Origin of the sequence: Leifsonia sp. 2MCAF36 (genome assembly GCF_052115525.1) — a bacterium.
Taxonomy (GTDB): domain Bacteria; phylum Actinomycetota; class Actinomycetes; order Actinomycetales; family Microbacteriaceae; genus Leifsonia.
Genome location: NZ_JBFRGV010000001.1, coordinates 55,620 through 112,394, shown reverse-complemented (window position 1 = coordinate 112,394; position 56,775 = coordinate 55,620). Strand labels below are relative to the sequence as shown.

Sequence of the window (56,775 nt, the reverse complement as noted above, 5' to 3'; positions counted from 1 at the left end):
AAGACGTCGGCACTGCCGTCATCCGGGGCGATGAAGCCGTACCCCTTCTCCGAGTTGAACCATTTGACGGTACCTTGAGCCATCGTTTTTCTTCCTTTCACGCCCGATGCAAGCTATTCAGGCGCCGGACCCTCTCATCGTACACGGGCGCGCCCCGCAAGCGCACAGATGAAGGCGGTAACCTCGTCGGGTTTCTCTTCGGCCATGTAGTGACCGGCATCTGTCGGCTGGTAGCTGACGTCCTCCGACCACGCGCCCCAGATCGCGAGCGGGTCGAATCCTAGCTGCGCTCCCCAATCCTGAGAGATGACCCCGACAGGCATCGTGAGGCGACGTCCGGCGTCGCGGTCGGCTCGGTCGAGCTCGAGGTCTATGCCGGAGCTGGCTCGGAAATCCGCCACGATCGAAGGGACCGCCTTCACCGAGCTGTCGATGTAGTACCTGCGCTCGTCGGGGGTGAAAGTCGAGCCGTCCGAATCCCACGCGTCGAGGAACGACGCGAAGAAGTCCTCGGCGACCGCGCCGATCATCCGCTCCGGCAGGCCGGGGGGCTGAGCCATCAGATACAGATGCCAGGCGACCTTCGCATCCACGCCGTGCAGCACGCTCCACGTGTCGAGCGTCGGCAACACATCCAGGATGCCGAGGTACTGCACAGCGTCCGGGTGGTCGAGCGCGGCGCGGACGCCGACCAGGGCGCCTCGGTCGTGGCCGACGACGCCGAATCGTGCGTGGCCCAGCGCCTCCGCGACGGCGACGACGTCGTCCCCCATCGTGCGCTTGGAGTACGTGTCGGGCCCGGCCTCTGCGGGCTTTCCGCTTTCGCCGTAGCCGCGCAGGTCCGGGACGATCACGGTGTGCTCGTCGGTCAACTGTGGCGCTACGTCCCGCCACATGTAGTGCGTCTGCGGGAAACCGTGCAGCAGCACGAGGGCGGGTCCCTGGCCGCCCACGGCGACGTTGAGCGGGACGCCCCCGCTTCCGGGAATGGCCCGGTAGGTGAATTCTTCGATAGTCGCCATGCGGCTGATCACTCCTGGTCTGAGGGGGTGGTGGGGGTGGGATGGCCGGAGAAGATCCCCGAGGGGAGAACGGTGTCTCGGGGTGCGGAGGCGAGGAGCGCGGGGATGAGGATTGTGTCGACCAACGCGTTGAGGTAGCGCTCCGTCGTCTCCAGGCCGTTGAGACGACGCAGCAGCAGGACCGAGCCAGTGACCTCCTCGAAGGGGAACGGATCGGCACCCGGGGGCAACTCGCCGCGCGCGACAGCCGCGGCGACCACGGATGCAGGCAGGCGGCCGCCGGTCGGACCGACGCTCCGCTCGATCGCGTCGCCCAGCTCCGGGTCTTCGAAGCCGGCCTGCAGCAGGGCGAGAGCCGTGTGCCCGTCAGTCGACTGCATCGTGGTGAGCAGCCGTCCGCACAGTGCGAGCAGGTCGCCGCGCAGGGACCCCGTGTCGATCTCGTCGGGGCCCTCGCGGCGCGCGGGGCCGGCCTTCAGCGCCGCGACGACCATGTCGCGCTTGGTCTTCCAGCGGCGATAGAGGGTCGGTTTGGAGGCACCGGCCCGGCGGGCGACCTCCTCGAACGTCACGCCCTCGTAGCCGCGCTCCGCGAGCAGGCCATTGACCACGCCCAGGATGTGCGCCTCGCGGGACTCGTCGCGTGGACGCCCGGCGCGGCGTTCGGGCTCGGGCTCGGGTTCGGGTTCGGTGTATGGATACGACACGTAACGTATCGTAAGTCCAAGCCTCCGACTCCCGCAAGCCCGCATAGGAGTCAGGGTCGCCGCCAGCGGGAAGAGGGGTGGGATCTGAGGTGGCCTAGATAGTGGTGTTCGGGTAGTGTGGCCGCATGAGCACCACAGTGGCGACGGCGGGCCTCAAGGCCTACAACGACTCGATCAAGCACACGGTGCCGCAGATCGTAGACGAACTACGCCATTCGCTCGGCGCGAAGCTGGTCGCGTATATCGCGGGTGTGACCGAGACACGCACCGTCCGCGAGTGGGTGGAGACGGCACGCCGCCCCTCACCGAGCGCTGTGGAGAGACTGCGACTGACCCACCGCATCGCGACCCTGATCGGGCAGAGCGAGGGGGAAGCCGTTGTCGCAACCTGGTTTCAGGGCATGAACCCGCACCTCGGCGACCGGTCGCCGGCCCGGGTGTTGCACGAGGACCCGTTCGACGACGCCGGACCGCGTGTGCTGGCGGCAGCGAACGCATTCGTCGGCGCCTGATGCCGGACCCGCAGGTCAGCGTCATCCAAGCGGATGATGCCACCGTCTGGCGCGTCGGCCGCGCCCCGACCCATGGGCATGGGTCGACCGTCAGTATGCCGGTCGCAACCGCTGGGATGACGCTGACGGAGTCTTCAGGACTATCTACGCGGGGGATAGTGCATATGCTTGCTACGTCGAAGTTCTCGCCTACGCCCGCCCCGATGTAGCGCGGGACGGCCGCGATCTGCTGGGCGGAATCGTCGAAGAGCCCGAAGACGCAGTCGACTTCCCGGTGCCGGCTGCGGGCTCGCTTCCGCGGGACTGGATCGGGGGGCGCATGATGACCAAGGCCATTCTGAGCGGTCCCTATGCAGACGTACGTACTGCCGAGACGATCGCCGCACTACGTCCGGTATTCCTTCGCATCGCTCTTCGCCTCGGCTATCACGACTTCGACGCGGCCGCACTGAAGAGCGCGGACCCCAGGGAGCTGACTCAACGGGTGGCTAGTCACTTGTACGCCCTCACTGCCACGGGCACCGATGCTGCGACCGTCGTGGATGGCGTTCGATTCGCTTCTCGTCATGGTGATGAACTCACGATGTGGGGCGTATTCGAACGCCCTGGCGACGAACCGGCCAGTAACCATGTTCGCCGAGAGGTCACCCAGCTGGTCGATATCGATGACCCTGATCTTCTCAGGGCTATGAGTCTGCACCGACTCAGCTGGCGGGACTGATCGCGACAGCGAGGTCAGCCGTCCGCCTCCCGCAAGCGGGGAGCGGCTACGGCATGTCGAGGCAGTACTCGGGCGGGTGGTGGTCCGCCAGGTCGCCCAGAAGGGACTGGGTGTACGTGAAAACGCACGACTCGGGCCAGGGTTCCGAGTCGCTGAGCAGGTAGATGTCGACCGCCGGCATGCCTGCGAGCGAGGCCGTCCGGCGGATGTGGGCCGGCGGGAACTCGCGCTCGTCCACGAAGGTGTGCTCGAAGTCGCGCCACGGGTGCTGCGGATGCACGAATTCGGCGCGCCAGGTGCTGTCGCTCACGTTTGCCCTTCGGGTGGACTGCGGTGGTCGCGCACAGGTCTACCAGAGGCCTCCGGAGCCGTCCAGATTCGTTAGGGCTGGTTGCCCGCCCGTTATTCGTTATCCGTACGGCTGCCGCGGAGGCGCTGTGCTCTCGCGGACGACGAGCTGCGGGACCGGGTAGTCGGCCGGTCCCGAGGCATCCTCGCCCTCGATCTGGGAGATCAGCACGTCGATCGCGCGGGCGCCCAGCAAGCCGAAGTCCTGCCGGACCGTCGTCAGCGGTGGGGTGAAGTGCTTCGCCTCGGGGATGTCGTCGAAACCGACGATGCTGAGGTCACCCGGCACCGAGAGGCCCAGGTCGGCGGCCGCGTGCATGAGGCCCAGCGCCATCTGATCGTTGGAGGCGAACACTGCGGTGAAGTCGGGATGGTCGAGCAGTCGCAGCCCCACCTCGTAGCCGAGTTCCGGCGACCAGTCACCGAGCACGGGGGCCGTGACGGGGAGGTCGTGGTCGTTCAGCTCGGCAAGGAAGCCGTTCATCCGGTCCTCCGCCTCGCTCCAGTCCTGAGGGCCGGCGAGATGGCGGATGCGGGTGTGGCCGAGCTGGATCAGGTGGCGGGTGGCGAGCCGGGCGCCGGCCGCCTGGTCGAAGGTGGCGACGCGGCCGTCGCCGACATCCTTCCAGTGCATGCTCACGAACGGCACTCGGATGGCGACCCGCTTCAGCGCCTCGTGGGCACGCTGCTGCGGCGCGATGACGACGACCCCCTCCACGCCGTGGGCGGCGAACACGTCGAGCGCCTCAGACAACGCCTCGTCGTCCTCGTGGGCGAGCGTCGCCGAGAGGATGGCGTAGCCGCGTGCCCGGGCCGCCTCGTCGATCGCCGCCGCCGCGCTGAAGGGTCCGTAGTGCGAGCGCGCGGAGACGAGCAGCCCGATGGTCTTCGACCGGGAGGTGGCCAGAGCACGCGCCGCGCTGTTCGGCCGCCAGGCGTTCTCCTCGATCACCTTCCTGACCTGAGCCTCGGTGGAGGCTTTGATGTAGCGCTCGCCGTTCAGCACGCGCGACACGGTCTGGCGCGACACTCCCGCCAGCCGGGCGATGTCCCGGATGGAGAGTGCGCGCTGCTCGTCGGCTTCGGGCTTGTCCATCGGTCCGTTCTCGTCGGCGAGAGCGGCAACTGTGCCGCTCGGGAAACATGGTCATCATATTTTTCCGCGAAGGACTTGACTCCCGCGGGGTCCGCGTCGTAGCGTCTAACCCGTTCTGGGACCGGTCACATATATCGCGTAAGGCCCAGCATACGACGAGGGAGTCGCTCATGTCAGCAGTCGGATCGCACAGGTGCGACCGGCTCTGCACTGCCCCGTCGGAGGCTGGTCGTCGCACGCGTGACAGTTCCGAGCTCGGCGAACCCGTGCGCACCCGGCACACCGGTCGCCCCATCGCTCGAAGGGAAACACAGTGAAGTTCAGGAAAGTTGCGCTGGCCGCCGCCGCACTCGGCGTCGCGGTCGCACTGGCCGCTTGCTCCGGAGGAGGAGGCCGCGGAAGCGGCACGACCTCCGGCTCCGACAACAAGGGCGCGCTCGTCGGCGTCGCCATGCCGACGAAGGTGTCCGAGCGCTGGATCGCGGACGGCAATGCGGTCAAGTCGGACCTCGAGAAGAACGGCTACAAGGTCGATCTCGAGTACGCCAACAACGACATCCCGACCCAGGTGCAGCAGGTCAACACGATGATCACCAAGGGTGCGAAGGTCCTGATCGTCGCGTCCATCGACGGCGGATCGCTCACCGACCAGCTGGACGCGGCCGCGAAGGCCGGCATCAAGGTCATCTCGTACGACCGTCTGCTCACCGGTGACAAGAACGTCGACTACTACGTCTCGTTCGACAACTACAAGGTCGGCGTCTACCAGGCCAACTCGCTCCTCACCGGGCTCGGTGTCCTCGACGCGGGCGGCAAGCCGACCGGCCAGAAGGGCCCGTTCAACGTCGAGGTGTTCGCGGGCAGCCCCGACGACAACAACGCGACGTTCTTCTACAACGGCGCGATGGCGACGCTGAAGCCCTACTTCGCCGACGGCACCCTCGTGGTGAAGAGCGGACAGACCGACTTCAACCAGGTCGCCATCCAGCGCTGGGACCCGGCAACCGCCAAGGCCCGCATGCAGGACCTGGTCGCCAAGTCGTACTCCCAGGGCACCGCGGTGCAGGGCGTCCTCTCGCCCTACGACGGCCTCTCGGACGGCATCCTGAGCGCTCTGGAAGGGGCCGGCTACGGCTCGGGCGGTAAGAAGCTCCCGATCATCACCGGTCAGGACGCCGAGGTCGCCAGCGTGAAGCAGATCATCGCGGGCACGCAGTACTCGACCATCTACAAGGACACCCGTCAGCTGGCCAACGAAGCGGCCAAGATGGCGAACGACCTGCTCTCCGGCAAGAAGCCCGAGGTGAACGACACCAAGAGCTACGACAACAAGGTCAAGGTCGTCCCGAGCTACCTCTTCCAGCCGGTGGTCGTCACCAAGGACAACTACCAGAAGATCCTGGTCGACAGCGGCTACTACAAGGAATCCGACCTCAAGTAGCACCGGCCCGACAGTCCGGGCGGGACGCGAACCCAGCGTCCCGCCCGGACGTCATGCGAGCAAGGGAGACCATGGCCAACACGATTCTCGAGATGCGCAACATCTCGAAGACCTTCCCCGGCGTCAAGGCGCTGCAGGAGGTGTCGATCAGCGTCGAGGAGGGATCCGTCCACGCGATCTGCGGTGAGAACGGCGCGGGCAAATCCACGCTGATGAAGGTTCTCTCCGGGGTGTACCCGCACGGCACCTTCGAGGGGGAGATCGTCGTCAACGGCGAGCCGATCGAGTTCCGGTCGATCAACGACTCGGAGGCCGCAGGCATCGTCATCATCCATCAGGAGCTGGCGCTCTCGCCGTACCTCTCGATCGCCGAGAACATCTACCTCGGCAATGAGCGCGAGCGGCGCGGCTTCATCGACTGGAACGAGACCAACCTGGAGGCGGGCAAGCTGCTCGCCCGGGTCGGTCTCCACGACAACCCGATCACGAAGATCAAAGACATCGGCGTCGGCAAGCAGCAGCTGGTGGAAATCGCGAAAGCGCTCTCCAAAGAGGTGAAGATCCTCATCCTCGACGAGCCGACCGCCGCCCTGAACGACGACGACTCCGCGCACCTGCTCGACCTCATCCGTCAGCTCAAGGCGCACGGCATCACGTCGATCATCATCAGCCACAAGCTGAACGAGATCAAAGCGATCGCCGACCGGGTCACCATCATCCGGGACGGCCGCACGATCGAGACGCTCGAGATGGGCAAAGAAGACACCAGCGAGGAGCGGATCATCAAGGGGATGGTGGGGCGGGATGTCGCCAGCCGCTTCCCGGATCACGTGCCGCACGTCGGCGAGGAGCTGCTCCGCGTCGAGAACTGGACCGTCCACCATCCACTCGACCGCAACCGCAAGGTCGTCGACGACGTCAGCTTCAACGTCCGCGCGGGCGAGATCGTCGGCATCGCCGGCCTGATGGGCGCCGGCCGCACCGAGCTCGCGATGAGCATCTTCGGCCGCAGCTACGGCGTCGGGATCAGCGGCCAGGTGTACAAGCGCGGCAAGCCGATCTCGGTCAACACAGTGTCGAAGGCGATCGAGAACGGCATCGCCTACTCCACCGAGGACCGCAAGCACTTCGGGCTGAACCTGATCGACAACATCCAGCGCAACATCTCGATCGCGTCGCTGGACAAGCTCGTCAACTGGTTCAAGTTCGTCAACGACCACCGGGAGTCCTTGGTCGCCGACGAGTACCGGAAGTCGATGAACATCAAGACGCCGAACGTCCTGACACTCACCGGCAAGCTCTCCGGCGGCAACCAGCAGAAGGTCGTGCTGTCGAAGTGGATGTACTCCGACCCTGAAGTGCTCATCCTCGACGAGCCGACCCGAGGCATCGACGTTGGAGCGAAGTACGAGATCTACACGATCATCGACCGGCTCGCCGATCAGGGGAAAGGCATCGTCGTCATCTCCTCCGAGCTGCCCGAGCTGCTCGGCATCTGCGACCGCATTTACACCCTCAGCGAGGGCCGCATCACCGCCGACGTGCCGCGGGAGAAGGCCACCGCTGAATACCTCATGCAATTCATGACCCAGGAACGCGAGAAGAACCCTTCATGAAACCGCTTACCAAAGCCCTGAACTACCTGACCGGACAGCTGCGCCAGATCGGTCTGTTCATCACGCTGATCGTCATCGTCGTGTTCTTCCAGGTCGCGACCGGCGGCATCACGCTGGCGCCGATCAACGTGTCGAACCTGATCGTGCAGAACAGCTACATCCTGATCCTCGCGATCGGGATGGTGATGGTGATCATCGCCGGGCACATCGACCTGTCGGTCGGCAGCGTCGTCGCCTTCATCGGCGCGATGGCCGGCGTGTTCATCTCGAATTGGCACCTGCCGTGGCCGCTCGCCATCGTGTTCTGCCTCGTGCTCGGCGCCCTGGTCGGCGCCTGGCAGGGATTCTGGATCGCGTACTTCGGCATCCCAGCCTTCATCGTCACCCTGGCCGGGATGCTCGCCTTCCGCGGCGCCGCCCAGATCGCCCTCGGCAACCAGCAGATCTCGTTCTTCCCGAAGGAGTTCCGGGCCATCGGGTCGGGCTTCCTGCCCGCCTTCGGTACGACCGGTTACGAGCCGCTCACGATGATCCTCGGCGCTGTGGCCAGCATCGCGATCCTCGGCAATGGGATCCGCCAGCGCGCAGTGCGCCGCAAGTACGACCTCGAAGATGAGCCGCTGTGGTGGTTCATCATCAAGCTCGCCTTCCTGGTGCTCCTCGTGCTGGTGATGACCGTGCTACTGGCCAGCTACAACGGCACCCCGATCGTGCTGATCATCCTGGCGGTACTGGTGGTCGGCTACTCGGCGGTCATGAACCGCTCGGTGTTCGGACGCCACATCTACGCGATCGGCGGAAACCTCCAGGCAGCAGCGCTGTCGGGCGTCAAGACCAAGCGCGTCACGTTCCTGCTTTTCGTCAACATGGGCGTGCTGTCCGCTGTGGCCGGCCTGGTGTTCACGGCCGGACTCAACCTGGCCAGCCCCAGCGCGGGCACCGGCTTCGAGTTGGATGCGATCTCCGCGGTCTTCATCGGTGGCGCGGCGGTGACGGGTGGAATCGGTACGGTCACCGGCGCGATCATCGGTGGTCTGATCATCGGTGTGCTGAACAACGGAATGTCGATCCTCGGCGTCGACAGCGACTACCAGCTGCTGATCAAGGGCCTGGTGCTGCTGGCGGCCGTCGCGTTCGACGTCTACAACAAGCGCCGCTCGGTCGGCGTCTGACAGCCGGCGTCGGCCGGGGCTGCTGCTGCGCCCCGGCCGACGCTATCCTCCGCTTGGAGGGTGATAACCATGTCGTTTCGTGACCTGCACTACGCCGACCGGCCCCTGCTGTTGCCGAACGCCTGGGACGTCGGGTCGGCGCTCGCGTTCGTGGCGGCCGGTTTCCCGGCGGTAGGGACCACCAGCTTCGGGGTCAACGCCTCGACCGGCCGGCCGGATGCGGAGGGGGCGAGCCGGGAGGCGACGGTCGCTCTGATCCGCGCGCTGAGCGCTCTGCCGGTGTACGTGACCGCTGATATCGAGGACGGCTTCAGCGACGACCCTGCTTGGGTCGCCGACTTCGTCGGGGGACTCGGGGCCGACGGCGTGAACCTGGAGGACTCCGCCGGCGGGCGACTGGTCGACCCGGGCATCCCCTCCGCCAAGATCACTGCGATCAAGCAGGCAGCGCCCGACATCTTCGTCAACGCCCGAATCGACTCGTACTGGTTCCACGAGGAGGACACCGTGCCCGCGGTTCTCGAACGCGCGAAGGCGTACGCCGACGCGGGCGCGGACGGAATCTTCGTACCAGGCGCGACCGACCCGGCGACGCTGGAGGAGCTGGCCGCGGCCATCCCGCTCCCGCTGAACGTGCTGGTGGTGCCGGGCCTCACCCTCGACGACCTGCAGACCCTCGGGGTGAGACGGGTGAGCACCGGATCGTTGCCGTACCGCGCCGCAATCGACGCGGCCGTGGATGTGGCGGAGGCGGTGCGGGACGGACGAGAGGTGCCGACGGCGACGTCTTACGCCGAATCGCAGCGGCGGCTGCTCGAGTTCGCCCGTGCGGCCGGGCCGCACCCGGACTCCGACTAGCGGTACGTGTTGCGGTCGATGGAAGCCTCGAAGCAGCTGCGATCGAGGTTGGTGTTCCAAATCCGCCGCGGGCTGGTCGGTTGCAATGCACCACCCGACACGCTTCCCTCTTCACGGAACCGCCTGTTGAACCAGGCCACTGTCTCGACCTTCGCGTACGTGGTCGGGTCAGCACCGCGGAAGTCGTGCACCTCGTCCAACGCCGGGACGAGGTCGGTGTCTCGGGAGGCGAGGATGACGACGTCGACGTCGGGCCGAGCGGCCTCGCGGACCAATGCGAGTGCGCACAGCACGTCGATGCCCTTCTCCTTCGGCCGGCCGTTAGGGACCTTCTTGCCGTTGATGTCGAGAATCGGCTCGCGGTTCGCGCCCAGCTGGTAGGTGTACTTCAGGTCCCGGAGCTCAACAATCGCGCCGTCCTTCTGCCATTGTGCGGCCTGGTCGTTGCAGCGGCGGTGCTGCTCCCAATGGTGATCGACGTTGTGGCGGCCTCGGAACACGATAGTTCGCGACAGGACGGCATGCTCCATTCCCTGCCGCTGGCGTTCGTTGCGCTCCACGATCGCGCGCTGCGCGAACTGGATGGGGTGAATCAGGGACGCATGCAGTTCGCCGCGCGGGTCGAACACATCATGAGCCGTCATATGGACGTTCTGGTAGTCGATCACCATGGACGCACGCAACACGGTGACTCCTCCAGGACAGAAAAATCCCCGCCAATCCGTAGACGGCGGGGAGCAACACGACCAACATACTACATTCGGGCGGCCCCCACCATCACCGGCGGGGTCAGGGATGACGGCGCGTGCGGCGGCGCCGGGACGCTCGGTCCCGGCGCCGCCGACCTGTCACTTGTTGCCGAGACCGGTCTGGGTCTTCGTGATCGACGGTGCCGCGCCCACGAACTTGGCGAGGGTCACGGTGTCGAGGTTCGGACCGTAGGCCGTGGCGTTGCCCAGAGTCAGCGCACCTCCGCTCGTCGTCAGCGACAGCGGGACCGTCTTGTCCCAGAAGCTGTTCCACGAGTAGTTGTGCCGGAAGGCCGCACGAGTGGTCGCGCCGCCCGCCTCGGTGACATCGAGGAACCGGCTGATCACCTGTGGGTTGTAGTTGATCGCAGCGGACTTGTCGGCGTTGGCTGCGCCGAGCACCAGCTGGTAGTCGCCGGCCCCGAAGCCGGACGGCCGCGGGACGGTCAGGGTGTTGGCCGCTCCGTTGCCGATGTAGCCGACGTCACGGACGACGCCCTGCGCGTCCGCCGACCCGTTGGAGTTCGCCGGGTCGGTTTGGACGACCGCTGCGCCCGAACGGGGAAGGGCCTCCGCCTCGCTGTGGAACACCAGCGCCGGATTCGCGTCGGCGGCCTTCTGCTGCGCACCGCGGAATGTGGTGACGCTGCCGACGAGAGCTGAGCCCGCCGAGGCGCGGACGGTCAGCTCGTTCACTCCCTGCGGAAGGAACAGCCGGACCGTCGCGTCCGAGACGCCCGGACCGCTCGAGGCAGGCAGAGCGACCGGGCGGCCATTCGCCGAGAGGGCGAGGGTGGCGCCCTGGCCCGTGGCTGCGAAGTGGGTGGTCACGTCGTAGTAGCCGGTTTCGGCCGTCGTCGCGAACACCGTAGCGCTGCCGTCGCCGGCGACCGATGCATAGCCCTGCGCCGCCGGCTGCTTCCACGAGAGCGAGGCACCGCCGGTCAGCCGGGCCTCCGTGGCGGGATAGACGGCTCGCTCTCCGGAGGAGACATCGTAGAGGTCGAACCGGTCGAGGGTGATGTCCGCCCCCGGCAGCATCGTCGAACCGTCCTTGCTCGCGCGGAGCGACAGGCTGTGGGTTCCAGCGGTCAGGTGGAGGGTCGCATCCGCGGTGCCGCGGTAACCCCAGCCCAGATCGGCGGAGTACTTCACCAGCTGGCCGAAGGAGCCGTCGACGAAGAGAGCGTGCTTCCCGGGCGTCTGGTTGGTGCCGCTCAGGATCGACAGGCGGTAATCGCCGGTCGCCGGTACCGTGACGTTCCAGGTCGCCGAAGACGCGGCGTTGTTGAACGAGCCGACATCCTTGCCGCCGGAGGCCATGAACGACCACTCGCGTGACGGATCCTGCGTGTAGACAGTGGCGCCGGTCAGCGTCGCGTTCTCGGCCTCAGTGCTGTTCACCAGGTCGGCCGACACCGGCTGGGCGTCCGTCGGCTCCGGTGTGACCTGCACCTGGTAGGCCGAGTAGCGGTCGCTGTTCGGCACCGTGAGGCGAATGTGCCCGCCGTCGATCGTGGCGGTCGTGGAGAGGACGACGGGCGGTTGCAGGGATGCGCCCTCGGCACCGTTCAGCCGGTCAGCGCGCACCTGGACCTGGACCGTCTTGCCGAAGGTGGAGACATCCAGGCCGCCGAGGTCGAGTGCGACATCGTTCACGCCACCGCCGAAGAGGACGGTCGCCTTACGGGAGGAGGAGTCGATCGCGGCGAGTCCTTGCAGCGAATCGGGCGTGTTGAGGTGCGGTGGCGTCACCCTCGCGGTCTGCGACCCGGCGAGGTCGCCGTACCACTTGAACATCCACCAGCCGCCGTTGGCGCCGTTGTTCCGCGAGGAGTTGTCGGAGAGGTTGCCCGCGTAGTTCCAGTAGGCGGTCTGGGCGTCGACCTTCTCATCCTCGAACATCGAGATCCACTGCACGAGCTGACCGGGCACGCCCATGTCGCGCAGCATCCCGAACTCCGTGATGTTGACCGGGATGGGGGAGATGCCGAGGGTGGTCAGCAACCGGGTGTACTCGTCGTGGTGTCCGCGGAACGTGGCGAGGTTGTACGTCCCGAGCTCGTGCCAGATGAAGATGTCCGGAAGCTGCGCGTGCTCCTTGGCGTAGGACAGGAAATCGGAGCTGCGGTCGGCATGCCAGGTCGAGTCGCCGGGGCCGCCGACGCGTGCGTGGCCGAGGCCGTGCTCGGTGTAGACCTGCTGGATGGTGTCGTACGCGGCCGACCAATCGGCGAGGAACTGGTCCTTCTGCGTGGACCAGTTCGGGTACCAGTTGCCGCCGTCCGGCTCGTTGAACGGGATGAAGACGTACTTCTCGGGGTGCGCGGACTTCGTTGCGACGTCCTCGACCACCTTCTTCAGGATCGGCAGGTAGTCCCACACGCCGTCGCCGTTCGCGTCGCCGGGACGCTTGCCGCCGTTGTAGGCCCAGTCCGGGTACATGTCCTGGACGTAGACGTAGAGGTCCTGTCCACCGCCGGCGAAGAACGACGACTCGACCTGGAGGGCGTCGCCGTTGGGGTGCTGGGCGCCCTCGGGGGGCTTCTGCGAGGTGTTGGTGATGTGTGCGCCGTCGAGGACGGCCTGGCTGGGAACGCCATCGTCTCCGAGGCCGTAGAGGGTGCCGGTGGCTCCGCCCCGGAAGGTTCCCGTGGTCTGCGAGAAATCGACGGAGAGGGGGTCGGCGGTGGCGGCGGAGGCCGGCACCGCGGTCAGGCCGGCGAGTGCGAGGGCGGCGCCGGCCGTCAGTGCGACGGCGGGAGCGAGAAGCCGGCGCGGCCGGCGTTGTGGGCGTGTTCCGATCAAGGCGAGTACTCCTTCGTACGGTTCGATGGCTGATTCCAGACGATGAGACGCAATCTGAAACCGCTATCATGATAGCGATTTCGTGTGGCCGCACAAGAGGGCCGCCTTCCCAATGTCCGCCCATCTGATAGCGCTATCAAGAAATGCTTGCATCTCCGTCTGATAGCGCTATCATGATCCGAACGCGATGCTCCGTCGCCGATGATCCGCAACGAAGAGGAACTTGATGACCGACCGCCTGACCTGGGGCAACGGAACGCTGACACTCGAACTCGAATGGTCGGCCGAATCCGCCCCGCGCATCGCGGCCGCCCAGGCGCACGGCATACGCCTTGAGATGCCGGCGGGGCTGCCGCTCGCCGAGGTCCTCGCCGTCGGTCAGGGGCACTCGCTCGCGAACGACAGGCTCGTCCACACCGCCATCGGCCACGAAGCGCGGTACGCCGGCCACCAGGAGACCGTGACCGACGGCGGCCGCGAGCTTCGCGTCCAGCTGGCGCATCCCGGAACCGGCCTGACGATCGAAGTCCTCCTCGGACTCCTCGACGGTCGCTCCGTCGTCCGCTCGACCGTCACGGTCACCAACGATGGGCCCGAGGCGGTCGTCCTCCGTTCCGTTCCGTCCCTCTCCCTCTACCTGGGAGGCAACGGCCACAGCTCGATCCGCGAGTGGGATGTGTACCACGCTCTGAGCGACTGGCTCGGTGAAGGCAGGTGGATCACGGAACCGCTGAACGGCGTCCGCTTCCCCCGACTCGAGCAGCATCTGACCAACCACAACCCGCGCGGCGAGTTCAGCGTCATCTCCACGGGCACCTGGTCGACCGGCAAGCACCTCCCCGTCGCGGCCGTCAGTTCGTCCGTCCTCGGCGCCGCCTGGGCGTGGCAGGTGGAGCACAACGGGGCCTGGCGCTGGGAGATCGGGGAGGACACGGCCAGCGGCTACCTCGCGTTCTCCGGGCCGACCGACACCGACCACCAGTGGACGGAGGTCCTCGCTCCCGCCGAGCGGTTCACCACCGTACCGGTGACGGTGGCCCTCGCCCCGGACTTCACGGCTGCACTGGCAGAGCTCACGGAGTACCGCCGCGCGTCACGGCGACCCCACCCCGACAACGTGGCGATGCCCGTGATCTTCAACGACTACATGAACACCCTCAACGGCGACCCGACGACGGAGAAGCTGCTGCCGTTGATCGCTGCAGCCGCCCGGGTCGGTGCGGAAGTCTTCTGCATCGACGCGGGGTGGTACGACGACAGCGGCGAGTGGTGGGACACGGTCGGCGAGTGGAAGCCCAGCACCACGCGCTTCCCCGGCGGCATGGGCGAGGTGATCGACCGCATCCGGGAATCGGGCATGGTGCCTGGTCTGTGGCTGGAGCCGGAGGTCGTCGGCGTGAACAGCCCGATGGCGGAACGGCTGCCGGATGACGCCTTCCTTCAGCGCAATGGGATTCGGCTGGTCGAGCACCAGCGCTATCACCTCGACCTCCGTCACCTTGCGGCGCGGGCCCACCTCGACGAGGTCGTCGACCGCCTGGTGGAGGAGTTCGGGATCGGCTTCTTCAAACTGGACTACAACATCGACCCGGGCCCCGGGACGGACCGGGACACCGACAGTGTCGGGGCGGGCCTTCTCGCCCACAACCGCGCCCACTTGGCGTGGCTCGACGGGGTGCTCGATCGGCATCCCGGACTGATCCTCGAGAACTGCGCCTCCGGCGCAATGCGGGCCGACTTCGCGATGCTTTCGCGACTCCAGCTGCAGTCGACCTCCGACCAGCAGGACTTCCTGAAGTTTCCGCCGATCGCCGCCGCGGCGCCCGCGCAGATCCTGCCGGAGCAGGCAGCGAACTGGGCCTATCCGCAGCCCGAGATGTCGGAGGAGGAGGTGGCCTTCTGTCTGGCGACCGGGCTCCTCGGCCGCTACTACGTCTCCGGGCACCTGGGGCGGATGGACGAATCCCGGCTCGCCCTCGTCGCCGACGCTGTCGCTGTCGCCAAGGGCCTCCGCGCGGACCTGCTCGCCTCGACGCCGTTCTGGCCGGCCGGACGTCCGCGCTGGGACGACCGCTGGGTCGCGCTCGGCCTCGACGTGCCCGGGGCGGCGCTCGTCACCGTCTGGGACCGGGCCGCGACAGACGGAGAGATCCGGCTGCAGCTTCCCCGATTCGCCGGCGAGGACATCGCCGTCACCACCATCTTTCCGCGCTCATTACCCGAGTGGGCCACCCACTGGAACGCGGAGACCGGAGAGCTACGCGTCTCGAACCCTGCCGATGAGGTCGGGGCTCGCGTTCTCCGCATCCAGGCCGCACCTACAACGGCGGCTGCAACACATTCAGCAACACGAACCCAGTAGCGCTAACGTCGCTACGTCACACAAGGAGAGCAGTTCGATGAAGATCGCTTGGAAGGGTGCCGCGTCGATCGCGGCCGTCGCGGCCGCCGCGGCCCTCGTCCTGACCGGATGCAGTGACCCCGGCTCCGGTGGTTCCGGAGGAGGGGCCGCGGCGTGGCCCGCGCAGGACGCCAAACTCGACGGTGTCAACCTGACCATCTGGGCCGCCCAGAACTCGAACAAGACCCCGGAGAGCGTCATTTCGGGCTTCGAGAAGCTGACCGGCGCCAAGGTCAAGGTCGTCACCATCCCCGACCCGTACGAGCAGGGGGTGCAGACCAAGGTCGCCACCGGCGACAAGCCCGACCTGGCGTTCTGGCAGCCCACCGCATCCGAGCTCACGGCCCTCAACGCAAAGCAGAACCTGCAGTCACTTGACGGCGCGCCCTGGGTCAAGAACTACACCGGCAACCTCGCCGACATCACAGGCGTCCTCGACAAGACGCGCTACGCGGCCTTGGTGACAACGCCTGCTGTCATCGGCGTGTACTACAACAAAGAGGTGTTCGCCGCCAACGGGATCACCACCACGCCAAAGAACTGGGATGAGTTCATCTCTCTCGCCCAGCAACTGAAGGCGAAGGGTGTCGACCCGTTCTACGAGATGGGCGGCGACAAGTGGGCCACCCAGTGGTGGGTTCAGGCCCAGCTCGCCGACGACGCCAAGAACGGTCTCTGGGACCAGGTGAACGCGAACCAGGAGAAGTTCACCGACCCGACCATCCAGGGCAGCATCGACAACTACCAGAAGCTGATCCAAGAGGGCCTCTTCAACTCGGACATCAAGACGGCGACATTCGTCGACCAGGGCAAGGCGCTGCTCGACGGGAAGGCCGCCATGGCGATGCAGGTGAACTCGTTCTTCGGCGAGCTCCAGGCGACCTCGAACACGGCCGACCTCGACAAGAAGATCGGGTTCTTCCCGATCTCTCCGAAGGGCAACGTCGGCACGTTCATCCCGGACCAGTCGAACGCGCTCGTGGCTTTCAAGACCGGCGACAGCAAGCGTGAGGCGGCTGCCCGCCAGTTCCTCAGCTACTGGCTGGGTGACGGCTACAAGGACTTCGTGAAGGCGCAGTCGACCGTCTCGCTCATCAAGGGTGTCGACACACCGTCCGACGTGCCGCAGGCGCTCAAGGACGTGGCCGCGTCGATCCCCGACTCCGTGGGCTCGATGCAGGCGCTCGCCGTGGCGAACCCCGACCTGTACCTCAACCTCGCCGACATGATCCAGGGCACCAAGACCACGGTGCAGGTCGCCCAGGCCACCCAGGACCAGTTCGCCCAGCTGGCGAAGGCCCAGGGAGTCAAGGGCTTCTAGCCCGGTCGCGCCGGGGCGGCCACGTCAGCCGCCCCGGCGCACCCCGGACAGAATCAGGAAAGGCTGCTCCTCCGATGACCGCACAGCTCACTCGGCTCGCCCCCGCCGCGGCGACCCCGAAACCTCCGGCCGCCCTCCGCGGGAACCGACGGCGGCGGCAGGACCACCCGGCGTGGTTCCTCATCCCGGCGCTGCTCGTGCTCGTCGTCTTCTTCTTCGTGCCGACCCTCTTCAACTTCGTCTACGCGTTCACCAACTGGTCGAGTTTCCACAGCGACATCGGCTTCGTCGGGACGGACAACTTCGCCTCACTCTTCAGCAACGGCAGCCTGCTCAACGACCTGCGCATCACCCTCGTCTACGCCATCCTCGTCGCGGTGTTCCAGAACGTCTTCGGCCTCGTGCTGGCGCTGGTGCTGGAGCGCGACACGCGCATCAACCGCTTCGCCCGCGTCGCGTTCTTCGTTCCCGTGGTGATGTCGGCGCTCGCCGTCGGCTACATCTTCCAGGCGCTGCTCAAGCCCGGCGGAGGACTCAACCAGATCCTCTCGTTCCTCACCGGGCAGCACGTCACCGTCGCGTGGCTCGGCAGCACCACCTGGACGATCGTCGTCGTCGCCCTCATCCACGCGTGGAAGTGGATGGGCCTCTCGATGCTCATCTACCTGGCCGGTCTCAAGACCATCAACGAGGACATCCTGGAGGCGGCACGCCTGGACGGGGCCGGCTGGTGGACCACGTTCCGCAGGATCCGCTTCCCCCTGCTCGCGCCGGCCGTCACCTTCAACGTCGCGACGGCGTTGCTCGGGTCGATGAACGGCTTCGACATCGTGCAGGCCACCACGGGCGGCGGCCCCGGAGGGACGACCGAACTGCTCAACATCTTCATCTTCCGCACCTTCGGCCAGGGCCTCTTCGCCCAGGCCACCACCATGAGCCTCAGCCTGTTCCTCATGGTGACGGTCCTCGCCTTCCCCGTCATCTACTTCCTCCGCAGAAGGGAGAACGTGCTGTGAGCGCGCTCACCTCGACTCGTCGTCGCGCCCGGCCCCGGCTGACGCCCGCGCGGGTGATCCAGCCGATCGTCGCCATCGCCATGGTCGTGCTCCTCCTCGGAGTGCCGTTCTGGCTCGTGGTCGTCACCGCGGGCAAGGACCAAGCGGAGGCCCTGAATCCGAGCCTCGCCCTGCCGACGACGTGGCATCTGTTCGAGAACTTCGCCACTGTTTTCGATCAGGGTCGGATGGTTCCCGCCTTCCTCGGGAGCCTCCTGATCATGGTGCCCTCGGTCTTCGGCGTCCTGCTGCTGGGCGCGATGGCCTCCTGGATCCTCGGCCGGCGCCGCAGCAAGCCCATCGCGTTCGTCTACGCGCTCGGGATCAGCGGCATCGTCCTGCCGCCCGCCGTGGTCACGATCGTCCTCCTGCTCCGGCAGATCGGCCTTGCCGGCACCCCGCTCGGCATGATCGGCGTCTACATGGGGATGTACCTCTCGACAGTGATCTTCTTCGTGACGGGCTTCGTCCGGACCATCCCGGTGGAGTTGGAGGAGGCCGCGCGGGTCGACGGAGCCGGCCCCGTCAAGGTCTTCTTCCGGGTCATCCTTCCGCTGCTCGGACCGACGCTCGCGACCGCGACGATCCTCATCTGCCTCTACATCTGGAACGACGTCTTCTATGCGTTGTTCGTCGTCGGAGGCCGCCTCGACACCCTGCCGCTCAACCTGTACCAGGTGGCCAGCTCGGGGCTCTACCTACAGAATTGGCACCTCATCTTCGCGTACATCATCGTGATGAGCCTGCCGCTGCTGATCACCTTCACCGTGATGCAGCGCAAAATCATCTCCGGCATCACCAGCGGGGCCGTCAAATGATCGGGCGTCCGGGCGCGTCGCTATGCTGAGACCGATGCCCAACAACGCGCCGAAACCGCCCGTGATCAGCGACGTCGCTCGCCGCGCCGGGGTCTCCGTACCGACGGTTTCGCGTGTCCTCAACGGTGCTGCCTACGTCTCGGAGGAGAAGCGCAAGCGGGTCATCCAGGCGATCGAGGAGCTCGAGTTCCGGCCGTCGGCGGCGGCCCGCGCCCTCGTCGCCCGGCAGCCGAAGCTGATCGCGGTCATCGCCGGGAACACCTCCCGCTACGGCTACGCCGAGACGATCCGGGGCGTCGAGGAGCGGGCGCGCGCGGCGGGCTACACGGTGACCATCACGGTGGTCGAGTCGGCGGACGACGAGTCGGTCGAGCGGGCGGTCTCGCTGCTGCTCGACCAGCCGATCGCCGGTGTGGTGGTGCTCAAATTCGATCCGCCGGGCGTCGCCGCGCTGCACCGCATCCCGAAGTCCATCCCCACCGTCGCCATCTCGGGCGTTCGCGAGCCGGGTGTACCCCAGGCCGTGCTCGCGGAGGCCGATGCGGCCGAGGAAGTGGTCTCGTACCTTCTGGAGCTTGGGCACAAGACGGTGCATCACGTCCGTGTGCCGCCATCGCGCAAAGAGGATGGGCGGACCACCGGATGGAGGCGCGCACTCGTTGCGCACGGCGCCGCCGTGCCGCCGCCGCGGGACGCGTCGTGGGAGCCGGGTTCCGGTCGCGAGATCGGTCGGGCGCTCGCGGGCGACCCCGCCGTCACGGCGGTCTTCTGCGGAAACGACGAGATCGCGATGGGCGTCATCCGCGGTCTCGCGGATGAGGGCAAGTCGGTCCCGGCGGACGTCAGCGTCGTCGGCTTCGACGATCATCCGCTCGCGCAACTGTGGTCGCCGCCGCTGACCACGGTCGACCAGGACTTCGCGGGCCTCGGCTCCCGGGGCTACGACCTCCTGCAGACCGTGATCGCCGGCGGACGCGTGAGGAAGTTCTCGTCCGAGCGGCCGACGGTCGTGATCCGCGAGAGCACCGCGCCGCCGCCCGCCTGACGGCGTCGACGCGGCGTGTGAGGTGCTCGGGCGCTCCGACTGGGTACTATTGGTCCGTCCGGCGGCTGCGTTCCGCCGGTGCTCGAAAAATGGGCACGAAGCCGCCGACGGCCGCGGTGGGCGAGACACATACGGAATCGTTTCTCCGTTCGTCTCGAAAGGCCCTGCCATGCCCTCCGTCTCCGCCCATGTCGCCGCCACCCTCGCCCGCCACGTCGACCACGTCTTCGGGGTGATGGGCAATGGGAACGCGCACTTCCTCGACGCGCTGGAGCGGCAGCCGGGCGGCGAGTACTGCGCGATGCGGCATGAGGCGGGCGCCGTGGTCGCGGCGGACGCGTACTTCCGGGCCTCCGGCCGGCTCGCGGCAGCGACGGCGACGTACGGCGCGGGCTTCACCAACACCCTCACGGCGCTCGCGGAGGCCGTGCAGGCGCACATCCCGCTCATCCTCGTCGTCGGCGATGAGCCCACGTCGGGACCCCGCCCCTGGGACGTCGACCAGATCGCCCTGGCGGCGGCGGTCGGCGCCCGCACGTACACAGTCGGCCGAGCGGATGCGGCGGCCACGACCGCCATCGCGGTCGAACACGCGTTGACGTACCGGGTGCCGACGGTGATCGCGATCCCGTACGACGTGGCCACCCGCGACGCCGGGCCGGTGCCCGAGGCTCCGGAACCGGTCCTGCCCGAGCCGCAGGCTCCCTCCGATCCGTTCTCGCACGCGGCCATCGCCGCGGCGGCTGCCGCCCTGGCCGGGGCGGAGCGACCGTTCCTGCTAGCCGGGCGCGGGGCGTGGCTGTCGGGTGCCGGCCCCGCGCTCGGTGCGCTCGCCGAGGCGACCGGCGCGCTCACCGCGTCCACCGCCCTGGGCCGCGGCGTCTTCCCCGACGATCGTTACGATCTGGGCGTGACGGGCGGATTCGGCGCAGAAGGGGCGATGGAGCTCGTCCGGTCAGCGGACGTGGCCGTGGTGTTCGGAGCGTCCCTCAACCAGTTCACGATGCGGTTCGGCGAGCTGTTCGCGCCCGGCACGCGCATCATCCAGGTGGACACCCGCCCCTCCGCGACGCACCCGCACGTCGGGTCGTACCTGCGCGGCGACGCCCGGCTGGTGGCCGAGGCACTCGGCGACCAGCTCGCGGCCGCCGGCGCGGAGCCGTCGGGGTGGCGGGAATCGCTGGACGTCGCCCTGCAGCGCGAGCACCCGCGGGGCGACGGCCTGGCGGCCGACGGACGGCTCGACCCGCGCACGGCGGCCGCCCGGATCGGCGAACTGCTGCCCGAGGACCGCGTCGTCGTCTCCGACGGCGGCCACTTCATCGGCTGGGCGAACATGTACTGGCCGGTCGCCTCGCCCGACCGGATGATCATGGTCGGCACGGCGTATCAGTCGATCGGCCTCGGCTGGCCGAGCGTGCCCGGCGCCGCGCTCGCGCATCCCGAATCCACCATCGTGCTGACCACCGGCGACGGCGGCGGACTGATGGCCCTCGCCGACCTCGAGTCGGCCGTGCGGGTCGCCGGTGGGCGCGGGATGGCCGTGGTCTGGAACGACGCGGCCTACGGCGCCGAGGTCAACCTGTACGGGCTGAAGGGGCTCGCGCAGGGGCCGATGCGGATCCCCGAGGTCGACTTCGCCGCCCTCGGGCGAGCCGTCGGTGCGGAGGGCGTGGTCGTCCGCACGCCGGAGGACCTGGAGGTCCTCGCCCAATGGGCCGCGCGCCCCGCCACGGAGCGCCCGTTCCTGCTCCTAGACCTCCGCATCTCGGGCGACGTGGTCGCCCCCTACCAGCAGGAAATCATCCGAGTGAACTCCTGACCCGCGCTCCCCTTCCCGCCCCATCCCTCTCGCCGAGGGGTGAGTAGATGCTCCTATTTCGCAGATATTGCGACATCTACTCACCCCTCGCGGGGCGCGCACGTGGGCGCGGGTGGGTTCCTGACCGCCGGTACCGATGACAACCGACGGCCAGGAGTTCGGGGGTCAGAGGCCGCGGGCGAGCCGGTAGTATGCGGCGTTCCAGTCCAGCTCGCGCTGGACGTCGCGCAGCGTCGTGGTCTCGTCGATGACGAGCAGCTCGGTGCGGGCGATGCGCGCGAAGTCCGCGAACGTCTCGACGCCGACGGCTGTGCTCATCACGGTGTGATGGGCGGCTCCCGCCTCGAGCCAAGCGGTGGCGGAGGTGGTGAAGTCCGGCGCAGGCTTCCAGACGGCACGCCCGACCGGCAGCTTCGGCAGCGGAGCGGTCGGCTCGACGACCTCCACGACGTTCGCGACGAGGCGGAAGCGGTCGCGCATGTCGGAGAGGGCGACAACGACCGCCGGGCCCGGGTCAGCGGTGAAGACCAGGCGCACCGGGTCGTCCTTCCCGCCGATGCCGAGCGGGTGCACCTCGAGCGACGGCTTCGCGCTGGTCAGCGAGGGTGCGACCTCGAGCATGTGGGCGCCCAGGATGCGCTCGTCGCCCGGCGTGAGGTCGTAGGTGTAGTCCTCCATGAGGGATGCGCCGCCCGGCAGTCCCGCGCCCATCACGTTGGCCGCGCGCACGAGGATCGCGGTCTTCCAGTCGCCTTCTGCGCCGAAGCCGTAGCCCTCGGCCATCAGACGCTGTACCGCGAGCCCGGGGAGCTGCTTGAGCGCGCCGAGGTCCTCGAAGCTCGTGGTGAACGCGCCGAAGCCGCCCTCCTCGAGGAACCAGCGCAGACCCAGCTCGATCGCGGCGCCGTCGCGCAGCGACTGGTGGCGCTCGCCGCCGCGGCGGAGCTCGGGCACGACGTCGTACAACTCCTCGTACTCGGCGACCAGTGCATCCACATCGGTCTCGGAGGCAGCTGCGACGGCCTCGGCCAGCTCGTTGACGCCCCAGGTGTTCACCTGCACGCCGAAGACGAGCTCCGCCTCGGTCTTGTCGCCCTCGGTCACCGCGACGAAGCGCATGTTGTCGCCGAACCGCGCCAGCTTGAGGGAGCGGGTGGCGGCCCAGCCGGCCGCGGCGCGCATCCAGGTGCCGATCCGACCGGTGACGGCCGGGTTGCTCACGTGCCCGACGACTGTGGTGCGCGGGATGCTGAGCCGGGTCTGGATGTAACCGAACTCGCGGTCGCCGTGGGCGGCCTGGTTCAGGTTCATGAAGTCGAAGTCGATGTCGGCCCAGGGCAGCTCGACGTTCGCCTGCGTGTGGAAGTGGAGGAGCGGCTTCTGCAGGGCGTCGAGCCCGGCGATCCACATCTTCGCGGGGCTGAACGTGTGCATCCACGCGATCAGCCCGATGACGCCGTCGGTGGCGTTCGCCTCGAGCATGGTGCGGCGGATGGCGTCGGAGTCGGTGAGCACCGGCTTCCACACCACGCGCACCGGCACGTCGGCGGCAGCGCCGAGCTCGTCGGCGATGGCGCGGGACTGGTCGGCGACCTGTGCGAGGGTCTCCGGTCCGTACAGGTGCTGGCTCCCCGTGAGGAACCAGACCTCGTAGTGGTCCAAGGAGGTGGTGAGCTTCGGCATCAGGAGAGGGGTCCTTCCGGCTTCTGTCCGTAGACGTTCTGGTAGCGGTCGAAGAGGCGGTCGATCGCCTCCGACGGGATGGGGACGAGGGGGCCGCCTTCGCGGGCGATGTGGACGGTGCGCGCCACGTCCTCGGCCATCACCGCAGCTTTGACGGCGTCGCGTGCGTCCTTGCCGATGGTGAACACGCCGTGGTTCTGCATCAGCACGGCTCGGCTGCGGTGGCCGTCCAGCGTCTGGACGATGCCGCGGCCGATGGAGTCGTCGCCGATGATGGCGAACGGCCCCACCGGGATCTCGCCGCCGAATTCGTCCGCCATGGCCGTGATGACGCACGGGATCGGCTCGGCGCGCGCCGCCCACGCCGTGGCGTAGGTGGAGTGGGTGTGGACGACGCCGCCCACGTCCGGCAGGTTCCGGTACACGTACGCGTGCGCCGCGGTGTCCGACGAGGGGGAGCGGTCGCTGCCGATCGACCCGGGGACGACCTCCCCATCGAGCGTGCAGAGGATCATGTTCTCCGGCGCGAGGTCGTCGTAGTCGACGCCGCTCGGCTTGATGACGAAGAGGTCTTCGCCGGGGACGCGTCCGGAGACGTTGCCGCCGGTCCAGATCACCAGTCCGTAACGGACCAGCTCGGCGTGCAGCGCGGCGACGCGCTCACGCACAGCGCGGACGGCGGGGGTCTCGAGGTCGGTCGTCATGCCGAGGCTCCTTCCATGGGGATGGCGTCGATCGCGGCCCGCTCGACGGCAAGACCCGCCTGGTACCGCTGGAGGAAGCGCGCGAAGCCGGCGACGTCGTCCGGGTGCGCGTTGGTGGTCTCGAAGGCGGAGCCGCCGAACACGTGGCGGCGGAGGTAGGAGTCCAGGCCGGAGGTGTTCGCCGTCTCGCCCTCGCCCTCGGCCTCGGCTTCGGCGGTCTGCGCCGCCGACAGGTAGGCGGCGAGCACCGCGATACCCCATGCGCCACCCTCGGAGGCGGTCTCCGCCACGGAGACGGGCGCATCGAGCGCTCCGGCGAGGAAACGCTGGGCGACACCGGCGGTTCGGAACATGCCGCCGTGGGCGAACATCCGGTCGAGCTCTACTCCCTCGTCGCGGAGGACGCGCATCCCGAGCGCCAGCGTGCCGAACACGCTGTACAGCTGCGCGCGCACGAAGTTGGCGAGCGTCAGCCGGCTGTCCGGGGTGCGCAGGACCAGCGGCCGGCCCTCGGCCAGGCCGGCGATCGGCTCGCCGGCGAGGTGGTTGTACGCGAGGAGTCCGCCGGCGTCGGCGTCGCCGCCGAGCGCCTCGCGGAACAGCGTCTCGTACACGGCGTCGGTCGACTGCGGAGTTCCGGACGCTTCGGCGAACCGGGCGAACAGCCCGGCCCAGGCGGCGAGTTCGCTCGCGCCGTTGTTGCAGTGCACCATTGCGACCAGGTCGCCGGCCGGTGTGGTGACGAGGTCGAGCTCGTGGTGCACCGAGGAGAGCGGACGTTCGAGGACCACCATCGCGAAGATGCTGGTGCCGGCCGAGACGTTACCGGTTCGCGGCGCGACGGAGGCCGTCGCCACCATCCCGGTGCCGGCGTCGCCCTCGGGTGGGCAGAACGGCACACCCGGCTGCAGGGCGCCTGTCGGGTCGAGCAGCGCGGCGCCTTCCGCGGTGAGCTCGCCCGCCGCCTGGCCGGCGACGAGCACCTCGGGCAGCAGGGCGGGGAGGTCGATGCCGCGCGCGCTGTCGAGCGCGGCGTAGCGGCTCAGGAGTTCGCGGTCGTACGTCTTCGTCGCCGGGTCGATCGGGAACATGCCCGACGCATCCCCGACGCCGAGCACCGTGCGTCCGGTGAGCCGCCAGTGCACGTAACCGGCGAGGGTGGTGAACGCGTCGAGCCGCTCGATGTGCGGCTCGTGGTCGATGACGGCCTGGTGCAGGTGCGCGATGGACCAGCGCAGCGGGATGTTGACGCCGAACGCCTCGGTCAGCTCGGCGGCGGCCGGGCCGGTGTTCGTGTTGCGCCAGGTGCGGAACGGGACGAGGAGCTCGCCGTCGGCGTCGAAGGCCAGGTAGCCGTGCATCATCGCCGAGACGCCCATCGCGCCGAAGGTGGTCGGCCGCACGCCGTGCCGCTGCTCCGCGTCGGCGACGAGGTCGGCGTAGGCGGCCTGCAGACCGGACCACACCGCGTCGAGGGAGTAGGTCCAGAGCCGGTCGACGTACTCGTTCTCCCACTCGTGGGAGCCGACGGCCAGCACAATGCTCGGATCGTCGGCGGCCACCAGGCAGGCCTTGATGCGCGTCGAGCCGAACTCGATGCCCAGGGCGGTGCGTCCCGTCGCGATCAGGTCGCGGTGGTGGGATTCCGGGGCGCTCATACTGTTCCTCACGTCGTTGTGACCGGTCACATTTGCGTCAAGTTTACGCGAGACGACCGCTCCGGTGTCAAGCGCACGGAGCCGTCAGGCGGATCCGCGGCTCACCAGGCGGGGCAGGACCGGGGCATCGAACGCGAGGTCGGTCCCTTCGATTTCGGCGACGAGCCGCGCGACGCAGCGACGCCCGAGCTCGGCGAAATCCTGACGGACGGTGGTCAACGGCGGCGTCAGGAAGGCTGCTTCCGGGATGTCGTCGAAGCCGACCACGGCAAGGTCGCGTGGGATGATCCGCCCGGCCCGGGCCGCAGCGAACATTGCGCCGAGGGCCATCTGGTCGTTGGAGGAGAACACCGCCGTGATCGTGGTGTCCGCCAGCAACTCCGCGCCGATCTCGGCGCCGGACGCCGCCGTCCAGTCGCCGTCGCGGGAGACGACCGGGTCGGCGCCCGCCGCCTCCATCTCCCGCAGGAAGCCCTCGCGACGGGCGCGCGCCTCCGACCAGTCGGCCGGACCGCTCAGGTGCGCGATGCGCACGTGACCGCGGTCGAGAAGGTAACGGGTGGCGAGCCGTGCCCCCTCGAACTGGTCGACGAAGACGCCGTGGTCACCGGCCATCCCCGCGCCGTGCAGGGTGATCGACGGGACGCGCAGCGAGACGGCGGCCATCGCATCCTGGATGCGCTGCTGCGGAGCGACCACGACGATGCCCTCGACGGCCTGCGCGCTCAATTGCTCCAGCGCGGCCTCGACAGCGTCGGTGTCCAGGGATGCGGCGTGCGCCACGGTGACGAAGTAGCCGGCGTCGCGCGCGGCCTTCTCGATCGCGTCGATGCTCGAGGCCGGCCCGAACAGGGACGACGGCGAGGCCACGAGCACCCCGATGGTCGTGGATCGCGACGTGGTCAGCATCCGGGCGGCACGATTCGGGCGGAAGCTCAGCTCCTCCATCGCGGCGAGCACGCGCTCGCGGGTGGCAGGACGGATGCTGGGGTGGTCGTTGAGCACGCGCGAGACGGTCTGCCGGGACACCCCGGCGGCGGCGGCCACCTCACGCACCCCCGGCGCCCGCCCCTGCTCGTCCACAAGCACACTGTAGGGGATGCGGTGGGCGCGCCCGGCGCGGGTGGGGGACAGCGGGCGTTCGGTCGGTGCCGCTGGTCGGTCCGTCGGTATGGCTGCGGCCTCGGTCGGAGATCCCTCCGCCTCGGTCGGAGAATGCAGCGCGCAGGCGTCGCGATCTCCGCCCGACCGCGGCCGGTCGGAGATTCCGGGCGAGTTCTCCGACGGTGGCGCTCAGCCGGCGCGCCCGACCGCGGCCGGTCGGAGATGCCTGTGCTTCGGTCGGAGAATGCGCCGCCCTGGCGCCGCGTTCTCCGCCCGACCGCGGCCGGTCGGAGATTCCGGGCCGGTTCTCCGACGGTGGCGCTCAGGCGGCGCGGCCCTCGAGAGCCGCGCGGAACCGCGCGTACCGGCGCTGGCCGGCCCAGCGCCAGGTCAGGGCGACCGGTCCGGGGAGGTTCTTCTTCATCCACTCGCCGCCGCCATCCGGCTGGGCCGCCAGGATGGCGCCGAGCATGTACCAGCCGTGGCCCTTCGGAGTGGACGCGCGCCCGTGCTTCGCGAACCACTCCACCTCCCGCTTCGTGAGCACATGCTCCATCACGGGGACGATGTTCGCCTCCTCATCAGGCAGGTGCTCGGTGAGCGCCGCCCGGACCCCGTCGACGGCCGCGAGCACGGGCGCGGCCGTGACCGGCGACGGCTGTGCGCGCCACGCGGGCAGCGCGGCATCCAGCGCGGTGAGGTGGACGAGCATGGCAGCGTGCTGCTGTCGCATCCGGTCGACATGCGCCGCGCAACTCGGCGCGCGCTCATCCAGGGCCGGCCACAGCCGCGCGTCCTCGCCCTCGTGGTGGCCGTGCAGCGCCGTCGAGACCATGGCGAGCTGGTCGCCGACGACGTCGGAGTGGGCCGCGTCTCCGTCCGCGACGCCGTCGATCAGGCGCGGCGCCTCGTCGAACGAGTGCCGGAACAGCCGGTGGATCTCGGCCATCCCGCTCGCGTCGCAGGTCTTGGGACCGTCGAGCGGAGACGCGCCTGATGAGGGAAGGGGTGTCGCTGACATGGCGGCACCCTACTGCCGCGAGCGGATCCCCGGGCCTCCCCAGTTTCCCGAGCTTCGGCCAACGACGCGGTGGCGAACGGTGCAGCGATCCTTCGACATCGCGTACAGCTCACCGGGTGGATGCCGAGCCGTAGCATCGCAGTGCGCGCGGCCCGTCGTGGAAGGCCGCGCGCATCCTCTTTTCCGGGTGTTCCCGGACGGTCGTCAGACGCCGCGGATGGTCCAGGAGGCGGACGCCGCGTCGCCGGGCTCCAGCACGATCAGGTCGGTGCCCGAGTTGAAAGCGTCCGGTGGGCAGGTCATGGGCTCGACGGCCAGGCCGAGGCGGTTCAGCTCCCGGAGTGGCTGGTCGGCCGTGTGGACCTGCACCCAGGGGCAGTCCTCGCCCCAGACCATCTCGACTGCGGTGCCCGCAGGGGCTGTCAACCGGACGGTGGCCAGGCCGTCGGCCGTCCGCTGCAGGCCGGTGAAGGCGTGGTCGATGAACGTGTCGCCGATGCGGCGCGCCGTGCGGAAGTCCCAGCTGCCGCCCTCGGCGGAGGCCACATCGGCGAGGCCGGTCGGGATCAGGCGGTCCTCGGTGACGGTCAGCACCTCGTCGGCGGGGAGGGTGAGCGTCCAGTCGTCCACGCGTCCGGCGCCCGCCACCAGGTACGGGTGCGGGCCGGTACCCCACGGTGCGCGGGTCTGGCCGGTATTGGTGCCGGTGACGGTGGTGTGCAGCCCGGACTCGTCGAGCGAGAAGGCGACCGTCACATCCACCCGGTGCGGGTAGCCGGCCTGCGCCTGGATGGTCGCGGTGAGGGTGACGCTGCTCGCCGACCGGTCGATCGCGTCGAAGTCGAGCCAGGCGGCCAGGCCGTGCAGCGCGTGACCGCGGTTCGGCTCGGTCAGCGCGAGGTGCTGATCCTCGCCGCCGAAGGTGTAGCGTCCGTCGACGACCCGGTTCGGCCACGGGGCGAGCGTGGCGCCGCGGAAGGCCGGCCGCACCTCGTCCGCGTCGAAGGGGACGACGAGCGGGCGGCCGTCGAACTCGAGCGTCCGCAGGGACGCGCCGACAGACGCGATCGTCGCGTGGTAGTCGCCCGCCGTGAGGCCGAAGTGGGTTCCGGAGATCGGTGTGGTCATCCCTCCATTCTCTCCGACCTGCCACCCGCCCGTCGAGTGCACCCTGCGTCCCACCGTCGAGTGCACCCCGCGTCCCACCGTCGAGTGCACCCCGCGTCCCACCGTCGAGTACACGAATAGTGCACGCTCGGGGCGCCCTAGGCGTGGAGAAAGTGTGTACTCGACGGTGGGGGGCGAGCGCGGGAGAAGGGGCGGTGGGGACGGGTCAGGCGGAGGCGCGGAGGGCGGCGTAGAGGTCGGCGCGGGCGGCGAACGACGCCAGGTCGCGGCCGAGCAGACGCTCGGCGTCGGCGACGCGGGCGCGCAGTGTGTGCCGGTGCATGCCCAGCTGCCGTGCCGCCACGTCGTAGACGCCGTCCGCGTCCAGCCAGGTACGGAGCACGCGGGGGAGGGACGGGTCGGCCGCGACCAAGGGCCGCAGCGACGTCTCGGCGACGGCACGGGCGTCCGGCGTGTGCAGCAGCGCGAGCATCCCGGCCGCCGCCAAATCGTCGAACGAGGGGACCGGGTCGTCGGCGTTCGCGCGGTTGCGCGCTGTCTGCGCCTGAGCCACCGCCGCGGGGAGCGCGTCGAGGGCGGTGCTCGAGGACAGCCCGCCGCGGAGGTCGAAGCGCGCGGCGAGAGCGGCGACCCCCGCCACCCCCGCGTCGTCGCCGAGGAGGACGATCTCCTGACCGTCCCGGGCGAAGAAGCCGTCGGCGTTCGACTCGAGCCAGTCCGCGGCGGCCGCGATCGCCGGCCCGTGCAGCACTGCGACGCGGAGGGGCGGATGCGGCAGCGGACCGAGCACGGGCTCGGCGATGGACGCGGCGACCGCGGCCTCGCCCGCCACCAGCGCCCGCCAGACGGCCGTGCGGAGGCGGGCGCGTGCCGCATCCGCCGCCCGTGACTGCTCGAGTGCGAGCCCGGCGAGCGCCACCACGCCGGTGACCACCTGCTGGGCCGACGCGTCCAGCCCGTCGGATCCGACGGCGAGGACACCGCGCAGACGCCCGGCGGCGCCCAGCGTCTGCAGGGCGAACGGACCGGCGTCCGTCCCGACCGTCCCGGCGGCCCGGCGCCCGCTGCGCAGCAGAGGGTCGGCCGCCTCCGATAGCGCCCGGCGCGCTCGCGCATCCAGCGACCCCGACGGGTGGCTCCTGGCTACGGCGCCGTCCGCCCCGACGAGCGCGACCGGTCGCTCGATCTGGCGGGAAAGCTCGGACAGCACCGCCCCGAGCGCGTCCGGCCGCAGCGCCGCGAGTGAGATGGCGCGGGATGCGCGGAGCGCCCAGGTGCTGCGGGCGTAGGCGTCGGCGGCGACACGATCGGCCACGAACCGCACGACCGCGATGAACGGTGTCCGGTAGGGCACCTCGAACAGCGGAAGGCCCTGTCGGGTGCAGGCCTCGATCAGCGTGGCGGGCGTCCCGTCGCGGACCACCTCCGTTCCGAAGCCCACCGCCGCGATGCCGTGTTCCACGAGCCGCTGCACGTACGGTTCGGCGTCCTCCGGCGGCTGGGTCACCAGCAGCACCTGCCCGGGGGCGAGGAAGGGCGTCGGATCGGGCAGGTCGGAGCTGTGCGCCCACGCGAGTGGAGCATCCAACTCACCTACGGACGACGGCGTGAGGAGGCGCAGACCCAGCTCGGGGCGGGCGAGGAGCTGGGTGAGGGTCGCTGGCATGGGACTCCATCTGCCAGAGTGTCGATCCCCGGCGCAGCGATTGTACGACGCGTCCAGCACTCGCTTCATCCGAATTTCTTACATTCGGGACATGACCATCCTCGACACCGCCATCGACACACCCGTCGGCGGGCCCTCGCTCCCGCAGGAGCGCCGGCTCGTCACCCCGATCCCCGGCCCCGAGTCGCGTAAGCGAGCCGAGCGCAAGGCGCAGGCCGTCGCGGCCGGTGTCGGCACCACCCTGCCCGTCTACGCGGTCGCGGCGGGAGGCGGCGTCCTCGTGGATGTGGACGGCAACTCCCTCATCGACTTCGGCTCCGGCATCGCCGTCACGGGCGTCGGCAACTCGGCGCCGCGCATCGTCGAGGCCGTCACCGCGCAGGTCGCCGCGTTCACCCACACCTGCTTCACGATCGCCCCGTACGACTCCTACGTGGACGTCGCCATCGCGCTCAACCGGCTGACCCCCGGCGACTTCGCCAAGCGCAGCGCCCTGTTCAACTCCGGCGCGGAGGCCGTCGAGAACGCGGTCAAGATCGCCCGCCACTACACCGGCAGGCAGGCGGTCGTGGCGTTCGACCACGCGTACCACGGGCGCACCAACCTCACGATGGGGCTGACCGCCAAGAACCAGCCGTACAAGAACGGCTTCGGACCGTTCGCGCCCGAGATCTACCGCGCCCCGCTCAGCTACCCGCTGCGCGACGGCGGCATGTCGGGCGCCGAGGCGGCCAAGCGCGCGATCACCATGATGGAGAAGCAGATCGGTGCGGCCAACCTGGCGGCGCTCATCATCGAGCCGATCCAGGGCGAGGGCGGCTTCATCGTCCCGGCCGACGGCTTCCTGCCTGCGCTGCAGGAGTGGGCGAACGCCAACGGCGTCGTGTTCATCGCCGACGAGGTCCAGACCGGGTTCGCCCGCACCGGCACCATGTTCGCGTCAGAGCAGTTCGGGATCGTCCCCGACCTGATCGTGACGGCGAAGGGCATCGCAGGCGGCCTCCCGCTCTCGGCTGTCACCGGCCGCGCCGAGATCATGGACGCCCCCCAGGTCGGAGGTCTCGGCGGCACCTACGGCGGCAACCCGCTCGCGTGCGTCGCCGCGCTCGCCGCGATCGAGACCTACGAGACCGAGGACCTGACGGCCCGCGCCCGGCAGATCGGCGACATCCTGTTCGAGAAGCTCGGCGCCCTGCGCGACGCCGATCCCCGCGTCGCCGAGGTCCGCGGACGCGGCGCGATGGTCGCCATCGAGCTGGTCGACCCGGCGACGGGAGAGCCGGATGCCGCGCTCACCTCCAAGGTCGCCGCCGCCGCGCACGCCGCCGGCGTCATCCTCCTCACCTGCGGCACCTACGGCAACGTGATCCGCTTCCTCCCGCCGCTCAGCATCCCGGACCACCTCCTCATCGAGGGGCTGGACATCGTCGCGGAGGCGGTGGCGGGCGCATGACCATCGTCGAGACCGCCACAGAGCTGTCGGCCCGTGAGGCGGAGTTGCTCAGCCGCATCCCTGACGGGCTCTTCATCGGTGGCCGCTGGGAGGCGGGCACGCGCGACCAGATCGAGGTGCAGGACCCGGCGACCGGCCGTGTCATCAAGCGCATCGCCAACGCGACCCCGGAGGACGGGATGCGCGCCCTCGACGCCGCGGTCGCCGCCGCCGACGCGTGGGCGGCCACCGCACCGCGCGTTCGCGCCGAGATCCTGCGTCGCGCGTTCGACCTGCTGCAGGAGCGGCGCGCCGACTTCGCGCTGCTGATGACGCTGGAGATGGGCAAGCCGCTCGCCGAGGCGAACGGGGAGGTCACCTACGGTGGCGAGTTCCTGCGCTGGTTCTCCGAGGAGGCGGTCCGCATCTCCGGCCGCTACGGGCAGAACCCGGAGGGAACCGGCACCATGGTCGTCTCGCAGCGCCCGGTCGGACCGTGCTTCCTGATCACGCCGTGGAACTTCCCGCTGGCCATGGCGACTCGCAAGATCGCTCCGGCGCTCGCCGCCGGCTGCACGGTCGTCGTGAAGCCGGCCGAGCTGACCCCGCTGACGACCCTGTTCTTCGCGCAGCTGCTGGCGGATGCCGGCGTGCCGGACGGCGTGGTGAACGTCATTCCGACCAGCACCGCCCGCACGGTGTCCGAGCCGATCATCGCCGACCCGCGCCTCCGAAAGCTGTCGTTCACCGGCTCCACGCCTGTCGGCCGGTCGCTGCTGGCGCAGGCGGGCCAGAACGTGCTGCGCACCTCGATGGAGCTCGGCGGCAACGCGCCGTTCGTGGTGTTCGAGGACGCGGACCTGGACAAGGCGGTGGAGGGCGCGATGCTCGCCAAGTTCCGCAACATCGGGCAGGCGTGCACCGCGGCCAACCGCTTCATCGTGCACGAGTCGGTCGCCGGCGAGTTCGCGCGCCGGGTGACCGAGAAGGTCGACGCCCTCCGGCTCGGCCGCGGCAGCGACGACGGTGTGACCATCGGACCCCTCATCGACGACCGCGCCGTCGCCTCCATGTCGGCGCTAGTGACGGACGCCGTGGAGCGGGGCGCGCGCGTGCTGACCGGCGGCAACGCGCCCGACGGCGACGGGTTCTTCTTCGAGCCGACCGTGATCGTGGATGTGCAGCCGGGCAGCGAGATCCTCCGCGAGGAGATCTTCGGCCCGATCCTCGCCGTGACCACGTTCTCGACCGAGGACGAGGCCGTCGCGGCCGCCAACTCCACCGAGTACGGCCTCGTCGGGTACGTCTTCACGCAGGACCTGGCCCGCGGCCAGCGGATGATCGACCGGGTCGACACCGGCATGATGGGGCTCAACACGGGGCTCGTCTCGAACGCGGCGGCACCGTTCGGAGGCGTCAAGCAGTCGGGTCTCGGCCGTGAAGGCGGCCTGGAGGGCATCCACGAGTACCTGAGCACGAAGTACACGCTGATCCCGGGTTGACCCGGGCACACCAGAGGAGCGCGTCGCTGAGTCTCAGCCGGCGCGCTCTTCTGCGTTCAGTTGCTCTTTGACGTCGTGCTCGATGAGCACGGGGACGAAGTCGCGCACCGGCGCACCGTCGAAGCCCTCGTGGTGCTTCTCGACCAGTTCGTCGATCCGCTCCCGCGGCACTCCCGGGTAGCGTTCAGCGAGCCTCTCGGCGGCACGCTCGACGGCGATGTCCTCTTCGTTGTTCCGGCGATCGTCGGTCGTCATGGCGCGATTATGCACCCCGAGGGTTAACGACGGCGATGGGTTCTGCCAGGCTGAGGGCATGGATGAGACCATCGAGGTAGTCGTCGTTCGCGTGTTCACCGACGAGAGCGGCCGCAACGGCAACGAGCTCGGAATCGTGCAGAGTTCCGCCGCCACAGCGCAGCGGGAACAGGAGATCGCGACCGCCCTCGGCTTCAGCGAGACGGTGTTCGTGGACGCGGTGGACGAGGCTGGGCGTTCCTCGACCATCCGCATCTTCACCCCGGCGAAGGAGCTGCCGTTCGCCGGCCATCCGAGCGTAGGGACGGCGTGGTGGCTCTCCGACCGCCGGACGCCCGTCGACGTGCTGCGCGAGCCCGCCGGTGACGTCGAGGTCGTGGTCGACGACGACACCGCCTGGATCACGGCTCGGCCGGAGTGGACGCCCGAATTCCAGTGGCTGGCCCTCGAGTCGCCGGCCGCAGTGGATGCGCTCGACCCGTTCTCGTTCGCGTCCGGGCAGCACTACGCGTACGCGTGGATCGACGAGGCCGCCGGCAGCATCCGGTCACGGATGTTCGCGCCCGAGATGGGCATCATCGAGGACGAGGCGACCGGGGCGGCCGCCGTCGCGCTGACGGCTCGGCTGGGACGGCCGCTCAGCATCCTGCAGGGCGAGGGGTCGGACCTCCTCACCGAGCCGCTCGGCGACGGCCGGGTGCGGGTCGGCGGGACCACGGTCTACGACCGCACGATCGAGGCGACCCTGTAAACGCGGTTTCCGTCGCCGAGAGGCGAGTAGATGTCGCAACTCGAGTGAGATTCGCGCATCTACTCGCCCCTCGGCGGATGTGAAGCGGGGTGAGTGCTACTCGGCTACGCCTACGTACTCGGCGGCCTCGTCGGGGGTTTGCGTGCCCGACTGGAGTCGGTCGCGGAGCGCGCGCCCGAGGGACGCATCCACGTTGCTCCAGTACTGGATGGCACGCTCCCGGATGTCCTCGCGCTTCACTCCGCTGACGGCGCCCGAGATCGTGTCGAGGAAGCGCTCCTTCGCCGCGTCGTCGTAGACCTCACGGTAGAGGGTTCCGGCCTGGCCGAAGTCGTCGTCCTCGGAGTGCAGCGTGGCGGCTGCGCGGACCAGTGCGCCGTCCGACTCCCACGCGCCCTCACCGGCACGGTCGGGCTGTGCCGACGGGCCGCCGAACGAGTTCGGTGCGTAGACCGGGGCGTCGGCGGGGTTGAAGCCGTGACGAGCGGCACCATCCTGCGAGTAGTTGTGCACCGGCGCGACGGGCCGGTTGACCGGCAGCTCGTTGTAGTTGGTGCCGACGCGGTAGCGCTGAGCGTCCGGGTAGGAGAACACGCGCGCCATCAGCATCTTGTCGGGGCTGATGTCGATGCCCGGGACGGTGTTGGCCGGCGAGAAAGCGGCCTGCTCGATCTCCGCGAAGAAGTTCTCCGGGTTGCGGTCGAGCGTGTGGATGCCGACCTCGATCAGCGGGTAGTCGCTGTGCGGCCAGACCTTCGTCAGGTCGAACGGGTTGAAGCGGTAGGTCTTGGCGTCTTCGTAGGGCATGACCTGGACGGATACCCGCCACGCCGGGAGGTCGCCGCGCTCGATCGCCTCGTACAGGTCGCGGCGGTAGTAGTCCGCGTCCGCGCCGGCGAGCTGCTCCGCCTCGACGCCGGAGATCTCCTCGTTCCCCTGCAGGGAGTGGAAGTGGTACTTGACCCAGAAGCGCTCACCGGCGGCGTTGATCCACTGGTAGGTGTGCGAGCCGTAGCCCGGCATGGTGCGCCAGGACAGGGGCAGTCCGCGGTCGCCCATCAGGTAGGTGACCTGGTGGGCCGACTCGGGGGAGAGGGTCCAGAAGTCCCACTGCATGTCGGCGTCGCGGAGACCGGAACCGGGCAGGCGCTTCTGCGAGTGGATGAAGTCGGGGAACTTGATGCCGTCGCGGATGAAGAAGACCGGCGTGTTGTTGCCGACGATGTCGTAGTTGCCCTCAGTCGTGTAGAACTTCACCGAGAAGCCGCGGACATCGCGCCAGGTGTCGGGGGAGCCCTGCTCGCCGGCCACCGACGAGAAGCGCTGCAGCGTGCGTGTGGTGGCGCCCGGCTGGAAGACCGCGGCCTTCGTGTAGGCGCTGACGTCGCCGGTCACCACGAACTCGCCGAACGCGCCGCCGCCCTTCGCGTGGACGATGCGCTCCGGGATGCGCTCGCGGTTGAACTGCGCGAGCTTCTCGACGAGGTAGCGGTCGTGCAGCGCGGTGGCGCCATCGCGCCCGGCCGTCAACGAGTGCGCGTCGCTGGCGACCGGCGTTCCGGTCTGGGTGGTGGTGAAGTCGTCCGTCATGTTTCTCCTCAGTTGTGATGATTCTCCGTGGCGCGCGCAGCGCGCTTCTGACAGGACGGGCACACGCCCCAGAAGGTGACCTCCGCGACATCGATCGCGTACCCGCCGGCTTCCGACGGGTGCAGGCACGGCGCGTGGCCCACGACGCAGTCGACGTCGGCCACGGCTCCGCAGGACGTGCAGACCACGTGGTGGTGGTTGTCGCCGATCCGCCGTTCGTAGCGTGCGGCCGAGCCGGCCGGTTCGATCCGTCGCAGCATCCCGGCGGCCGTCAGGTCGCCGAGCACGTTGTGCACGTTCTGGATGGACGTGCCCGGCAAGGTCGGAAGCAACGCACGGAACACCGTCTCGGCGTCGGCGTGCGGCAGGTCGCCGAGCGCTTCCAGCACAGCCACCCGCCCCCGCGTCACCTTGAGGCCGGCGTCCCGCAGGTCGCTTTCGAGCCGTGCCGCGTCCATGCTTCGACCCTAGCCGGATGTTTTGAATAACTAAAAATAGGCAGAACCCCGGGCGCGGCGCTTCGTGGCCGCGGAGCGCCTTCGGGGCGCCACCATCTGTTGGGGGTCGAGGGTCACCGGACCGACTGCCTTCTGTATGGTGCGCAACGCTTCCGCCTCGCTGCCGGCCTCGACCGAAACCACCATCCGCCGCCGATCGTGGGCGCGGATCACCGTGAGTTCCATGATTCCCCTTCCGGCCCGCCGGTGCGGGGCCTCATGGATGTAGACGGGCCTGTATGCCCCTTTATGACGGCGAACGGCCAGATCCCGTCATTGTTTCTTCGAATTCAGCGCGCGCGGGAGCGCAGGCGGGTCTCTTCGAGGTCGAGAAGCGACTGCGCCTCGGTGAGCACGCGCGACGGGTACGACCCGCGGGCGCGCTCGACCAGCAGGCGGGTGCGCTCGGCGTCCACCACGGCGAGGCGGAGCGTCCGGTACAGGTGATGCGGCCGGCTGTCCTGCGGCGTATCGCCCATCACGGTCCGTTCCCAGGCGGATTCGGCGCGCAGGTAGGAGGACTGCCGAACGCGTTCCACCACCTCCGGGTCGACCGGTGCGGCGGTGTGCGCGGCCGTCTGCGGATCGTCCAGCACGGCGAGCCCGGCTTCGCTGAGGTCGTCCAGAAGTTGCGCGAGCAGACGCCGGTCTTCGCCGACGTCCGCTCCCTGCAGCCCGAGCGCGCGGATGAGCCAGGGCAGCGTCCCGCCCTGCAACACGAGGCTGACGAAGGCCACGGTGAACGCGATGAGGATGAGCTGCGCGCGGTAGGGAATGTTCCCCGGCAGCGACTGCGCTGCCGCGAGCGTGACGACCCCGCGCATCCCGGCCCAGCCGAGGACGACGCCGCCCTTCCAGTCGATCGCCTCCTGGCGGTACTCCTCGAGGTCGGTGCGATGCCGTGCGTAGCGCTGCTCGGCGCGCTGCTTCCGGAGCGCCTGCCAACGGTAGCGGACCGGATGGTCGCGGAAGTAGCTGATCATCAGCCACTCGCGGAACACTGCGCGCTCGGCGCGCTCCGCCCGTCTTCGGAGGCCGAGGATGAGCGGCACGATGAGGACGAACCGGATGATGATGAGCGAGAACACGGCGATCAGCCCCAGGCCGACAGCGCTCCAGACGCTGAGGACCTCCGGGTTCTGGACGTCGCCGACGAGCGTCCGCAGTTCCAGGCCGATCAGCAGGAAGACGCCGTTCTCGAGCAGGAACTGGATGGTCCGCCAGTTGATCGCGTCGCTGATGCGCGCCTGGGCGCTGAACTGCTGCGGTGCGGCGTGCCCGGTGTACAGGCCGGCGATGACCACGGCCAGCACCCCGGAACCGTGCAGCGCCTCTGTCGGCGCAAAGGCGGCGAACGGCACGACCACCGAGAGGGCGGTGTCGAGCACGGGGTCGCTGAGCTTCGAGCGCACCCACACGGAGACGAATCCGACGATCAGGCCGATCACGGCGGCGATGATGACGGCGGTGACGAAGTCGATCACACCGGCCCACGGCGTGGTGAGCCCGCCGAGCGCGGCGGCAAGTGCTGTGCGCAGGAGCACCAGAGCGGTCGCATCGTTGACGAGACCCTCGCCTTCGAGCACCGTGAGCAGGCGCGGCGGCAGGCCGAGCTTGCGTCCGATGGAGGTGGCGGCCACCGCGTCCGGCGGGCTGATGATGGCGCCGAGGGCGATGGCCGCTGCGAGGCTGAGGTCCGGCAGCATCGTGTAGAGCACGAAGCCGGAGGCGAACGCCGTGATGATGACCAGGACGATCGAGAGCCCGGCGATCGGCGCGAGGTTGCGGCGGAAGTCCGTGAGCGGCACGCTGATGGCGGCCGCGTAGAGGATCGGCGGCAGTAGGCCGTCCAGGATGACCTCCGGCGGCACCTCGATCTCCGGCACGCCGGGCAGGAACGACAGCACGACGCCGACGATCACCAGGATGATCGGCGCCGCCACGCCGAGCTTGCGTGCGAATGCGGCCACGCCGACGATGACCGCGACCGCGATCACCGCATAGACGCCCAGCTCCATTGTCCAAGCGTACGGGGCGGACCCCGCCTGGAGTCAGCGGGAGCGCAGGCCGTCCACGGCCATGGCGATGACCCTGTCCCGCTGGGCGTCGTCCTCGAAGGCGACGCCGGCGATGCCGGAGACCATGCGGATGACATCGCCGATCGTCGCGTCGTCGCGCAACTCGCCGGCTGCCTGGGCGCGACGGAGGAGGGGCTCTCCTGCGTCGTAGAGCGACGTGCGGCAGCTGAGCAGGACGGGTGAGTCCTTGTTCAGTCCGTCGATGAGGGCCCGCTTCGTACCGACGTAGGACACGAAACGTCGCAGCCAGGCCTCGACGGCATCCCACGGCTCCAGTGTCGCCGCTTCGTCGGCGGCGCGCACCACGGCGGCGACCTCGTCGATGTAGACGGCCTCCACCAGCGCGTCTCGCGTCGGGAAGTTCCGGTACAGGGTGCCGATGCCGACGCCGGCGCGGCGTGCGATGTCTTCGAGCGGTGCACCCGCGCCTTGTGCCGCGAAGGCCTCTCGCGCAGCCGCAAGGAGCGCGTCGAAGTTGCGGCGCGCGTCCGCCCGCTGGGGGCGCACCACGCCCAGCGTGGGGGTCTCGGTGCCGGTCACGGCGACGGTCCTTTCGGGTCGGCGGAAGAAAACAGTTGCGAAGCGGAGGCACCCTCCGGTACTGTGGAATACGTAACCGGAGGAACCCTCCGAACGGAGCCTCCCTCCATTCTAGCCCTTTTCGGGCCTCACCTCGAGAAACGGAAACCACCGAGAATGTCTCGATCCCACCCCGGACTGACCTTCGCCATCCTTGCGCTCAGCGTCGGTTCCTTCGCGACCCTCCAGTCGCTCGTCGTACCCGTCCTCCCCGTCATCCAGTCCGACCTGCACACCACCACGGCAGGCGTCACCTGGACCATGACCGCGTGGCTGATCGCTGCCGCGGTCGCCACCCCGCTGCTGGGTCGCGTCGGCGACCTGATCGGCAAGCGCCGCATCCTAGTGCTCGCCCTCCTCGCCGTCGCCCTCGGAAGCGTCGTGGCCGCTGTCGCGCCCACCATCGGCGTGGTGATCGCCGGCCGCGTCATCCAAGGCCTCGGCGGCGCCATGTTCCCGCTCGCCTTCGGCATCATCCGGGATGAGTTCCCCGCCCGCCGCCTGCCCTCCGCGATCGGCGCGATCGCCTCCATCATCGCCATCGGCAGCGGGCTGGGCACCGTGCTCGCGGGTCCGCTCGCGTCCGCCCTCAGCTGGCGCGGGCTGTTCCTGCTCCCGGTCGCGCTGACCGTGACGGCCGCCGTGCTTGCGCTCATCTTCATCCCCGAGTCGCCGACCCGCGCGACCGGCGGAGTGAACCCGTGGGCGGCCGTTCTGCTCTCCGGCTGGCTCATCGCCCTGCTCCTGCCGCTCAGCACTGGCGCGCAGTGGGGATGGTCGTCGCCCGGCGTCGTCGGATTGCTCGTCCTCGCCGCCGTCCTCCTCGCCGGTTGGGTGATCGTGGAGCTCCGCTCGCGGCATCCTCTTGTCGACATGCGGCTCATGCGTGAGCCGGGCGTCTGGTCGATGAACGCGGCCGCGGTCTTCATCGGCGCGTCCATGTTCGCCGTGTTCGCCTTCTTCCCGCGGTTCGTTCAGACGCCGACCTCCACCGGCTACGGGCTGGGCGCCTCGGTCGCTGAGTCGGGGATGCTGATGCTCCCGATGCTCGTCACCATGGCCGTGACCGGCTTCCTCAGTGGTCCGCTCGCCCGCTGGGTCGGGTTCCGGGCGCAGATCGTCGTCTCGGCGGCGATCATGGGCGCGGCCAGCCTCTCCCTCGCGTTCCTGCACAGCTCTCTGCTGGCGGTCGCCGGCGCATCCGGCCTGTTCGGCGTCGGCCTCGGGCTGATCTACGCGGCCATCACGAGCGTCGTCGTGCAGAGCGTTCCTCCCACTCAGACGGGGATCGCCAGCGGCATGAACGCCAACCTGCGCACCGTCGGCTCGGCGGTCGGGGCGGCCGTGATGACCGCACTCGTCACCGGGGCCATCGCCCCGGACGGGTTGCCGGCGGAGTCCGGGTACACCGCAGGCTTCGCGACCGCAGGCGTGCTGGCGCTCGCCGCGGGCGCGGTCACCGTGGTGGCCACCGCGATCATGCGGTCCGCGCGCCGGACGGCCGAACGCGAGGCCGAGCGACTCGTCGAGTCCGCAGTCGTGGACACGCCGGTCGCCCTGATCGTCGATCCGATGGAGTTGGAGGCCGCCGAGATGGCGCGCCTTGCGGCAAAGGTCGACGGAACGGTCTTCGACGAAGCGGGCGACGACCCGCGCACACGGGAGCGCCTCGAGGTCGCCTGACCTGGCGGGTCCCTGTGGTGGCCGCAACACCCTGGTGACAGGATGTTGTGGCCACTCTGCCGTGGCCGGAGGAACTCCGCCCTCGCCGGCTTCGCTTCTCCTCCCTTTGCGGTCGTGAAGCGGTGTGTCACGAACGGACTCCTCCTTTCCTGCCGTTCGGCGGTCGGCCGAGACAGCGCGGGAAACGGAGGATGCGAGGTTCGACGCGCCGGGGCGGTGTCGGAAACGGAGGATGTCGGTGCTTCTCCGCCCCGAAATCCCTCCGATTGCCGCGGCTGCCGCCGGGAACAGGGGAGCGGGGGATCAGCCGCGGAGGGCCGCCGCCTCGCTGCGCCAGCGCGCGAGCAGCGCCCACGGGTCGGGCGCTCCCTCCCGCAGCCGTTGGACGTGGCCGAGCAGCACCGGGTCCGTCTCGAACCACTCGGTTCCCGGGATCCGCAGCTGCGCGAATTCGACGTGCCTGCGGTGCTCGACGGTCCGGTCCCCTCGCTCGAACGCGAGTACTTCGTCGTGCGGGAGGCTCGCGAACCGTTGCGTGGGGTTGGCCGTGGTGCCGATCTTGATCCGGTCGCGGTAGCGCAGGTAGTAGACGACGTCGACGCGCGTCGCCGCAACGTCTCCGGGCGGAGTGTCGCCGACACGCCATTCGCACACCGCGCAGAGCCAACCCGAGGGGTACAGCACGCCGAGTCGTGAGCCGCAGAATGCGCAGGGGAAGGGCAACAGGTCGGTGACCCCGTACTCCCCGTCGACCCAGTCGTGCGCCTCCAGCAGGTGCGCCAGACACAGCGCGACCGGCGCCCCGGGATGCGCGGGTGCGCCGCAGAGCGCGCAGCGGTCGATCACGGCCTCAGCGTAACCGCGGGCACCGACAGCGATCAGCCGGTTCGCCCGGTTCAGCGCGGCGGCCGGCAGCGGATCACGTCCACCTCCCCGGTCAGGGCGAGCGGCCCGTCGCCATGAGCGGTGAGTACTGTGGCGCCCCGAGCGAGCGCGAGCGAGCGCGCCGCCGTCTCGAGGGTTCCCGTCCCGCACAGGACGACGAGTACGGAGAACGACGCGTCGAGCTCGCGCGTCCCGGAGACGCGGAGGCGCTCGGCGCCGAAGAACGGGTCCGCGTCCGCCGGGAACAGGGTCTCCTCGCCCCGACCGGCTCGCAGCGAGTGGATGCGCTCCTCCGGTATGGCCTCGCGCGTCAGACCGGCGATGGCGACACCGAGGTCGAGACCCAGCAGCGCCTCGCTCTCGCTGAGGGTGCGCCGCTCCAGGAGCACGGAGAGGTCGGTCGGCTGCTGCAGCTCCACCAGCGTCACCCCTGGCCCGATCGCGTGGGCGAGGCCCGCCGGCACGAGCAGGGTGTCGCCGGCCGTGAGCGGCAGGCGGTTCATCGCGGCGAGCATCCCGTCGACGTCCTGGCCGTGCCACCAGGCTCGCACCTCCGTCTCGCCGACGGAGCGCCGGAAGCCCAGGGCGGCGTAAGCATCCGGTTCCGCCTCGATCACCGCCCACGCCTCCGTCTTGCCGAGCGGGCTTCCCAGGTGCGCCGCGGCGAACGCGTCGTCCGGGTGGTAATGCACGAACAGGCGTTCGGCCGTGTCGAGCAGCTTTACGAGCAGCATCGTGCGGGCGCCGAAGCGCGCGACATGCTCCGCGCCGAGGAAGGACACCGGGTCGGCGGCGACCGCCTCGCGCAGGGTCCGGCCGTCGGGCAGGTGCGTCAATCCGACGCCGCCGCCCGCGAACACCTCCGTGGTCGAGGCGACGAAGTCCTCCGGCGTGAACGGGCTCGGCTGCGCGCTGCCGCGGAACCGCGCGATGCCTGCGCCGCCCCGGTACGGCCGTTCGAGGGGCTGGTTCGGGCCGAGTAGCAGCGGCGTCGGTGTGCTCACCCGAAGCAATCTAGTCGCCCGCGGGCGCAGGCTCGCGCTCGGCGTCCGAACACGGCACGTGGGGGCGACGGACCTGCCGTCGCCCCCACGCGTCCCCTCCCGCTCTACGGGCGGATGGCGACCGAGTCGAACTGGTTGATCGCCGACTGCGTCGCATCGTGCGAGGTCGAGAAGATCCCCGCGTCCTGCTTCGCCGCCCCGCCGGCCAGCGTCACAGGCGACCCGATGGGTACGTAGTTCGTGCCGTCGTACGAGTACGACGCCGTGAACGACGATCCGGCGCGGGTCAGCTGCACCCAGATCGGTCGGAACACGTCGACGGCGACCTTCGCCTCCGAGTCCAGGTAGCCGTCGCCGTCCGAGTCCCACTCGAAGACGACGCCGTTGCGGGCGGTGACCGCCACCACGGCGTAGCCGGCCGACGAGCCGGCCTTCGTGATGTCGTTCCGGACCATCACGCCGGACTTCGCCGACGCGTTGGAGTCGTTCACCGACACGACGCGCGCCGAGACGCTCGACGCCGGCCCGTACGAACCGGCCCGGTAGATCGCCCCGAACTGGTCGGAGTGCTGACCGCCCGCTCCCCAGACATCCGCACCTGCGGCGGCGATCCCGAAAGCGCCGCCCGCCTGGCCGAAGTACGAGCTGGCCGCCGAGGCGCCTGCCGTGCTGAAGCCGTCCGTCACCGGAGCCGGAACCGGGCAGCCGGTGAAGCCGAACTGGTTGGCGTTGAGCGACGTCCGGTACTGCGGAGCGACTCCGGCCGCGCAGATCACGGCCTGGGCGCCGGCGGGCCAGTTGGTGCCGGTGACCTTGACGTTGTTGGTCAGCGTGTTGTTATGGGCCGCCGCGTTCGGCGCCGAGATCCCTCCCGAGTTGTACCAGTTGTTCTGGATGGTGTTGTCACTGGTGTTGTTGCGGAGGCTGTACGCGTTGGTGAACACGAACGAGCCGCCCTGGACCACGTTGTTCTGGTAGAGCATCGAGCGGGATCCCTCGTCGAGGTAAAGACCGACACCGGAGATGTTGAACAGGTAGTTCTTGTCGACGACCGTTCCCGGGCTCGCGGACAGGTTGTACACCGAGCCGCCGTCTGCGAATCGCGCCTTGGTGTTGTGCACCAGGTTGCCTTCGACGGTGTTGTCCTTCAGCGTGGTGGGCGTCGTGTACAGCGTGTTCCACTTGTAGTAGCCCCGGTCGACGTAGTCGTTGGAGCCGCCCGCATCGTTGATGCCCCAGCCGTAGCCGGTGTCGATCCCGTCATACGGCACGTTGGACACCTCGTTGTGCAGGATCTGCGCGCGCGTCACGTAGGTGCTCAGGATGCCGCTGTTGTCCTTGTAGTCCACCGAGACGTGGTCGATCGTGTTGTTCTGGATCGTGATGTCCTGGTTGGTCATCCTCGGGTCGCTCGGGTGGTGGGCATCCGGCAGGACTCCACCGACGGCGACACCGTGGCCGCTGTCCTCCATGAACCGGTTGCCGACGACCTGGACGTTGCTCGCGCCGTAGCCGACACCCGTCGTCATCGCGTTGGAGTCGTTGCCGATTCCGAGCGCGGAGGAGCCGAGGTTGGTGAACGTGTTGCCCGTGAACGTGATGTGGCTGGCGGCCGAAACCTGCACCGCTGCCGGTTCCTGGTACCAGCTCGTGCGGGCGCGCTCGAACATCTCGCAACCGCGCGAGCAGCTCGTGAATGCGTCGGTGGGCCGGTAGTCGTAGGCGCCCTTGATGAAGAGCCCGTTCTGCTGGTCGGCGTAGCCGTCGGTGGACGGGCCGAGCCAGGAGGTGCCCGAGAACTGGATGCCCTCGAACGACAGTCCGCTGACGGGCTTGTCGTAGGTCCCGCCGATGCTGATCAGGGATTGCAGTCGCGGCAACTCGATGTCGAGCTTGTTGGGGTCCACTCCGTCGCCCGGCTTGTAGTAGAGCTTTCCGCCGCTCGGGTCGATGTACCACTGGTTCGTCTGGCTGAGGAACGCCAGCGAATTGTCGAGGTACCAGCTCGGGCCGGCGAGGAACGAGTTCTGGACGGTGTCCCAGCCCCAGGTGTTGTTGTCCCAGGCCGGCTGCGCCATCGTGATCTGGGTGGGGCTGATGCTCTGGACGGGGGAGTAGCGGTTGGTGAAGTCGCCCAGCGACTCGAACTCGATGCGCCCCTGGTCCGGCAGACCGGCGAGGTACGCCAGCGCCGGGTTCTTGATCGTGAGGCCGGTGGCGGTCGGGGTGACGTCGGAGTTGGCGAGCCGGATGGACGCGCGCGGCGCGATCACGCCGTTCACGTACAGCTGCCGGGTGTCCAGTCCGTTCGGCGTGGGTGCCTCCCAGATGCCGGCTCCCGCGTCGGACTTCGACCATCCGGTGACCGCGGAGGCTCCGGTGATGACCGGGTGGGCGCCGGGCGCGGCCGCCCAGTGCACGGTGTTGTCTCCGCCGCCGTCTCCGGCGTCGAAGGTGAGCGGCTTGGAGATGCGGTAGGTCCCGTCGGCCAGCTGCACCGTCACGTCGCCGTGTTTGATCGACGGCTTGAGGACCTGCTGCGCGCGCTCGAGCGAGCACGGCATGGTCTGGCTGCAGTGCCCGGCGTCTTTGCCGTCGGGTGCTGCGTAGAAGATGGTCGATGGAGCGGCTTCCGCCCGGAGTGGGATGAGCGCCGAGGCGATGACGACGCCGGCTCCCAGGAGGGCCAGCAGGGCCGGCCTTCCCCTCCGTCTCGTCATCGATCGTCGCGAGTCTGACGTCAATGTCATGTTCGATCGCTTCCTGTCGTGGGGGGCGTCGGTGCCCCCTGAACAGGGTTATCATACGTATGATCTTTAAATCAAGAGACGTATGATGTTAGCCATCGACTCAGCTGTCTGCGGTGATCCGCGGATCCGGCGCCAGGCCGGTCGCGGCCAACTCCTCCCAGAGCGCTTCGGGGATCTCCGCCCGGTACCGGGCCACCGTGCTGCGCGCATGATCCGCCGTGCGCATCCCCGTCACCACTGAGACCACCGCGGAATGCCGCAGCGGGTACTGGATCGCCGCGGCCGGGAGGCTGACGCCGTGCCGTGCGCAGACCTCGGCGATCCGAACCGCGCGATCGATCACCGCGGCGGGAGCGGTCCCGTAGTCGAAGTGTGCAGCGCGATCCACCTTCTCGGTGCTTAGCAGCCCCGAGTTGTACACGGCCGCGGCGACGACTCCGACCCCGCGCTCGGCGGCGAGCGGCAGCAGGTCGTCGAGCGCCGACGGGTCGAGCAGGGTGAAGCGTCCGGCGACCATCACGACGTCGACGTCGGTGCGGCGGACGAACTCGGTCAGCATCGCCGACTGGTTCATGCCGGCGCCGATGGCACCGACGACCCCCTGGTCGCGCAGCTCGACGAGTGTCCCGATCCCGGTGGTCGAGGCGGAGTCCCAGTGCTCGTCGGGGTCGTGCAGGTAGGCGATGTCCAGCCGGTCGGTTCCGAGCCGGCTCAGTGATTCCTCCACCGAGCGCAGGATGCCGTCGCGGCTGAAATCCCACACGCGCCGGGTGGCCGCGGGCACGACGAACCCGTCGTCGTCGAGGCGGTCCGCCGTCTCGGGGCTGTCAACGAGCAGCCGGCCGACCTTGGAGGACAGCACGATGTCCTGGCGCGGCGTCTCGCGCAGCGCACGACCCAGGCGCGCTTCGGAGAGTCCGAGCCCATAGTGCGGAGCCGTGTCGAAGTAGCGAAGGCCCCCGTCCAGTGCGGCGGACACCGCTTGCTGCGAGGCTTCGTCGGTGGTCTCCCGGAACAGGTTGCCGAGCTGTGCGGCTCCGAAGCCGAGTTCGGTGACCGCGTTCCCGTTTCGCAGGGGTCGCGTGGGCAGGGTGGTCGGCGACGGTGTCATAGCCGCAGTCTATTCCATTCAGCATACGTATTATGTTTGGATGGTTCGAGGATTCAAGCGGAAGGAGCACCCGGCGATGTTGGCGGCGAAGTACACAGGTGACCGGACGATCACGGTCGAAGAGCAGGAGCCCAGCGAGCTGAAGCCGGGGGAGGTGCGGATTGCGGTGGCCTACGTGGGCATCTGCGGCACCGACCTGCACGTCTTCCACGGCGATATGGATGCGCGGGTGACCATGCCTGCCACGATCGGCCACGAGATGTCCGGCACCGTCGTGGAGCTCGGTTCCGGAGTCGAGGGCTGGGCGGTCGGCGACGCCGTGACCGTCATGCCGCTCGACTGGGACGGGACGTGCCCGGCCTGTCTGGCGGGCAACATGCACATCTGTCAGAACCTCGACTTCATCGGTATCGACACCCCGGGGGCGCTGCAGGAGACGTGGAACGTTCCCGCCTCCACTCTGGTGCGCCTCCCGCAGGGGTTATCCCTGCGCGACGCCGCCCTGGTGGAGCCGGTGGCGGTGGCCGTCCACGACGTCCGGCGCTCAGAGCTGGCGCCGGGCGACAAGGCGGTGGTCATCGGAGCCGGACCCATCGGTGTGCTCATCGCCACCGTCGCCACGGCGTTCGGGGCCGATGTCGTGATCGCGGAGATCGATGCCAACCGTCGGGCGGCCGCCGCCGAGATGGGTCTGCAGACGCTCGACCCCTCGTCGGTCGACCAGGTCGCCTGGGTGGAGGAATGGACCGGGGGAGCCGGCGCGGACGTCGTCTTCGAGGTCTCCGGCTCGGCCGCCGCAGTGCTCGGCGCGACCTCTCTGGCGAAGGTGCGCGGCACGCTCGTCGTCGTCGCCATCCACTCGCAGCCGCGGCCGATCGACCTGCACCGGCTGTTCTGGCGGGAGCTGCGGATCCTCGGGGCCCGCGTCTACGAGCGCCCCGACTTCGAGCGCGCGGTCGAGCTGGTCGCCGAGGGGGCCATCCCGGCCGACCGCCTGATCACCGGTGTCGTGCCGCTGACCGAGGTGGCGTCGGCGTTCGAGGTGCTCGAAGCCGGCCAGGCGATGAAGCTGCTGGTGGAGGTGGCCTCGTGAACCCCTTCGACCTCAGTGGCCGGCTGGCGGTCGTCACAGGCGCGAAGCGCGGGATCGGCTTCGCCATCGCGGAGGCGCTCGCGGCAGCGGGGGCCGACATCGTCGGCGTCTCCGCCACGCTGGACCCGGCGTCCTCGACCATCGGCGACCGGGTGCGGCAGCTCGGACGTGGGTTCGAGGGGCATCGGGTCGACTTCGCCGACCGGTCGCAGGTGGCCGAACTGGCCGCAGACCTGGCGTCTCGCGAGCGACCCGTCGACATCCTGGTCAACAACGCGGGCACCATCCGCCGGGCGCCCGCTGTGCAGCATCCACTGGACTGGTTCGACGAGGTGCTCGAGGTGGACCTCACCAGCGGGTTCGTCCTCAGCCAGGCCATCGGCGCCCGGATGCTGGAGGCCGGCGCCGGTCGGATCATCTTCACCGCCTCGCTGCTGTCCTTCCAGGGCGGGGTCACCGTCCCGGGGTATGCGGCGGCGAAGTCGGGCGTCGCCGGCCTCGTGCGGGCGCTGTCGAATGAGTGGGCGGGCGCCGGCGTGACGGTCAACGGGATCGCGCCCGGGTACATCGCGACGGACAACACCCAAGCCTTGCAGGACGACCCGGAACGCTCGCGCTCGATCCTCGACCGCATCCCGGCGGGTCGCTGGGGGAAGGCGGAGGACCTCGGCGGGGCCGCCGTCTTCCTGGCGTCGGACGCCGCACGCTACGTCTCGGGGGCCATCCTCCCGGTCGACGGTGGATGGCTCGGCCGATGACCGGGTTCGACCGGATCCTGCCGGTGGTCGTCATCGACAAGGCCGAGGACGCGCAACCGCTCGGTCGTGCCCTGCTCGCGGGCGGCGTCCGGCAGGCGGAGATCACGCTGCGGACGCCCGAGGCGCTCGACGCCCTGCGCTCGATGGCCCGCATCCCCGGGCTGCTGGTCGGTGCCGGGACGGTGCTGGATGCGTCTCAGGCGGAGGCGGTCCTCGACGCGGGAGCGTCGTTCGTCGTGAGCCCCGGGCTGTCGGAGGACGTCGTCGCGGTGTGCGAGCGACACGGCGTCCCGGTTGTACCGGGAGTGGCGACGGCCACGGAGCTGATGCGCGCCAGGGCTCGGGGCCTGCGCACGGTGAAGTTCTTCCCGGCGGAGGCCTCCGGCGGCACGGATGCTCTCTCCGCCCTGGCGTCGGTGTTCCCCGACATGCGCTTCGTGCCGACCGGCGGCATCGGTGCTGCCCGCGCACGTGACTACGCAGCGCTTCCTTCGGTCGTCGCGGTCGGGGGCAGCTGGATGGTGCCGCGCGCTGCCATCGCCGCCGGCGACTTCGCGGCCGTGGAGGAACTCTGCCGCACTGCGATGGCGGCCGTCGGATGAGCGGCCATGTCCTGACGTTCGGCGAGACGATGGGCCTGTTCCGCGCCGCCGAGATCGGCGGGCTGGACGACGTCGACTCGGCGCGGATCGCGACAGGAGGAGCGGACAGCAACGTCGCGATCGGGCTCAGCCGGCTCGGCGTCCGCACCGTCTGGACCGGGAGGGTGGGAGCCGACGCGCTCGGCCGGCGGGTGCTCCGCGACATCCGCGGGCAGGGCGTGGAGGTGCGCGCCGTCCTCGATCCAGACGCCATGACCGGGTTGATGGTCAAGGAGAAGCCGACGGCGCACACCACCCGCGTGTGGTTCTACCGCGCCGGGAGCGCGGGAAGTCGCCTCGAGCCGGCGGACATCGATCCGGCGCTGGTGGACTCCGCGGCCCTCGTGCACGTCACCGGCATCACCGCGTCCCTTTCGGACTCCGCCCGGGACACCGTGCGCTGGGTGATCGAGCGCGCTCGCGCCTCCGGAGTGCCCATCTCATTCGACGTGAACCACCGGAGCGCCCTGTGGCGCGCGGGCGACCCCGCACCGCTGTATCGCGAACTGGCCTCCGCTGCCGACCTCTGCTTCGCGGGGGAGGATGAAGCGGCCCTGCTGACGGGCGCCGACCCCGACGACAGCGAGGCTCAGCTGGATGGGATGCTGGCGCTGGGCGCATCGACAGCGGTGCTCAAGCGCGGGGTGAACGGGAGCATCGCGCGGGACGCGACTGGTCGGGTCGAGCGGCCGGCGCTCTGTGTGCCGGTCGTCGACACCGTCGGTGCGGGGGATGCGTACGTCGCCGGTTTCCTGGCCGGGTGGCTGCGCGGCGACCCCTGACCGCGTGCGTCCGGGACGCGACGGCGGCCGGAGGGTTCGCCTGCACGGGCATGGGCGACTGGGAGAGCATGCCTCGCGGCGACGATCTGGCCCTGCTTGAGGCAGCCGATCCGGTGTCCCGCTAGAGATGCTTGGCAAACATCATACGTATGCTCTATAGTCGGAATCACGCCTCCTCGGAGTCGTCAACGAAGTCGACAAGACAAGGACATCTCATGGTCGGAATCCACACTGTGGTGCGTTCACGCCGTCGCTCGGCGCTGACCGTGGCCGCACTCGGCGCCGCGACGGCGCTCCTTGCTCTCACCGGTTGCAGTACCGGCGGGAGCTCGGCGAACGGGTCGTACGGCTTTCCCGAAGCCACGCAGGACACCTCCTCGACGATCACCGTCTGGGTGGACGCGGACCGTCAGGCCGCGGCGAAGGCATTCGAGAAGGCGAACCCGGGCACAAAAGTGAAGGTCGTCACGTACGACGGCTCCGCGAACGGGTCCAACTCGTTCCGCACCAAAATGCAGCTCTTCGATCGCGCAGGCAGCGGCTGGCCGGACGTCGTGTTCTCCAGCCAGAACAATGACGCCTCCTGGGCGAGCCAGAAGACCAACGGTAAGCAGGCGTTCGCCGCCGTGCTCGACAAGGGTCTGGTGCCGAAGGGAACGCTCGACGGCTTCACCCAGGGCGCGCTGAACCCGTGCACGGTCGAGGGGCACGTCTACTGCCTCCGCAACGACCTCGCCCAGGCCGTGCTCTGGTACGACAAGGCCCAGATGGACAAGTTCGGCTACGCCGTCCCCACCACCTGGGAGGAGTACCAGGCCCTCGGCGAGAAGGTCGCCAAGGAGCACCCCGGCTACATCGTCGGCACCGCCGGCGACGCGTGGACGCCCGAGGTGTTCATGTGGGGCAGCAAGTGCCAGGCGAACGACATCACCGGCCCGAAGTCGGTCACGGTGAAGACGGACAGCGACGAGTGCAAGCGCGCCGCGTCGATGCTCGACACCCTTCGCGACAACGGTACGGTGCCCGCGGTCAGTGTCTTCACTCCCGAGTTCGTGAAGACCTACGCCGGCAAGGTGCTGATGATGCCGGGTCCGAACTGGTATGCCGGAGCCATCTTCAACAACCCGCAGTCGCTCAACGTGCCGGCCGGTGAGCTGGGCGTCGCCGCCCCGCTGCCCTGGAAGGGCGAGGACAAGGCGGTGACCGGCAACGTCGGCGGAGGTACCTGGTTCATCTCCAGCCACTCCAAGAACCTGAAGGCTGCGGAGAAGTTCGCACAGTTCGTCACGACGGACGACACCTACCAGGTCGACGTCGCACCGGGATACCCGGCCTACGCCGCGGCCGCCACCAAGTGGATCGCGAAGCAGGAGTCCAGCAAGTACTACGCCACCCCGCTGAAGCCGATCGCGACCGCCGCCTCCCAGGTGTGGGGCGGCTGGGGCTACGGCATGTTCAGCCAGGAGGCGGTCTGGGCCAAGACGATGACACCGGCCATCACCGGCGGGAAGTCGATCGTCAGTCTTCTCCCCACCTGGCAGCAGGCCATCGAGAACCAGGCCAAGGTCGACGGATACAAGGTGAACTGACATGACCATCGCTCCTCCGAGCGATCAGCTGACCGCCGGCGCTGCAGAGCGCCGGCGGTCGGTCCGGCGAAGCGGTCGTGCCCCCGGGCGCACCCCGATCGGCTACGTCTTCGTCTCGCTCTACGCCCTGCTCGCCATCGCCTTCGGCATCATCCCGGCGCTGTACGCGGTGCTCCTCGCCTTCACCAGCACCGACGGCGGCTTCGCCGGGTTCGACAACTTCGTCAAGGTCGTCACCGACTTCCGGTTCTGGCCGGCTGTGCTGCACGTGACGATCTACCTCATCATCTGGCTGATCGCGCTCGTCATCTTCGTGGTGCTGCTGTCGCTGGTCGTGCACGCGTTGCGGGTTCGCTGGGCCAGCACGACGTTCCGATTCATCTACTACCTGCCGGGCGCGCTCGCCGGTGCCTCGAGCGTCCTGCTCTGGCTCTTCGTGCTCGACCCGACCGCGAGCCCGGTCAGCGGGCTGCTGCGGCTGATGGGCATGAACAGTTTCGTGCAGGTGATCCAGCCGGGCAACCTGCCCGCGATCTTCGCCATCATCGCCTTCTGGACCGGAGCCGGCGGCTGGATCGTGATCATGTACGGAGCGCTGAACAACATCAGCACCGACGTGATCGAAGCGGCACGGATCGACGGCGCCAACGCCGTCCAGATCGCGATCCGCATCCAGCTTCCGATGCTGCGCAAGTGGATCGCGTACATGGGGGTGATGTCGCTGGCCGCCGGCACGCAGCTCTTCGTCGAACCGCAGCTGCTCAGCCAGGCCAGCAACGCCATCGTGCCCAACGACTATTCGCTCAACCAGCTCGCCTACCAGTACGCCTTCCAGCAGAACGACTTCAACGGCGCTGCCGCGATCTCACTCATCCTGCTGGTCGTCGCGCTCCTGCTCTCCTGGGTGTTCGTCACCCGCGGCGGCCTCTTCGAGAAGGAATGACCATGACTGCACTCACCGGCGATCGCCGCCGGGCCAGCCTGCGCGGATGGAGCGGCCGCTCCATCGCGGGCGTCATCCTGGTCCTCTTCGTCCTGTTCTTCGCCATCCCCATCGTCTGGCTGCTGTTCGCGGTGACCAAGTCGTCCCACGCCCTGATCGTGAACAACCCGTTCTCACTGGGGTCCTGGAACGACTTCGTCGCCAACTGGAACCAGCTGTTCGGTTTCCAGGGAGGCGCCGTGACAACCTGGATCGGCAACTCGGCGCTGTACTCGATCGGCGCGCTGCTGATCACGCTGCTGGTGAGCATCCCGGCCGGTTACGCCCTCGCTCTGACCGAGTTCCGGCTGCGCAAGGCGCTCCTGGTGCTCACCCTCGTGGTGATGCTGATCCCGAGCACCGCGCTGGTGCTCCCGATCTTCCTGGAGCTGAACACCGTCGGCCTCATCGGCAGCCCGCTGTCGGTGATCCTGCCGATGTCGTTCTTCCCGTTCGGCGTCTACCTGACGTACATCTACTTTTCGACGAGCATCCCGCGCGACCTCCTCGCGGCGGCGAGGATCGACGGCTGCAGCGAAGTCCAGGCGTTCCTGCGGGTTGCATTGCCACTCGCGACGCCGGTGGTGGCGCTGGTCGCGTTCTTCAGCTTCGTGCAGAACTGGAACAACTTCTTCCTGCCGTTCGTCATGCTCCCCTCGAGCGACGGCTACCCCGTCCAGGTCGGTCTCACGTCGCTGCTCGCGGCGACGCCGGCTTTCAATCCCAGCTCGGCCGGATCCGACTCGGTCCAGCTGCCCACCCTGGCGCTGGCCACGATCGTGTCGATCCTGCCCGTCCTCATCGTCTTCCTGTTCTCGCAGCGCTTCCTCGTCACGGGGATGACCGCGGGAGGGACGAAGGAATGAACGCGTCGACACGCAAGGAGAACCACCGATGAAGATCACCGGCTACCGCAGCATCATGACGGTCCACGACTGGGGCCGGGTCACCGGCGACGTCAACGGTGTCCACAACGGCGACACCACGCCGGTCCCCATCCTCATCCTGGAGACCGACAGCGGACTCGAAGGCATCGGACTGGGCGCGCACCCGGACGTAGCCCGGGTGTTCCCGGCGGTCGAGGGGGAGGACCCGCGTTCGGTGGTCGCTCTCTACGACCGGATGCTCGACTGGGTGTTCAAGGCCGGCCACTCCGGAAGCACCTTCGGCACCATCGGCGCGATCGACATGGCGCTGTGGGACCTGAAGGCCAAGGCGGCGGACGAGCCGCTCTGGCGCACGCTGGGTGCCCGGGAGCGCTTCGTGCCCGGCTACGCCTCCGGCCTCGAGTACGGCCTGAGCGACGACGAGTTGGCGGCGCTGTACGGCCGGTTCGCCGACCGCGGCTTCAAAGCGGGCAAGCTGAAAGGCGGTCGCGACCTGGATCGCGACCTCCCGCGTCTGGAGATCATGCGGGAGGCGCTGAGCCGCAACGCCCGGCATCCCGCGCTCATGTTCGACGTGAACGAATCGTGGAACCACGCGCAGGCGGCGCGCTACATCGGCGCCATCGAGGAGCGGCTGGACCTCACCTGGGTGGAGGAGCCGCTTCGGCGGTGGGATGCCGCCGGCATGGCGGCCTTGCGGGGCAAGATCCGCGCGGCCATCGCCAGCGGCGAGAACCTCACCGGCCTCGAGCAATACCGTCCGCTGCTGGACGCGAACGCGCTTGACATCGTGCAGGTCGGCAATGTGTGGGGCATCACCCATTTCCTTCGGGTGGCGACGCTGGCGCACAGCCATGACCTCCCCGTGAGCCCTGTGGCGTACAACACCAACCCCATCGCCCACGCGGCGGCGGCAGTGCCGAACCTGCTCACCTTCGAGGTGCAGGACCTGCGTTTCCCGGTGGGCCTCGATGTCGACCAGGACTTCGACGACGGCGGTATCGTGCTCGGCGACCGGCCGGGCCTCGGAATCATCGTCAACGAATCGGAGATCTCCGGGACCGGCTCGTCGCTCCTCCCGCCCGCCACCGGCCCCCACGTCCGGCCGGAGCGCGCCGCGCTGCGCCTGGTGGCCGAGCCCGACGTCATCGACGACCCGACCGTGCCGCTGAGCGCATCGTGAGCGGCGAACCGCGGCGCTTCGCCTTCGTGGTCGGCGTCCGTCCCGAGAAGCGGGACGAGTACCTGGAGCTCCATCGGGCGGTGTGGCCGGAGGTGGAGGCCAAGCTGCGTGAGGGCAACATCCGCAACTACAGCATCTACGCGTTCGGCGACACCCTGTTCGGCTACTACGAGTACGTCGGCGACGATTACGAGGCCGACATGCGGCGGATCGACGACGACCCGGTGACGCAGCGGTGGCTGACGCACACCGACCCGTGTCAGGTCCGGATCGCCGAGGAGCGCAACCCCGGCGCGTTGTGGCAGCCGCTCGACGAAGTCTGGCACCTGGGATGACCGCCTGCGTCGACGCCCACGTGCACCTCTGGAATCGAGCGCTGGATCCGCAGGACTGGATCGACCCGGACACCATGGCGGTCATCGACCGGGACTTCGGAACAGCCGAGCTGTCGACCATGCTCGCATCGACCGGAATGGACCGCGCGGTGGTGGTGCAGGCGAGCAACAGCCTGGAGGAGAGCCTCCGGTTGGTGCGTTCCGACCCCGAGGTCGTCGCCGGCGTCGTGGTGTGGGTGGACCTCGAGGGCGACGTGGCGGCCCAACTCGACCGGATCCGTCGCGAGGCGAACGTGCCGGTCGTCGGAGTGCGGCACCTGGTCCACATCGACCCCGACCCGGAGTGGCTGCTCCGCCCGGAGGTGGATGCGGGACTCGCGGCGCTGGAGCAGGAGGGCCTGGCTTTCGACCTCGTCGTCCGTGACTGGCAGTTGCCGCAGGCCGCGATCGTCGCCGGCCGTCATCCTGGGCTGCGCTTCGTGCTCGACCACCTTGGCGGCCCGCTCGCGGACGATGCGGACGCTTCCCGGTGGCAGGACGGCCTGGGCGCACTCGCCGGCCTCCTGAACACGTGGGCGAAGCTCTCCGGCCTCAGTTCGGGGCTGACTCCGGGTGAGTGGTCGGCTGCGGATCTCCGGCCGGTCGTCACGACCGCTCTCGACGCGTTCGGTGCCGGCCGCCTGCTGTACGGCTCGGACTGGCCGCTTGCAGAACTCGGCGGGGGCGCGCCGGTCTGGCGCGCTGCGGTGGACGAACTGCTGGCCGACCTGTCGCCCGCCGAGCGCTCGGGCGTTCTTGGCGGGACGGCGTCGTCGGTTTACGCGCTCGGCTGAGCGTCCTTCTCTTCGCGGGCCTTCTTCGAGCCCTTGGTGCGGGGCGCGTGGTCGGGCAGCCGTCGCCGCTCCCACGAGACGTGGATGTGGTCGTGCATCGCCTTCTCGGCGCCCGGCACATCCCCGCGGGCGATGGCATCCACGATGGCGGCGTGCTCCTCGAGGGTCAGTGCCACGGCATCCGGCGGGTTGATGCCCTGGTAGCGGCTCGACTCGACGGCCCGCTTGTAGAGGTGCTTGGCGATGTTCTCCGCTAGCCGGTTACCGGAGATCTCCATGAGCGCGTAGTGGAAGACCACGTCGGCCTGCCGGAACGAGTCGGTCTCCGACTCGCTCTCGCGCATCGCCGTCAGCGCGTTCTCCAGACGGCGGAGCTCTTCCGCCGTGTGGGACTGCGCAACCGCGGCCGCCATCGCGCACTCGAGGCTGGCGCGGACCACCGTGAGCTCGTCCAGCACGCCGAGGCTCTCGTCGTTGTCGATCAATGCCGACAGCACGACCGGATCGAGCATGTTCCAGTAACCAGGGGCCTGGACCTGGGTGCCACGCCCCTGCGAGACGATGACGAGGCCCTTCTCCTCCAGCCGCTTGACCGACTCACGCAAAACGGTCCGGCTGACACCGAAGTGCTCGCTGAGCGGGGCCTCCGGCGGCAGGAGGTCGCCCTCTTTCAGCTGCCCGGTCACGATGATCTCGACCAGTTCGGCGACGACCGCGACGCCCAGCCGTTCGGCGGGGAGCCGTTGTGGGATGAGCCGGGACGCGGCCGTGGAATCAGGCGCCATAGGTATGACCTTAGCGCTCAGCGGCCGCGAAGTCCGGAGGGACAGGCTCCGGTCGCGAGGATGCCCAAGTGGAACACGGCCGCGACCGCCGCGCCGCGCTGGGGGCTCGCATCTCGGCGGCCTTGCGTCGGAGATTCGCGGGCTTGTGTCGGAGATGTGGATGCGGTGGGGCAGGTTTCTCCGACCGGCCGCGGTGGGTCGGAGATTTCGGCGCGCTTCTCCGACCGTGGCGGCCGCCTCGCGCCGACCTCCATGCGTCGGAGATTCGAGGGCTTGTGTCGGAGATGTGGATGCGGTGGGGCAGGTTTCTCCGA

General features: G+C 69.1%; 51 protein-coding genes (1 of these 51 cut by a window edge). 26 read left to right on the top strand and 25 right to left on the bottom strand.

Translation table 11 applies throughout. The features are described 5' to 3' along the window. The 3 genes in view from AB4079_RS00535 to AB4079_RS00525 are tightly spaced (at most 51 nt apart) and all read right to left on the bottom strand, a layout consistent with a single transcriptional unit that may run on beyond the window. On the bottom strand, positions 1-83 hold the 5' end (the start) of the coding sequence (locus tag AB4079_RS00535) for a cold-shock protein (protein WP_374008179.1). Its footprint begins 121 nt before the window's first position; the window shows 83 of its 204 coding nt (coding positions 1-83); its start codon is at positions 81-83; the stop codon falls past the left edge of the window. 51 nt (positions 84-134) lie between these two features. After that, positions 135-1,022, bottom strand: a complete 888-nt coding sequence (locus tag AB4079_RS00530) for an alpha/beta fold hydrolase (protein ID WP_441785322.1) — start codon at positions 1,020-1,022, stop codon at positions 135-137. Between the two features lie 8 nt (positions 1,023-1,030). Next, entirely contained in the window at positions 1,031-1,729 is a 699-nt protein-coding gene (locus AB4079_RS00525) for a TetR/AcrR family transcriptional regulator (protein ID WP_441785321.1), read from the bottom strand. A 125-nt stretch (positions 1,730-1,854) separates the two neighbouring features. On the opposite strand from AB4079_RS00525, the gene AB4079_RS00520 reads away from it, so the two are divergent. Both AB4079_RS00520 and AB4079_RS00515 read left to right on the top strand, forming a co-directional pair. Further along, positions 1,855-2,241, top strand: a complete 387-nt coding sequence (locus AB4079_RS00520) for a hypothetical protein (protein WP_441785320.1) — start codon at positions 1,855-1,857, stop codon at positions 2,239-2,241. 322 nt (positions 2,242-2,563) lie between these two features. Further along, a complete protein-coding gene (locus tag AB4079_RS00515; RefSeq protein WP_441785319.1) occupies positions 2,564-2,962 on the top strand; it encodes a hypothetical protein in 399 nt (132 codons plus the stop codon). Between the two features lie 46 nt (positions 2,963-3,008). Here AB4079_RS00515 and AB4079_RS00510 read toward each other — a convergent pair whose 3' ends face one another. After that, positions 3,009-3,272, bottom strand: a complete 264-nt coding sequence (locus AB4079_RS00510; protein ID WP_441785318.1) for a hypothetical protein — start codon at positions 3,270-3,272, stop codon at positions 3,009-3,011. A 99-nt stretch (positions 3,273-3,371) separates the two neighbouring features. After that, positions 3,372-4,406 carry a LacI family DNA-binding transcriptional regulator gene (locus AB4079_RS00505; protein WP_441785317.1) on the bottom strand — a complete coding sequence of 345 codons (1,035 nt, stop codon included), beginning with the start codon at positions 4,404-4,406 and terminating at the stop codon, positions 3,372-3,374. A gap of 313 nt (positions 4,407-4,719) precedes the next feature. On the opposite strand from AB4079_RS00505, the gene chvE reads away from it, so the two are divergent. The 4 genes from chvE to AB4079_RS00485 all read left to right on the top strand — a co-directional run bounded on the left by chvE (position 4,720) and on the right by AB4079_RS00485 (position 9,493). After that, positions 4,720-5,847: a multiple monosaccharide ABC transporter substrate-binding protein gene (gene chvE, locus AB4079_RS00500; RefSeq protein WP_441785316.1), complete on the top strand. Its 1,128-nt coding sequence runs from the start codon at positions 4,720-4,722 to the stop codon at positions 5,845-5,847. Between the two features lie 71 nt (positions 5,848-5,918). Then, entirely contained in the window at positions 5,919-7,463 is a 1,545-nt protein-coding gene (mmsA, locus tag AB4079_RS00495; protein WP_441785315.1) for a multiple monosaccharide ABC transporter ATP-binding protein, read from the top strand. After that, positions 7,460-8,635 (top strand): multiple monosaccharide ABC transporter permease, encoded by a 1,176-nt coding sequence (gene mmsB, locus AB4079_RS00490; protein WP_441785314.1) that lies wholly within the window; start codon positions 7,460-7,462, stop codon positions 8,633-8,635. Before mmsA ends, mmsB begins: the two co-directional genes overlap by 4 nt. Positions 8,636-8,704: 69 nt before the next feature. After that, entirely contained in the window at positions 8,705-9,493 is a 789-nt protein-coding gene (locus AB4079_RS00485) for an isocitrate lyase/PEP mutase family protein (RefSeq protein ID WP_441785313.1), read from the top strand. Here the strand turns inward: AB4079_RS00485 and AB4079_RS00480 are convergent. Together AB4079_RS00480 and AB4079_RS00475 are read right to left on the bottom strand one after the other, a co-directional pair. Beyond that, a complete protein-coding gene (locus AB4079_RS00480; protein WP_441785312.1) occupies positions 9,490-10,164 on the bottom strand; it encodes a hypothetical protein in 675 nt (224 codons plus the stop codon). The two genes, AB4079_RS00485 and AB4079_RS00480, sit on opposite strands and share 4 nt — an antisense overlap. A gap of 177 nt (positions 10,165-10,341) precedes the next feature. Then, a complete protein-coding gene (locus AB4079_RS00475; RefSeq protein ID WP_441785311.1) occupies positions 10,342-13,050 on the bottom strand; it encodes a CBM35 domain-containing protein in 2,709 nt (902 codons plus the stop codon). A 226-nt stretch (positions 13,051-13,276) separates the two neighbouring features. On the opposite strand from AB4079_RS00475, the gene AB4079_RS00470 reads away from it, so the two are divergent. The 6 genes from AB4079_RS00470 to AB4079_RS00445 all read left to right on the top strand — a co-directional run bounded on the left by AB4079_RS00470 (position 13,277) and on the right by AB4079_RS00445 (position 21,512). Continuing rightward, positions 13,277-15,412, top strand: coding sequence for a glycoside hydrolase family 36 protein (locus AB4079_RS00470; protein ID WP_441785310.1), 2,136 nt, complete (start codon positions 13,277-13,279; stop codon positions 15,410-15,412). A 37-nt stretch (positions 15,413-15,449) separates the two neighbouring features. Continuing rightward, positions 15,450-16,772, top strand: a complete 1,323-nt coding sequence (locus AB4079_RS00465; protein WP_441785309.1) for an ABC transporter substrate-binding protein — start codon at positions 15,450-15,452, stop codon at positions 16,770-16,772. Positions 16,773-16,846: 74 nt separating this feature from the next. Then, on the top strand, positions 16,847-17,788 hold the full coding sequence (locus AB4079_RS00460; protein ID WP_441785308.1) for a carbohydrate ABC transporter permease: 942 nt from the start codon (positions 16,847-16,849) through the stop codon (positions 17,786-17,788). Continuing rightward, the gene (locus tag AB4079_RS00455) at positions 17,785-18,645 is read left to right on the top strand and encodes a carbohydrate ABC transporter permease (protein WP_441785307.1); all 861 of its coding nucleotides are present in this window, start codon (positions 17,785-17,787) and stop codon (positions 18,643-18,645) included. Before AB4079_RS00460 ends, AB4079_RS00455 begins: the two co-directional genes overlap by 4 nt. Before the next feature lie 34 nt (positions 18,646-18,679). Then, a complete protein-coding gene (locus tag AB4079_RS00450; protein WP_441785306.1) occupies positions 18,680-19,690 on the top strand; it encodes a LacI family DNA-binding transcriptional regulator in 1,011 nt (336 codons plus the stop codon). A 169-nt stretch (positions 19,691-19,859) separates the two neighbouring features. Next, positions 19,860-21,512 (top strand): thiamine pyrophosphate-binding protein, encoded by a 1,653-nt coding sequence (locus AB4079_RS00445; protein WP_441785305.1) that lies wholly within the window; start codon positions 19,860-19,862, stop codon positions 21,510-21,512. Between the two features lie 165 nt (positions 21,513-21,677). On the opposite strand, the gene araA is transcribed toward AB4079_RS00445, so the two are convergent. The 7 genes from araA to AB4079_RS00410 form a co-directional block, all read right to left on the bottom strand. Further along, entirely contained in the window at positions 21,678-23,195 is a 1,518-nt protein-coding gene (gene araA, locus AB4079_RS00440; RefSeq protein ID WP_441785304.1) for an L-arabinose isomerase, read from the bottom strand. Then, complete coding sequence (locus tag AB4079_RS00435) at positions 23,195-23,899, bottom strand: L-ribulose-5-phosphate 4-epimerase (protein ID WP_441785303.1); 705 nt, start codon at positions 23,897-23,899, stop codon at positions 23,195-23,197. The genes araA and AB4079_RS00435 overlap by 1 nt, the downstream gene beginning before the upstream one ends. Next, entirely contained in the window at positions 23,896-25,557 is a 1,662-nt protein-coding gene (locus tag AB4079_RS00430; RefSeq protein WP_441785302.1) for a xylulokinase, read from the bottom strand. Before AB4079_RS00430 ends, AB4079_RS00435 begins: the two co-directional genes overlap by 4 nt. An 84-nt stretch (positions 25,558-25,641) precedes the next feature. Continuing rightward, entirely contained in the window at positions 25,642-26,640 is a 999-nt protein-coding gene (locus tag AB4079_RS00425) for a LacI family DNA-binding transcriptional regulator (RefSeq protein WP_441785301.1), read from the bottom strand. A gap of 343 nt (positions 26,641-26,983) precedes the next feature. After that, positions 26,984-27,682 carry a hemerythrin domain-containing protein gene (locus tag AB4079_RS00420; protein WP_441785300.1) on the bottom strand — a complete coding sequence of 233 codons (699 nt, stop codon included), beginning with the start codon at positions 27,680-27,682 and terminating at the stop codon, positions 26,984-26,986. Positions 27,683-27,886: 204 nt separating this feature from the next. After that, positions 27,887-28,810: an aldose 1-epimerase family protein gene (locus tag AB4079_RS00415; RefSeq protein ID WP_441785299.1), complete on the bottom strand. Its 924-nt coding sequence runs from the start codon at positions 28,808-28,810 to the stop codon at positions 27,887-27,889. Between the two features lie 205 nt (positions 28,811-29,015). Then, a complete protein-coding gene (locus AB4079_RS00410) occupies positions 29,016-30,476 on the bottom strand; it encodes a PucR family transcriptional regulator ligand-binding domain-containing protein (protein WP_441785298.1) in 1,461 nt (486 codons plus the stop codon). 91 nt (positions 30,477-30,567) lie between these two features. On the opposite strand from AB4079_RS00410, the gene gabT reads away from it, so the two are divergent. Both gabT and AB4079_RS00400 read left to right on the top strand, forming a co-directional pair. Then, complete coding sequence (gene gabT / locus AB4079_RS00405) at positions 30,568-31,929, top strand: 4-aminobutyrate--2-oxoglutarate transaminase (protein ID WP_441785297.1); 1,362 nt, start codon at positions 30,568-30,570, stop codon at positions 31,927-31,929. After that, complete coding sequence (locus AB4079_RS00400; protein WP_441785296.1) at positions 31,926-33,410, top strand: NAD-dependent succinate-semialdehyde dehydrogenase; 1,485 nt, start codon at positions 31,926-31,928, stop codon at positions 33,408-33,410. Before gabT ends, AB4079_RS00400 begins: the two co-directional genes overlap by 4 nt. A 33-nt stretch (positions 33,411-33,443) precedes the next feature. On the opposite strand, the gene AB4079_RS00395 is transcribed toward AB4079_RS00400, so the two are convergent. After that, a complete protein-coding gene (locus AB4079_RS00395) occupies positions 33,444-33,665 on the bottom strand; it encodes a three-helix bundle dimerization domain-containing protein (protein ID WP_441785295.1) in 222 nt (73 codons plus the stop codon). A 58-nt stretch (positions 33,666-33,723) separates the two neighbouring features. On the opposite strand from AB4079_RS00395, the gene AB4079_RS00390 reads away from it, so the two are divergent. Continuing rightward, positions 33,724-34,416: a PhzF family phenazine biosynthesis protein gene (locus tag AB4079_RS00390; RefSeq protein ID WP_441785294.1), complete on the top strand. Its 693-nt coding sequence runs from the start codon at positions 33,724-33,726 to the stop codon at positions 34,414-34,416. Between the two features lie 96 nt (positions 34,417-34,512). On the opposite strand, the gene AB4079_RS00385 is transcribed toward AB4079_RS00390, so the two are convergent. The 5 genes from AB4079_RS00385 to AB4079_RS00365 all read right to left on the bottom strand — a co-directional run bounded on the left by AB4079_RS00385 (position 34,513) and on the right by AB4079_RS00365 (position 39,121). Further along, positions 34,513-36,006 (bottom strand): catalase, encoded by a 1,494-nt coding sequence (locus AB4079_RS00385; RefSeq protein WP_441785293.1) that lies wholly within the window; start codon positions 36,004-36,006, stop codon positions 34,513-34,515. Positions 36,007-36,014: 8 nt separating this feature from the next. After that, positions 36,015-36,464, bottom strand: a complete 450-nt coding sequence (locus AB4079_RS00380) for a Fur family transcriptional regulator (RefSeq protein WP_441785292.1) — start codon at positions 36,462-36,464, stop codon at positions 36,015-36,017. Positions 36,465-36,494: 30 nt separating this feature from the next. Then, entirely contained in the window at positions 36,495-36,689 is a 195-nt protein-coding gene (locus tag AB4079_RS00375) for a hypothetical protein (RefSeq protein WP_441785291.1), read from the bottom strand. A 104-nt stretch (positions 36,690-36,793) separates the two neighbouring features. Further along, on the bottom strand, positions 36,794-38,521 hold the full coding sequence (locus tag AB4079_RS00370) for a cation:proton antiporter (RefSeq protein WP_441785290.1): 1,728 nt from the start codon (positions 38,519-38,521) through the stop codon (positions 36,794-36,796). Positions 38,522-38,554: 33 nt separating this feature from the next. Further along, positions 38,555-39,121, bottom strand: a complete 567-nt coding sequence (locus AB4079_RS00365; RefSeq protein ID WP_441785289.1) for a TetR/AcrR family transcriptional regulator — start codon at positions 39,119-39,121, stop codon at positions 38,555-38,557. 156 nt (positions 39,122-39,277) lie between these two features. Between AB4079_RS00365 and AB4079_RS00360 the strand changes: the two genes are divergently transcribed. Next, positions 39,278-40,843 (top strand): MFS transporter, encoded by a 1,566-nt coding sequence (locus AB4079_RS00360; RefSeq protein WP_441785288.1) that lies wholly within the window; start codon positions 39,278-39,280, stop codon positions 40,841-40,843. A gap of 303 nt (positions 40,844-41,146) precedes the next feature. Here AB4079_RS00360 and AB4079_RS00355 read toward each other — a convergent pair whose 3' ends face one another. From AB4079_RS00355 to AB4079_RS00340, 4 genes are all read right to left on the bottom strand, one after another. Beyond that, positions 41,147-41,689: a GIY-YIG nuclease family protein gene (locus AB4079_RS00355; RefSeq protein WP_441785287.1), complete on the bottom strand. Its 543-nt coding sequence runs from the start codon at positions 41,687-41,689 to the stop codon at positions 41,147-41,149. Positions 41,690-41,739: 50 nt separating this feature from the next. Beyond that, the gene (locus tag AB4079_RS00350) at positions 41,740-42,732 is read right to left on the bottom strand and encodes a class I mannose-6-phosphate isomerase (protein WP_441785286.1); all 993 of its coding nucleotides are present in this window, start codon (positions 42,730-42,732) and stop codon (positions 41,740-41,742) included. A 104-nt stretch (positions 42,733-42,836) separates the two neighbouring features. After that, positions 42,837-45,452 (bottom strand): right-handed parallel beta-helix repeat-containing protein, encoded by a 2,616-nt coding sequence (locus tag AB4079_RS00345; protein ID WP_441785285.1) that lies wholly within the window; start codon positions 45,450-45,452, stop codon positions 42,837-42,839. A gap of 130 nt (positions 45,453-45,582) precedes the next feature. Continuing rightward, positions 45,583-46,593, bottom strand: coding sequence for an aldo/keto reductase (locus AB4079_RS00340; protein WP_441785284.1), 1,011 nt, complete (start codon positions 46,591-46,593; stop codon positions 45,583-45,585). A gap of 40 nt (positions 46,594-46,633) precedes the next feature. Here AB4079_RS00340 and AB4079_RS00335 point away from each other — a divergent pair, with 40 nt between their 5' ends. The 10 genes from AB4079_RS00335 (at position 46,634) to AB4079_RS00290 (ending at position 55,676) form a co-directional block, all read left to right on the top strand. Then, positions 46,634-47,686 (top strand): zinc-dependent alcohol dehydrogenase, encoded by a 1,053-nt coding sequence (locus AB4079_RS00335; protein WP_441785283.1) that lies wholly within the window; start codon positions 46,634-46,636, stop codon positions 47,684-47,686. Then, a complete protein-coding gene (locus tag AB4079_RS00330) occupies positions 47,683-48,444 on the top strand; it encodes an SDR family oxidoreductase (protein WP_441785282.1) in 762 nt (253 codons plus the stop codon). Before AB4079_RS00335 ends, AB4079_RS00330 begins: the two co-directional genes overlap by 4 nt. Then, a complete protein-coding gene (gene eda, locus AB4079_RS00325; protein ID WP_441785281.1) occupies positions 48,441-49,046 on the top strand; it encodes a bifunctional 4-hydroxy-2-oxoglutarate aldolase/2-dehydro-3-deoxy-phosphogluconate aldolase in 606 nt (201 codons plus the stop codon). Before AB4079_RS00330 ends, eda begins: the two co-directional genes overlap by 4 nt. Continuing rightward, a complete protein-coding gene (locus AB4079_RS00320; RefSeq protein ID WP_441785280.1) occupies positions 49,043-49,867 on the top strand; it encodes a sugar kinase in 825 nt (274 codons plus the stop codon). The genes eda and AB4079_RS00320 overlap by 4 nt, the downstream gene beginning before the upstream one ends. Before the next feature lie 215 nt (positions 49,868-50,082). Next, a complete protein-coding gene (locus AB4079_RS00315) occupies positions 50,083-51,456 on the top strand; it encodes an ABC transporter substrate-binding protein (RefSeq protein ID WP_441785279.1) in 1,374 nt (457 codons plus the stop codon). A 1-nt stretch (position 51,457) separates the two neighbouring features. Then, positions 51,458-52,399 (top strand): carbohydrate ABC transporter permease, encoded by a 942-nt coding sequence (locus AB4079_RS00310; RefSeq protein WP_441785278.1) that lies wholly within the window; start codon positions 51,458-51,460, stop codon positions 52,397-52,399. Positions 52,400-52,401: 2 nt separating this feature from the next. Beyond that, on the top strand, positions 52,402-53,304 hold the full coding sequence (locus AB4079_RS00305; RefSeq protein ID WP_441785277.1) for a carbohydrate ABC transporter permease: 903 nt from the start codon (positions 52,402-52,404) through the stop codon (positions 53,302-53,304). A 28-nt stretch (positions 53,305-53,332) separates the two neighbouring features. Further along, positions 53,333-54,508 carry a mandelate racemase/muconate lactonizing enzyme family protein gene (locus AB4079_RS00300; RefSeq protein WP_441785276.1) on the top strand — a complete coding sequence of 392 codons (1,176 nt, stop codon included), beginning with the start codon at positions 53,333-53,335 and terminating at the stop codon, positions 54,506-54,508. Further along, positions 54,505-54,843, top strand: coding sequence for an L-rhamnose mutarotase (locus AB4079_RS00295; protein ID WP_441785275.1), 339 nt, complete (start codon positions 54,505-54,507; stop codon positions 54,841-54,843). The genes AB4079_RS00300 and AB4079_RS00295 overlap by 4 nt, the downstream gene beginning before the upstream one ends. Further along, positions 54,840-55,676, top strand: a complete 837-nt coding sequence (locus tag AB4079_RS00290) for an amidohydrolase family protein (protein ID WP_441785274.1) — start codon at positions 54,840-54,842, stop codon at positions 55,674-55,676. The genes AB4079_RS00295 and AB4079_RS00290 overlap by 4 nt, the downstream gene beginning before the upstream one ends. Here the strand turns inward: AB4079_RS00290 and AB4079_RS00285 are convergent. After that, on the bottom strand, positions 55,661-56,461 hold the full coding sequence (locus AB4079_RS00285) for a FadR/GntR family transcriptional regulator (protein WP_441785273.1): 801 nt from the start codon (positions 56,459-56,461) through the stop codon (positions 55,661-55,663). The genes AB4079_RS00290 and AB4079_RS00285 overlap by 16 nt on opposite strands. Positions 56,462-56,775 lie beyond the last annotated feature (314 nt).

What these genes read in the sequence shown, in the direction of transcription:
- AB4079_RS00360 (WP_441785288.1), top strand. Translation starts at nt 39,278, where the DNA reads ATGTCTCGATCCCACCCCGGACTGACCTTCGCCATCCTTGCGCTCAGC.
- mmsB (WP_441785314.1), top strand. Translation starts at nt 7,460, where the DNA reads ATGAAACCGCTTACCAAAGCCCTGAACTACCTGACCGGACAGCTGCGC.
- AB4079_RS00480 (WP_441785312.1), bottom strand. Translation starts at nt 10,164, where the DNA reads ATGGTGATCGACTACCAGAACGTCCATATGACGGCTCATGATGTGTTC.
- AB4079_RS00470 (WP_441785310.1), top strand. Translation starts at nt 13,277, where the DNA reads ATGACCGACCGCCTGACCTGGGGCAACGGAACGCTGACACTCGAACTC.
- AB4079_RS00320 (WP_441785280.1), top strand. Translation starts at nt 49,043, where the DNA reads ATGAGCGGCCATGTCCTGACGTTCGGCGAGACGATGGGCCTGTTCCGC.
- AB4079_RS00395 (WP_441785295.1), bottom strand. Translation starts at nt 33,665, where the DNA reads ATGACGACCGACGATCGCCGGAACAACGAAGAGGACATCGCCGTCGAG.
- araA (WP_441785304.1), bottom strand. Translation starts at nt 23,195, where the DNA reads ATGCCGAAGCTCACCACCTCCTTGGACCACTACGAGGTCTGGTTCCTC.
- AB4079_RS00410 (WP_441785298.1), bottom strand. Translation starts at nt 30,476, where the DNA reads ATGCCAGCGACCCTCACCCAGCTCCTCGCCCGCCCCGAGCTGGGTCTG.
- AB4079_RS00305 (WP_441785277.1), top strand. Translation starts at nt 52,402, where the DNA reads ATGACTGCACTCACCGGCGATCGCCGCCGGGCCAGCCTGCGCGGATGG.
- AB4079_RS00400 (WP_441785296.1), top strand. Translation starts at nt 31,926, where the DNA reads ATGACCATCGTCGAGACCGCCACAGAGCTGTCGGCCCGTGAGGCGGAG.
- AB4079_RS00450 (WP_441785306.1), top strand. Translation starts at nt 18,680, where the DNA reads ATGCCCAACAACGCGCCGAAACCGCCCGTGATCAGCGACGTCGCTCGC.
- AB4079_RS00515 (WP_441785319.1), top strand. Translation starts at nt 2,564, where the DNA reads ATGACCAAGGCCATTCTGAGCGGTCCCTATGCAGACGTACGTACTGCC.
- AB4079_RS00380 (WP_441785292.1), bottom strand. Translation starts at nt 36,464, where the DNA reads ATGGACGCGGCACGGCTCGAAAGCGACCTGCGGGACGCCGGCCTCAAG.
- AB4079_RS00335 (WP_441785283.1), top strand. Translation starts at nt 46,634, where the DNA reads ATGGTTCGAGGATTCAAGCGGAAGGAGCACCCGGCGATGTTGGCGGCG.
- AB4079_RS00285 (WP_441785273.1), bottom strand. Translation starts at nt 56,461, where the DNA reads ATGGCGCCTGATTCCACGGCCGCGTCCCGGCTCATCCCACAACGGCTC.
- AB4079_RS00420 (WP_441785300.1), bottom strand. Translation starts at nt 27,682, where the DNA reads ATGTCAGCGACACCCCTTCCCTCATCAGGCGCGTCTCCGCTCGACGGT.
- AB4079_RS00460 (WP_441785308.1), top strand. Translation starts at nt 16,847, where the DNA reads ATGACCGCACAGCTCACTCGGCTCGCCCCCGCCGCGGCGACCCCGAAA.
- mmsA (WP_441785315.1), top strand. Translation starts at nt 5,919, where the DNA reads ATGGCCAACACGATTCTCGAGATGCGCAACATCTCGAAGACCTTCCCC.
- AB4079_RS00430 (WP_441785302.1), bottom strand. Translation starts at nt 25,557, where the DNA reads ATGAGCGCCCCGGAATCCCACCACCGCGACCTGATCGCGACGGGACGC.
- AB4079_RS00415 (WP_441785299.1), bottom strand. Translation starts at nt 28,810, where the DNA reads ATGACCACACCGATCTCCGGAACCCACTTCGGCCTCACGGCGGGCGAC.
- AB4079_RS00290 (WP_441785274.1), top strand. Translation starts at nt 54,840, where the DNA reads ATGACCGCCTGCGTCGACGCCCACGTGCACCTCTGGAATCGAGCGCTG.
- AB4079_RS00375 (WP_441785291.1), bottom strand. Translation starts at nt 36,689, where the DNA reads ATGGAACTCACGGTGATCCGCGCCCACGATCGGCGGCGGATGGTGGTT.
- eda (WP_441785281.1), top strand. Translation starts at nt 48,441, where the DNA reads ATGACCGGGTTCGACCGGATCCTGCCGGTGGTCGTCATCGACAAGGCC.
- AB4079_RS00345 (WP_441785285.1), bottom strand. Translation starts at nt 45,452, where the DNA reads ATGACGAGACGGAGGGGAAGGCCGGCCCTGCTGGCCCTCCTGGGAGCC.
- AB4079_RS00505 (WP_441785317.1), bottom strand. Translation starts at nt 4,406, where the DNA reads ATGGACAAGCCCGAAGCCGACGAGCAGCGCGCACTCTCCATCCGGGAC.
- AB4079_RS00485 (WP_441785313.1), top strand. Translation starts at nt 8,705, where the DNA reads ATGTCGTTTCGTGACCTGCACTACGCCGACCGGCCCCTGCTGTTGCCG.
- AB4079_RS00445 (WP_441785305.1), top strand. Translation starts at nt 19,860, where the DNA reads ATGCCCTCCGTCTCCGCCCATGTCGCCGCCACCCTCGCCCGCCACGTC.
- AB4079_RS00435 (WP_441785303.1), bottom strand. Translation starts at nt 23,899, where the DNA reads ATGACGACCGACCTCGAGACCCCCGCCGTCCGCGCTGTGCGTGAGCGC.
- AB4079_RS00315 (WP_441785279.1), top strand. Translation starts at nt 50,083, where the DNA reads ATGGTCGGAATCCACACTGTGGTGCGTTCACGCCGTCGCTCGGCGCTG.
- AB4079_RS00465 (WP_441785309.1), top strand. Translation starts at nt 15,450, where the DNA reads ATGAAGATCGCTTGGAAGGGTGCCGCGTCGATCGCGGCCGTCGCGGCC.
- gabT (WP_441785297.1), top strand. Translation starts at nt 30,568, where the DNA reads ATGACCATCCTCGACACCGCCATCGACACACCCGTCGGCGGGCCCTCG.
- AB4079_RS00385 (WP_441785293.1), bottom strand. Translation starts at nt 36,006, where the DNA reads ATGACGGACGACTTCACCACCACCCAGACCGGAACGCCGGTCGCCAGC.
- AB4079_RS00310 (WP_441785278.1), top strand. Translation starts at nt 51,458, where the DNA reads ATGACCATCGCTCCTCCGAGCGATCAGCTGACCGCCGGCGCTGCAGAG.
- AB4079_RS00340 (WP_441785284.1), bottom strand. Translation starts at nt 46,593, where the DNA reads ATGACACCGTCGCCGACCACCCTGCCCACGCGACCCCTGCGAAACGGG.
- AB4079_RS00390 (WP_441785294.1), top strand. Translation starts at nt 33,724, where the DNA reads ATGGATGAGACCATCGAGGTAGTCGTCGTTCGCGTGTTCACCGACGAG.
- AB4079_RS00520 (WP_441785320.1), top strand. Translation starts at nt 1,855, where the DNA reads ATGAGCACCACAGTGGCGACGGCGGGCCTCAAGGCCTACAACGACTCG.
- AB4079_RS00370 (WP_441785290.1), bottom strand. Translation starts at nt 38,521, where the DNA reads ATGGAGCTGGGCGTCTATGCGGTGATCGCGGTCGCGGTCATCGTCGGC.
- AB4079_RS00300 (WP_441785276.1), top strand. Translation starts at nt 53,333, where the DNA reads ATGAAGATCACCGGCTACCGCAGCATCATGACGGTCCACGACTGGGGC.
- AB4079_RS00530 (WP_441785322.1), bottom strand. Translation starts at nt 1,022, where the DNA reads ATGGCGACTATCGAAGAATTCACCTACCGGGCCATTCCCGGAAGCGGG.